The 57,671-nt window shown below is 31.1% G+C and carries 67 protein-coding genes and 2 pseudogenes (1 of these 69 running past the window's edge); 17 read left to right on the top strand and 52 right to left on the bottom strand.

Going from position 1 to position 57,671, the window contains the following annotated elements; genetic code table 11:
* Positions 1–923, bottom strand: partial view of a teichoic acid glycerol-phosphate primase TarB gene (gene tarB / locus CD034_RS01850; RefSeq protein WP_002449153.1) — the 5' portion only. 172 nt of this gene lie to the left of the window's left edge; only the first 923 of its 1,095 coding nucleotides appear in the window; its start codon is at positions 921–923; the stop codon falls past the left edge of the window.
* Positions 924–1,145: 222 nt separating this feature from the next.
* A complete protein-coding gene (locus CD034_RS01845; RefSeq protein WP_002449143.1) occupies positions 1,146–1,958 on the bottom strand; it encodes an ABC transporter permease in 813 nt (270 codons plus the stop codon).
* A gap of 314 nt (positions 1,959–2,272) precedes the next feature.
* Between CD034_RS01845 and tagH the strand changes: the two genes are divergently transcribed.
* On the top strand, positions 2,273–3,067 hold the full coding sequence (tagH, locus tag CD034_RS01840) for a teichoic acids export ABC transporter ATP-binding subunit TagH (protein ID WP_002449138.1): 795 nt from the start codon (positions 2,273–2,275) through the stop codon (positions 3,065–3,067).
* Between the two features lie 47 nt (positions 3,068–3,114).
* On the opposite strand, the gene tarA is transcribed toward tagH, so the two are convergent.
* Complete coding sequence (gene tarA / locus CD034_RS01835) at positions 3,115–3,873, bottom strand: N-acetylglucosaminyldiphosphoundecaprenol N-acetyl-beta-D-mannosaminyltransferase TarA (RefSeq protein ID WP_002455672.1); 759 nt, start codon at positions 3,871–3,873, stop codon at positions 3,115–3,117.
* A gap of 178 nt (positions 3,874–4,051) precedes the next feature.
* Between tarA and CD034_RS01830 the strand changes: the two genes are divergently transcribed.
* Positions 4,052–4,795 (top strand): M50 family metallopeptidase, encoded by a 744-nt coding sequence (locus tag CD034_RS01830; RefSeq protein WP_002449144.1) that lies wholly within the window; start codon positions 4,052–4,054, stop codon positions 4,793–4,795.
* Positions 4,796–4,836: 41 nt separating this feature from the next.
* Here CD034_RS01830 and CD034_RS01825 read toward each other — a convergent pair whose 3' ends face one another.
* The 10 genes from CD034_RS01825 to CD034_RS01780 all read right to left on the bottom strand — a co-directional run bounded on the left by CD034_RS01825 (position 4,837) and on the right by CD034_RS01780 (position 14,380).
* On the bottom strand, positions 4,837–5,484 hold the full coding sequence (locus CD034_RS01825) for a metal-dependent transcriptional regulator (protein ID WP_070671570.1): 648 nt from the start codon (positions 5,482–5,484) through the stop codon (positions 4,837–4,839).
* 190 nt (positions 5,485–5,674) lie between these two features.
* On the bottom strand, positions 5,675–7,714 hold the full coding sequence (locus CD034_RS01820; RefSeq protein WP_002449154.1) for a cation:proton antiporter: 2,040 nt from the start codon (positions 7,712–7,714) through the stop codon (positions 5,675–5,677).
* 193 nt (positions 7,715–7,907) lie between these two features.
* Positions 7,908–8,408: a Na+/H+ antiporter subunit G gene (locus CD034_RS01815; protein WP_002449128.1), complete on the bottom strand. Its 501-nt coding sequence runs from the start codon at positions 8,406–8,408 to the stop codon at positions 7,908–7,910.
* Complete coding sequence (gene mnhF2 / locus CD034_RS01810) at positions 8,383–8,685, bottom strand: Na+/H+ antiporter Mnh2 subunit F (protein ID WP_002449139.1); 303 nt, start codon at positions 8,683–8,685, stop codon at positions 8,383–8,385. Before mnhF2 ends, CD034_RS01815 begins: the two co-directional genes overlap by 26 nt.
* The gene (gene mnhE2, locus CD034_RS01805; protein WP_002449146.1) at positions 8,682–9,164 is read right to left on the bottom strand and encodes a Na+/H+ antiporter Mnh2 subunit E; all 483 of its coding nucleotides are present in this window, start codon (positions 9,162–9,164) and stop codon (positions 8,682–8,684) included. The genes mnhF2 and mnhE2 overlap by 4 nt, the downstream gene beginning before the upstream one ends.
* Complete coding sequence (gene mnhD2 / locus CD034_RS01800; RefSeq protein WP_002455675.1) at positions 9,161–10,660, bottom strand: Na+/H+ antiporter Mnh2 subunit D; 1,500 nt, start codon at positions 10,658–10,660, stop codon at positions 9,161–9,163. Before mnhD2 ends, mnhE2 begins: the two co-directional genes overlap by 4 nt.
* Positions 10,650–10,997: a Na+/H+ antiporter Mnh2 subunit C gene (mnhC2, locus tag CD034_RS01795; protein ID WP_002448875.1), complete on the bottom strand. Its 348-nt coding sequence runs from the start codon at positions 10,995–10,997 to the stop codon at positions 10,650–10,652. Before mnhC2 ends, mnhD2 begins: the two co-directional genes overlap by 11 nt.
* Positions 10,994–11,419 (bottom strand): Na+/H+ antiporter Mnh2 subunit B, encoded by a 426-nt coding sequence (gene mnhB2, locus CD034_RS01790; RefSeq protein WP_002455676.1) that lies wholly within the window; start codon positions 11,417–11,419, stop codon positions 10,994–10,996. Before mnhB2 ends, mnhC2 begins: the two co-directional genes overlap by 4 nt.
* Positions 11,406–13,808: a DUF4040 family protein gene (locus CD034_RS01785; protein ID WP_065581194.1), complete on the bottom strand. Its 2,403-nt coding sequence runs from the start codon at positions 13,806–13,808 to the stop codon at positions 11,406–11,408. Before CD034_RS01785 ends, mnhB2 begins: the two co-directional genes overlap by 14 nt.
* A gap of 14 nt (positions 13,809–13,822) precedes the next feature.
* Entirely contained in the window at positions 13,823–14,380 is a 558-nt protein-coding gene (locus CD034_RS01780) for a tyrosine-type recombinase/integrase (RefSeq protein ID WP_002448908.1), read from the bottom strand.
* 142 nt (positions 14,381–14,522) lie between these two features.
* Between CD034_RS01780 and sroA the strand changes: the two genes are divergently transcribed.
* The 5 genes from sroA (at position 14,523) to sarA (ending at position 17,867) form a co-directional block, all read left to right on the top strand.
* Positions 14,523–14,729 carry a sigS mRNA-stabilizing protein SroA gene (gene sroA / locus CD034_RS01775; RefSeq protein WP_002448893.1) on the top strand — a complete coding sequence of 69 codons (207 nt, stop codon included), beginning with the start codon at positions 14,523–14,525 and terminating at the stop codon, positions 14,727–14,729.
* Positions 14,730–14,761: 32 nt separating this feature from the next.
* On the top strand, positions 14,762–14,983 hold the full coding sequence (locus tag CD034_RS01770) for a DUF2922 domain-containing protein (protein WP_002448911.1): 222 nt from the start codon (positions 14,762–14,764) through the stop codon (positions 14,981–14,983).
* Between the two features lie 181 nt (positions 14,984–15,164).
* Positions 15,165–16,091 (top strand): DMT family transporter, encoded by a 927-nt coding sequence (locus CD034_RS01765; protein WP_002455678.1) that lies wholly within the window; start codon positions 15,165–15,167, stop codon positions 16,089–16,091.
* A gap of 270 nt (positions 16,092–16,361) precedes the next feature.
* A complete protein-coding gene (locus CD034_RS01760; protein WP_228777638.1) occupies positions 16,362–17,177 on the top strand; it encodes an efflux RND transporter periplasmic adaptor subunit in 816 nt (271 codons plus the stop codon).
* A 315-nt stretch (positions 17,178–17,492) separates the two neighbouring features.
* A complete protein-coding gene (gene sarA / locus CD034_RS01755) occupies positions 17,493–17,867 on the top strand; it encodes a global transcriptional regulator SarA (protein ID WP_002448898.1) in 375 nt (124 codons plus the stop codon).
* Between the two features lie 244 nt (positions 17,868–18,111).
* On the opposite strand, the gene CD034_RS01750 is transcribed toward sarA, so the two are convergent.
* The 18 genes from CD034_RS01750 to CD034_RS01660 all read right to left on the bottom strand — a co-directional run bounded on the left by CD034_RS01750 (position 18,112) and on the right by CD034_RS01660 (position 33,827).
* Positions 18,112–18,927 (bottom strand): alpha/beta fold hydrolase, encoded by an 816-nt coding sequence (locus CD034_RS01750; protein ID WP_002448923.1) that lies wholly within the window; start codon positions 18,925–18,927, stop codon positions 18,112–18,114.
* Between the two features lie 157 nt (positions 18,928–19,084).
* Positions 19,085–19,801, bottom strand: a complete 717-nt coding sequence (locus CD034_RS01745; protein WP_002448876.1) for a hypothetical protein — start codon at positions 19,799–19,801, stop codon at positions 19,085–19,087.
* 206 nt (positions 19,802–20,007) lie between these two features.
* Positions 20,008–20,514, bottom strand: a complete 507-nt coding sequence (locus CD034_RS01740; RefSeq protein WP_002448912.1) for an SA0570 family protein — start codon at positions 20,512–20,514, stop codon at positions 20,008–20,010.
* 132 nt (positions 20,515–20,646) lie between these two features.
* Positions 20,647–21,441, bottom strand: a complete 795-nt coding sequence (locus tag CD034_RS01735) for an alpha/beta fold hydrolase (protein WP_002448881.1) — start codon at positions 21,439–21,441, stop codon at positions 20,647–20,649.
* The gene (locus tag CD034_RS01730) at positions 21,442–22,146 is read right to left on the bottom strand and encodes an HAD family hydrolase (protein WP_002455680.1); all 705 of its coding nucleotides are present in this window, start codon (positions 22,144–22,146) and stop codon (positions 21,442–21,444) included.
* A 58-nt stretch (positions 22,147–22,204) separates the two neighbouring features.
* Positions 22,205–23,161, bottom strand: coding sequence for a FecCD family ABC transporter permease (locus CD034_RS01725; protein WP_002455681.1), 957 nt, complete (start codon positions 23,159–23,161; stop codon positions 22,205–22,207).
* A 190-nt stretch (positions 23,162–23,351) separates the two neighbouring features.
* Positions 23,352–24,272: an ABC transporter substrate-binding protein gene (locus CD034_RS01720; protein ID WP_002455682.1), complete on the bottom strand. Its 921-nt coding sequence runs from the start codon at positions 24,270–24,272 to the stop codon at positions 23,352–23,354.
* A 203-nt stretch (positions 24,273–24,475) separates the two neighbouring features.
* The gene (locus CD034_RS01715) at positions 24,476–24,979 is read right to left on the bottom strand and encodes a DUF805 domain-containing protein (RefSeq protein WP_002448905.1); all 504 of its coding nucleotides are present in this window, start codon (positions 24,977–24,979) and stop codon (positions 24,476–24,478) included.
* A gap of 75 nt (positions 24,980–25,054) precedes the next feature.
* A complete protein-coding gene (locus tag CD034_RS01710) occupies positions 25,055–25,816 on the bottom strand; it encodes a MerR family transcriptional regulator (RefSeq protein ID WP_103288082.1) in 762 nt (253 codons plus the stop codon).
* 90 nt (positions 25,817–25,906) lie between these two features.
* Positions 25,907–26,554 (bottom strand): endonuclease III domain-containing protein, encoded by a 648-nt coding sequence (locus tag CD034_RS01705; protein ID WP_103288081.1) that lies wholly within the window; start codon positions 26,552–26,554, stop codon positions 25,907–25,909.
* Positions 26,555–26,633: 79 nt separating this feature from the next.
* Complete coding sequence (gene argS, locus CD034_RS01700) at positions 26,634–28,295, bottom strand: arginine--tRNA ligase (RefSeq protein ID WP_002448884.1); 1,662 nt, start codon at positions 28,293–28,295, stop codon at positions 26,634–26,636.
* A complete protein-coding gene (locus CD034_RS01695; RefSeq protein ID WP_002455684.1) occupies positions 28,292–28,708 on the bottom strand; it encodes a YwiB family protein in 417 nt (138 codons plus the stop codon). The genes argS and CD034_RS01695 overlap by 4 nt, the downstream gene beginning before the upstream one ends.
* Before the next feature lie 303 nt (positions 28,709–29,011).
* Complete coding sequence (locus CD034_RS11140) at positions 29,012–29,152, bottom strand: hypothetical protein (RefSeq protein ID WP_162837071.1); 141 nt, start codon at positions 29,150–29,152, stop codon at positions 29,012–29,014.
* Between the two features lie 542 nt (positions 29,153–29,694).
* Positions 29,695–30,201: a YwhD family protein gene (locus CD034_RS01680; RefSeq protein WP_103288080.1), complete on the bottom strand. Its 507-nt coding sequence runs from the start codon at positions 30,199–30,201 to the stop codon at positions 29,695–29,697.
* Positions 30,202–30,273: 72 nt separating this feature from the next.
* Complete coding sequence (locus CD034_RS01675) at positions 30,274–31,578, bottom strand: HD domain-containing protein (RefSeq protein WP_172457917.1); 1,305 nt, start codon at positions 31,576–31,578, stop codon at positions 30,274–30,276.
* A 57-nt stretch (positions 31,579–31,635) separates the two neighbouring features.
* Entirely contained in the window at positions 31,636–32,112 is a 477-nt protein-coding gene (locus CD034_RS01670; RefSeq protein ID WP_002455687.1) for a GNAT family N-acetyltransferase, read from the bottom strand.
* 94 nt (positions 32,113–32,206) lie between these two features.
* Positions 32,207–32,743 (bottom strand): flavodoxin family protein, encoded by a 537-nt coding sequence (locus CD034_RS01665; RefSeq protein WP_103288079.1) that lies wholly within the window; start codon positions 32,741–32,743, stop codon positions 32,207–32,209.
* A 148-nt stretch (positions 32,744–32,891) separates the two neighbouring features.
* Positions 32,892–33,827: an aldo/keto reductase gene (locus tag CD034_RS01660; RefSeq protein ID WP_002455688.1), complete on the bottom strand. Its 936-nt coding sequence runs from the start codon at positions 33,825–33,827 to the stop codon at positions 32,892–32,894.
* Positions 33,828–33,982: 155 nt separating this feature from the next.
* Here CD034_RS01660 and hypR point away from each other — a divergent pair, with 155 nt between their 5' ends.
* Both hypR and merA read left to right on the top strand, forming a co-directional pair.
* Positions 33,983–34,423, top strand: a complete 441-nt coding sequence (hypR, locus tag CD034_RS01655) for a redox-sensitive transcriptional regulator HypR (RefSeq protein WP_037554505.1) — start codon at positions 33,983–33,985, stop codon at positions 34,421–34,423.
* On the top strand, positions 34,410–35,732 hold the full coding sequence (merA, locus tag CD034_RS01650; RefSeq protein WP_037554507.1) for a hypothiocyanous acid reductase MerA: 1,323 nt from the start codon (positions 34,410–34,412) through the stop codon (positions 35,730–35,732). Before hypR ends, merA begins: the two co-directional genes overlap by 14 nt.
* Before the next feature lie 61 nt (positions 35,733–35,793).
* Here the strand turns inward: merA and CD034_RS01645 are convergent, their stop codons facing one another.
* From CD034_RS01645 to pta, 6 genes are all read right to left on the bottom strand, one after another.
* Positions 35,794–36,135 (bottom strand): YuzB family protein, encoded by a 342-nt coding sequence (locus tag CD034_RS01645; protein ID WP_002455691.1) that lies wholly within the window; start codon positions 36,133–36,135, stop codon positions 35,794–35,796.
* Between the two features lie 177 nt (positions 36,136–36,312).
* Complete coding sequence (locus CD034_RS01640) at positions 36,313–37,389, bottom strand: phosphomevalonate kinase (RefSeq protein WP_049431413.1); 1,077 nt, start codon at positions 37,387–37,389, stop codon at positions 36,313–36,315.
* 12 nt (positions 37,390–37,401) lie between these two features.
* A complete protein-coding gene (gene mvaD / locus CD034_RS01635) occupies positions 37,402–38,385 on the bottom strand; it encodes a diphosphomevalonate decarboxylase (RefSeq protein ID WP_002455693.1) in 984 nt (327 codons plus the stop codon).
* A 4-nt stretch (positions 38,386–38,389) separates the two neighbouring features.
* Entirely contained in the window at positions 38,390–39,313 is a 924-nt protein-coding gene (gene mvk / locus CD034_RS01630) for a mevalonate kinase (RefSeq protein WP_002455694.1), read from the bottom strand.
* 412 nt (positions 39,314–39,725) lie between these two features.
* Positions 39,726–40,562, bottom strand: coding sequence for a lipoate--protein ligase family protein (locus CD034_RS01625; protein WP_002455695.1), 837 nt, complete (start codon positions 40,560–40,562; stop codon positions 39,726–39,728).
* A complete protein-coding gene (gene pta, locus CD034_RS01620) occupies positions 40,562–41,551 on the bottom strand; it encodes a phosphate acetyltransferase (RefSeq protein WP_002455696.1) in 990 nt (329 codons plus the stop codon). Before pta ends, CD034_RS01625 begins: the two co-directional genes overlap by 1 nt.
* Before the next feature lie 170 nt (positions 41,552–41,721).
* Here pta and hemQ point away from each other — a divergent pair, with 170 nt between their 5' ends.
* The 3 genes from hemQ (at position 41,722) to CD034_RS01605 (ending at position 44,144) form a co-directional block, all read left to right on the top strand.
* A complete protein-coding gene (gene hemQ, locus CD034_RS01615; RefSeq protein ID WP_002455697.1) occupies positions 41,722–42,471 on the top strand; it encodes a hydrogen peroxide-dependent heme synthase in 750 nt (249 codons plus the stop codon).
* A 440-nt stretch (positions 42,472–42,911) separates the two neighbouring features.
* Positions 42,912–43,679, top strand: a complete 768-nt coding sequence (locus CD034_RS01610) for a threonine/serine exporter family protein (protein WP_002455698.1) — start codon at positions 42,912–42,914, stop codon at positions 43,677–43,679.
* 12 nt (positions 43,680–43,691) lie between these two features.
* A complete protein-coding gene (locus tag CD034_RS01605; RefSeq protein WP_002448879.1) occupies positions 43,692–44,144 on the top strand; it encodes a threonine/serine exporter family protein in 453 nt (150 codons plus the stop codon).
* A 56-nt stretch (positions 44,145–44,200) separates the two neighbouring features.
* Here the strand turns inward: CD034_RS01605 and CD034_RS01600 are convergent, their stop codons facing one another.
* The 4 genes from CD034_RS01600 to CD034_RS01585 all read right to left on the bottom strand — a co-directional run bounded on the left by CD034_RS01600 (position 44,201) and on the right by CD034_RS01585 (position 47,153).
* A complete protein-coding gene (locus CD034_RS01600) occupies positions 44,201–45,670 on the bottom strand; it encodes an APC family permease (protein WP_002455699.1) in 1,470 nt (489 codons plus the stop codon).
* Between the two features lie 70 nt (positions 45,671–45,740).
* Positions 45,741–46,109: a DUF423 domain-containing protein gene (locus tag CD034_RS01595; RefSeq protein WP_002455700.1), complete on the bottom strand. Its 369-nt coding sequence runs from the start codon at positions 46,107–46,109 to the stop codon at positions 45,741–45,743.
* A gap of 33 nt (positions 46,110–46,142) precedes the next feature.
* Positions 46,143–46,493 carry a DUF5327 family protein gene (locus CD034_RS01590; RefSeq protein ID WP_002455701.1) on the bottom strand — a complete coding sequence of 117 codons (351 nt, stop codon included), beginning with the start codon at positions 46,491–46,493 and terminating at the stop codon, positions 46,143–46,145.
* Positions 46,494–47,153 carry a uracil-DNA glycosylase gene (locus tag CD034_RS01585; RefSeq protein ID WP_002448873.1) on the bottom strand — a complete coding sequence of 220 codons (660 nt, stop codon included), beginning with the start codon at positions 47,151–47,153 and terminating at the stop codon, positions 46,494–46,496. It lies immediately after the preceding gene.
* Between the two features lie 141 nt (positions 47,154–47,294).
* Between CD034_RS01585 and thiD the strand changes: the two genes are divergently transcribed.
* Complete coding sequence (thiD, locus tag CD034_RS01580; RefSeq protein ID WP_002455702.1) at positions 47,295–48,125, top strand: bifunctional hydroxymethylpyrimidine kinase/phosphomethylpyrimidine kinase; 831 nt, start codon at positions 47,295–47,297, stop codon at positions 48,123–48,125.
* Between the two features lie 222 nt (positions 48,126–48,347).
* Here thiD and CD034_RS11285 read toward each other — a convergent pair whose 3' ends face one another.
* A complete protein-coding gene (locus tag CD034_RS11285; protein WP_002455703.1) occupies positions 48,348–48,500 on the bottom strand; it encodes a hypothetical protein in 153 nt (50 codons plus the stop codon).
* 70 nt (positions 48,501–48,570) lie between these two features.
* Here CD034_RS11285 and vraX point away from each other — a divergent pair, with 70 nt between their 5' ends.
* Positions 48,571–48,759, top strand: a complete 189-nt coding sequence (vraX, locus tag CD034_RS01575; protein WP_037554510.1) for a C1q-binding complement inhibitor VraX — start codon at positions 48,571–48,573, stop codon at positions 48,757–48,759.
* A gap of 210 nt (positions 48,760–48,969) precedes the next feature.
* Here the strand turns inward: vraX and CD034_RS11345 are convergent.
* The 7 genes and pseudogenes from CD034_RS11345 to hxlA all read right to left on the bottom strand — a co-directional run.
* A pseudogene (locus tag CD034_RS11345) lies at positions 48,970–49,101 on the bottom strand (hypothetical protein); the annotation flags it as partial.
* A gap of 97 nt (positions 49,102–49,198) precedes the next feature.
* Positions 49,199–49,462: a hypothetical protein gene (locus CD034_RS01570; protein ID WP_049431470.1), complete on the bottom strand. Its 264-nt coding sequence runs from the start codon at positions 49,460–49,462 to the stop codon at positions 49,199–49,201.
* Positions 49,452–49,832 carry a VraC family protein gene (locus CD034_RS11590; RefSeq protein WP_049431472.1) on the bottom strand — a complete coding sequence of 127 codons (381 nt, stop codon included), beginning with the start codon at positions 49,830–49,832 and terminating at the stop codon, positions 49,452–49,454. Before CD034_RS11590 ends, CD034_RS01570 begins: the two co-directional genes overlap by 11 nt.
* The gene (locus CD034_RS01560; protein ID WP_049418729.1) at positions 49,801–50,946 is read right to left on the bottom strand and encodes a thiolase family protein; all 1,146 of its coding nucleotides are present in this window, start codon (positions 50,944–50,946) and stop codon (positions 49,801–49,803) included. Before CD034_RS01560 ends, CD034_RS11590 begins: the two co-directional genes overlap by 32 nt.
* Positions 50,946–52,328: an AMP-binding protein gene (locus CD034_RS01555; RefSeq protein WP_002488045.1), complete on the bottom strand. Its 1,383-nt coding sequence runs from the start codon at positions 52,326–52,328 to the stop codon at positions 50,946–50,948. Before CD034_RS01555 ends, CD034_RS01560 begins: the two co-directional genes overlap by 1 nt.
* Positions 52,329–52,447: 119 nt before the next feature.
* The gene (hxlB, locus tag CD034_RS01550; RefSeq protein ID WP_002488041.1) at positions 52,448–52,996 is read right to left on the bottom strand and encodes a 6-phospho-3-hexuloisomerase; all 549 of its coding nucleotides are present in this window, start codon (positions 52,994–52,996) and stop codon (positions 52,448–52,450) included.
* 1 nt (position 52,997) lies between these two features.
* The gene (hxlA, locus tag CD034_RS01545; protein ID WP_049431479.1) at positions 52,998–53,630 is read right to left on the bottom strand and encodes a 3-hexulose-6-phosphate synthase; all 633 of its coding nucleotides are present in this window, start codon (positions 53,628–53,630) and stop codon (positions 52,998–53,000) included.
* Between the two features lie 185 nt (positions 53,631–53,815).
* Between hxlA and CD034_RS01540 the strand changes: the two genes are divergently transcribed.
* Genes CD034_RS01540 through folE2 form a run of 3 tightly spaced genes read left to right on the top strand, consistent with a single transcriptional unit; the run spans position 53,816 to position 55,763 of the window.
* The gene (locus CD034_RS01540; protein WP_002488035.1) at positions 53,816–54,178 is read left to right on the top strand and encodes a YojF family protein; all 363 of its coding nucleotides are present in this window, start codon (positions 53,816–53,818) and stop codon (positions 54,176–54,178) included.
* Between the two features lie 13 nt (positions 54,179–54,191).
* Entirely contained in the window at positions 54,192–54,857 is a 666-nt protein-coding gene (gene bshB2 / locus CD034_RS01535; RefSeq protein WP_049382087.1) for a bacillithiol biosynthesis deacetylase BshB2, read from the top strand.
* 27 nt (positions 54,858–54,884) lie between these two features.
* Complete coding sequence (gene folE2 / locus CD034_RS01530) at positions 54,885–55,763, top strand: GTP cyclohydrolase FolE2 (RefSeq protein ID WP_002455711.1); 879 nt, start codon at positions 54,885–54,887, stop codon at positions 55,761–55,763.
* A gap of 52 nt (positions 55,764–55,815) precedes the next feature.
* On the opposite strand, the gene CD034_RS11585 is transcribed toward folE2, so the two are convergent.
* The 3 genes and pseudogenes from CD034_RS11585 to CD034_RS01520 form a co-directional block, all read right to left on the bottom strand.
* Positions 55,816–56,412 (bottom strand): glycosyltransferase family protein, encoded by a 597-nt coding sequence (locus CD034_RS11585; protein WP_502263803.1) that lies wholly within the window; start codon positions 56,410–56,412, stop codon positions 55,816–55,818.
* A gap of 11 nt (positions 56,413–56,423) precedes the next feature.
* Positions 56,424–56,592 (bottom strand): annotated as a pseudogene (locus tag CD034_RS11535) (YSIRK-type signal peptide-containing protein); the annotation flags it as partial.
* A 648-nt stretch (positions 56,593–57,240) separates the two neighbouring features.
* On the bottom strand, positions 57,241–57,671 hold a 431-nt coding region (locus CD034_RS01520), incomplete at its 5' end, for an LPXTG cell wall anchor domain-containing protein (protein WP_142380639.1).

The raw sequence follows: 57,671 nt of genomic DNA, 5'->3' as shown, positions 1-57,671 counted from the left end.
AATTGATTCAATCCACGCACCTCTTCATACTCTTTTTCGTCAAACACATAAAATAATGTAGGTTTATTGAGTAAGCTAGCTTCTATTGGTAGGGAGCTATAATCACTAATAATAATATCAGCCATCATCATTAGTTCTGACGTTGTCGCAATATGCTCACTATTAGGAATTGATGGATGAAGTTGATTAATGAGAGTATAATTGGGTAATTGCTTTTCAAAATATACTTTATCTATTTGACGATTATCCATTTGATTTTCACGATAAGTAGGCACATATAATGCTAATTTATTGGGAACATTATAATATTTTTTTAAATTTTTTTGCTCCGTCTTAAGGTCTAATTTAAAATATTTGGTTAATCGAGGTAGACCCAATTTAAGCATTTGAGTGCTCTTAGCATCAAATGCACTTTCAAAACATCTACTCATCTCTTCTCCACCGACTAAATAATAATCAGTAGCATTATAAACGCTTTTATATTGTTGAATCATTTTTTTATTATTTAAATCTACTTGATGATCCGTTAAACCAAAATTTTTTAAAGCACCTGAGGCATGCCATGTTTGGATGATGGTCTGTCCTTTTTTCTTATGATACCCTCCGAGCATAAGATAATATGTATCAATCACAATCACTTTTGCTGTACTTATCGTCTTGATATGTCTCACTATATGACTATTTCCGGCAGGAACAAAAGATACATTTTTAAATTGCTTTAGTTTAGCCCATTCTTTTTCTTTAGCAATGACGGTTAGTTCATACCCTTTCTGATTTAATTGCTCAATTATTGGCATAACGTCTTCGGGAAATGTCATTAAAATCGCAATATGATTCGATTTTAGTCGTTTAAATCTAAAAATTTGGTTTACGATAGTAATAAGTGTCATATAAATATTTTTTATCACTACTCTTGTCATCATTTAATCCCCTTACTCGTTAATAAAATAATTTATAAAGAAAGAGTAGGACAGAAATACATTGATTTTGTCTCTACTCCTTATCATTTTCACATACATCTCTATCGACATCGTCTATATTTTATATTTATTTATGATATATATGCTAAAGAGCTTGAAATGCAATCTAATACATTTCAGGCTCTCTACTAATAAATGTAAGTATTGATTTATCTAGCACACGTTTTATAAAAAATCTGCAAAATGATCTCGATATCTACGATGTAATATAGACCCTAATACAAAGAATACTATAATAATCACAATATTATAAAGAAGTAATCTCCAATGTTCAATAAAGTACCATTGATGGAATAAAATTGCTGCGCGATAAGACTCAGCTAAAAAGTATACAGGGTTAAATTTCATAATGTCATTAATTACGCTACTAATTCCAGTATCTTTTGGTATCCATAAAATAGGAGACATATAGAATAAAATTCTTAGTAATGCTTGCATAATCATCTGTGTATCACGAACAATGATTCCAAGTGTTGATGTAAAAAGTGCTACAGAAGCCACAAAGAAAAATGTTAGTGGTACGTAAATTAACAATTGTACAATATGGATAGACGGCATAATGCCATTTCCCATACAAATTGCAATAATAAGTGCTAATAAGCCAATATGGCCATAAAATTTACTTGTTACGATATAAGTTGGAATAATTGATAAAGGGAAATTCATTTTCGCTACTTGGTTAAATTTCATAGATACTGATTTCGTACCTTCAAGAATACCTTGGTTAACAAAGAACCACATGCTAATTCCTACTAGTAACCATAAAATAAATGGAATGCCATGTATCGGTTGATTACTACGAATTCCCATACCAAAGACAAACCAATACACCATAATTTGAAGTGCTGGGTTAAGTAATTCCCAAGCCATACCTAAGTAATTATTTGTATTTGTTATTTTAATTTGAAATTGTGCAAGTCGTTGCACTAAATAAAAGTTTTTTATATGTTCTTTAAAAACAGTTCCTACTGCCGACATTGAATTAAACCACACTTTCAATTGTAAATTCATAATGGCTTTTAATTTCTTTAACTACTGATTAAAATCGTTTTATTATAAAATTTCTAAATCAACGTTTAAAATGATTCATATAAATCCATTATATATTTACGCAACACATTAGTCGAAAATTTTATTAGGATAGACTTAACTCAGAAAAGAAAGTAAAATTAATATATTGTTTACAAAAAAGATACAAAATCTCATATACACTTTACACTAGGTTAATAAATTTAACAACTATTGAGTGATGTATTATAATCTATATAATAAATCATAAGAAAGGAAAAATCATGAGCGTATCTGTTAACATAAATCATGTGACAAAAGAATATCGAATATATCGCAATAATAAAGAACGTATCAAAGATGCGTTAATTCCTAAAAATAAAAACAAAACCTTCTTTGCTTTAAATGATGTGTCTATTACTGCTTATGAAGGTGATGTGATTGGTTTAGTAGGTATAAATGGTTCAGGAAAATCCACGTTAAGCAATATGATTGGTGGTTCATTATCTCCAAGTTCTGGAAATATAGATCGTCATGGTGAAGTAAGTGTCATCGCCATTAATGCCGGTTTAAATGGGAAACTGACGGGCATTGAAAATATTGAATTTAAAATGCTTTGTATGGGGTTTAAAAAGAAAGAAATTAAAAGACTTATGCCTCAAGTTATTGAATTTAGTGAGCTTGGCGAATTCATTTATCAACCTGTTAAAAACTATTCAAGCGGTATGCGTGCGAAACTCGGTTTCTCTATCAATGTAACTATTAATCCTGACATTTTAGTTATCGATGAAGCACTATCTGTTGGCGATCAAACATTTACTCAAAAATGTTTAGATAAAATATATGAGTTTAAAGAAGCAAATAAAACGATTTTCTTTGTAAGTCATAATATCAGACAAGTGCGTGAATTCTGTACTAAAATCGCTTGGATTGAAGGTGGAAAGCTAAAAGAATTTGGTGAATTAGATACAGTGTTACCTAAATATGAGCAATTTTTAAAAGATTTTAAGAAAAAATCTAAAAAAGATCAAAAAGCATTTAGACAACAACTTGATGAAAAACGTTTTGTTGTAAAGTAAAAGAGGTAGAGACCTAAGTGATTCATAGGCTTAAGTCTCATCCTCTTTTATTTTTTCTTCTTATTCTGCAATTTCCAAACTTTAAACATAAATTTAGGAATACTTTTTATACGACCTATTCGCTTCCAATCAATAAGTAATCGGTAGACCCATTCCATATTTAAATTTCTAAAAAGACGAGGCGCTCTTTTTTTAGTACCACTAAACACTTCTAATGAGCCACCTACGCCCATCATTACTGTATGCTTAAAATTACTTTCATTTTTTTGAATCCATTCTTCTTGTTTTGGAACACCCATTCCAACAAACAAATAGTCAGGATTGAAACGTTGAATTCTTTTCACTACAGTTTCATCTGACAGGTCAATATACCCATGATGATACTCAAAAGTAACATTAGGATATTTCTGTTGTAATTTGTGTTGTGCTTGCGCAACAATTTCATTTTTTGATCCTAACAAATATACCTTTTGACTTTGCTCGTGTGCAACTTTAATACATTCTTCCATAAGTTCAATACCTGGTACACGTCGCTTTAATGGTTGTTTTAATCTATTAGAAGCTTTAACTACACCTGTACCATCCGCAATGATATAACTTGCACTATTTATAAGCTTTCGATAGGTTACATGTTCAGAAGCATACACTACGATTTCAGGATTAGCAGTTACAATAAACAAGTTATCATTTGTATTATTTTCAAAAAAATGTTTAATATTTTCAACCATATCCAACATTGTCACATTATCGAATTGTACGCCTAATATATCTACTTTATCGTTTTTTTTCTTTTTTGAACTATACATTTACGTTAACTCCCTGCTTTCTTACTCTCTTTATATGTTGTAATGAATTTATAATAACCTCAACTTATTCATCATATATTATTTTTGCCATTGTATTCAAAAATACGTCTAAAGTCTAAAGGACCAGTTTATCTTAATGATTTATAATAGAAGTCACACTATTAACGTGAGGTTGATTATGGATTATTTGCAACAATTTTTAACTACGACTGTTATCTTAAATATTTATTTAGTCATTATTATAGCAATATCTTATATCATTATTCATCAAAATCGACATTGTTCTTTTAATCAATATTTAGATATTTATTTAAATTATATTCCAGTACTGACTCATGAAATGGGTCATATTCTATTTAATAAGTTAAGTGGGGGGCATGCTAAAGATCTTGTCATTGTTGTACACCCTAGTGAACGTAAAGAAACGTTACAACAAGGCTATGCAATAACACAATCTAAATCAGTTACTGGACAATGTATTACGACATTAGGTGGATATGTCATGCCACCAATCATGTTAATGATAGGTTTTTGGACCATTCATTTTAACTATCCAAGCTTATTTTTAATCTTATATAGTTTGATATTTATGTATTACCTTATTTTAACATCTCGAAAATTGTCTCCCATTATCGTTTTAATCATTTTAATTTCATTATTGTATTTTTTATTGCAAGGCAATAATCAATTTATGATTTTTTATATCGTAGTCCTCCTATGCCATCTTATCTTAGGTGTCCTATTAGGAGAAGTTTTGCAATCTAGTTGGACAATTATATTATTGACTTTCCAAAGAGTAAAAACACATTGGGATGGTAATACTTTAGCTGAATTGACACATTTACCAACATTATTTTATAGTCTATTTTGGATTATGATTAACGGTTTCTCTTTATATTTAATATACAAATTTATGATTTAAAAACGGCTCATCATATTCAAATTGAATAGACGACCGTTTGTTTAATTTTTCTCTACAAATATATTCATTGCATTATCATAACTTAGAATCGTCATAGTTGTATCATTATTTATAATCATGACTTTGTTGGTTTTATCTTTGGATACTATTTCAATGTTATCTCCAATTGAAATGTGCTTACTGGATAGATAAACAAGTAAATCCGTTCTATCGCGAACACGTTTAATGTTTACTATGTCTCCTTCATCATATTCAAGTAATGAGTCATTATACTTTTCTTTATAAATATAATTTCTTGGAATAACTCCTCCATGCGGACAAGTTTCAGGATAATTTAACAGTTTATCTATCCTTTCTAAAAATAAGTCAGAAATTTTATGCTCTAAAATTTCCGCTTCTTGATGTACTTCTTCCCAATTATAATTTAATACTTCAATTAAAAATTGTTCTAATAAACGATGTCTTTTTATAATATCGAGTGTATGAGAGAGACCTTCTTTAGAGAGTTTTACCCCTTTATAATGTTTAGTTTCAACAAATCCAGCTTTTTCTAAACGACTTATCATTTCACTTACAGAAGGTGGTTTTATATCTAAATATTGAGATAGTATTTTATTTGAAACGAAAGCGCTATCACCACCATTAGTTAGAATTGCTTTGAGATAATCCTCTTTTTCTTCAGTTAACATGATTTCACCTCATAAACAGTTTCATCTTATTGTATCACGAATGGTTGCGTAATGTGATTGTCTTATATTATCTTACAATAAGAGGAATATATCTTAAATTTCAATGTTAAACCTTCCATTTATACTTAAAAAAACCTAAGACATAGCGAGTTGTCTTAGGTTTAGTATTAATCATTATTGAATTATTAAATTAGTCAGTTAAACTGTCTACAATAACCATTTCATCATAGTTAATTGCCTCACGTAATTTTAAAGCTGTCGCTTCTGTAATCTCTTCATCACTAATAAGTTCAGTTAAAATACGACGTTGCTCTCTTAAAGCATTCAACTTAATTTTAGTAATTGAATCTTCAGAACGTGTGTTAAAGAAGTTAGATGGTGATAAGTTGTCTATTCTCATTAAATATCCATCACATATCATACCCACTTCTAATTTATTGTCTTCATTTGCCTCCTCCACAAGTCGGCTTACAACATTATAATGGACTCTTTTATTGATTTTAGAAAGTTCCATTAAGTTTTCAGTAACACTTAATGATGAAGCTGCATTTGTACGTGTACGAATATGACGTTTCAAAAGTAATCCTCTAATTCCAACAATAATACGACGAATGAGTGAAGCTTGTCTATAAACTTGTGTACGTTCAGCAAAACGCATATAGTTTTCTAGCATGCTTTCCGTAATTTCGCCTTCATCTGCTAATTTTTCAAGTGTTTTTGTTTCTACGTTAAAAGCAATGCGTTGTAAACGTTCAAGCTCTTTTGAATTCTCGTCATCTTTTTCTACTGATTTTAGGAAAGTTAATTTATCATGATATTCTTTAATAACATTTCCATATCGATAGCTTGTTTCAAAGGAGGAATGTTTGTTTAAATAATCAATCACGTGTTCTAAAATATAAATTCTTGCTTCTTTAAAATTCATACTTCCTATTTTAGGTTGAGGTGCATTTTTCGTAACAAAAGGTAAAATGATTTGTGCAATGACCAAGCTTAAGATAACCATTCCTGAAGAAATAAAAAGTAAATCATTACGATACTTAAAGGCTTCATGATTTTGTAAATAGTAAGGTAACGTTAATGCGATGGCAAGTGAAATTGTTCCATGAACACCACAAAATGTCATAATTAACGCATACATACTTCGTTTAGGTGGTTTCTCTTTCGTATTTGTCCCCTCATCATTCATTAATTTTTGGAATGGACTGACTGATAGATAAAATAAAGGATATAGTACATAAACCCAAATAAATCTAAATACATATACAGCCAATGCTACTAATAAAGTAATTCCTATTAAGAAAAGTAAGTTATGTGGTTCACTTTTAATAATTTTTACAATGACTTCCGGCACTAAGAAACCAAGTATCGAGAATACAAAACCATTTAGTGCATAGCCTAAAATATTCCACGTATGGTTATAACTTAGTTGAAGGCGTGTACGTGTTTGAGCAATACGGTCACGTTCAAAACCATGAACAAGTCCGGCTACTACAGCAGCAATAATACCTGAAGCATGGAATAATTCTGCCACAAGATAGGTTACAAATGGTGTTAACAATTGAAGAAATACAAACATATTAATATTTTCAATACCACGTCGTGTTAACGTTAGACGGAATCGAACAAGTAATATACCGATGAACAATCCTACAATGGCCCCTCCTATTGAAGCAATTAAGAATTGTTGAATCGCTTCAAATAATGAGAAAGCGCCAGTAACAAGTATCCCTACTGCTATTTTAAATGAAATGATACCTGCAGCATCATTTAATAAAGACTCACCTTCTAAAATCGTCATTGCACCTTTTGGTAATACTTTACCTTGAGTAATAGCTTGCACTGCCGGAGCATCGGTAGGACAGAGAATTGCGGCAATCGCAAACGCTGCACCAATTGGTAAATCTGGCCATACTAAGTGAATAAATAACCCTACACCTATGACGGTAGTAATTACTAAACCTAATGCCATTAACATGACAGGTTTAATATATCTTCGTAAATGTACCCTAGATACATTAACACCTTCAACAAATAATAAAGGTGCAATGGTCGCTAGCATAAAGAGTTCAGAATCAAAATTGAATTCAACTGGTACAGGCAATATAAAGAGGATCATTCCTAATATGATTTGAATAAATGCAAGAGGTACTTTAGGAATAAAAGTATGAACAAAGGAGCTTACAATAACAACAGCTAGAAATATGAGAATCGTTTCAAATATTTCCAAACTTTCACCCCATTATTTCATATTTAATTTGAGATATAAGATACATTGTCATCTTATTTATTTTAAACGTATATAGTTATTATCTACCGTTTTTATGCTCTCAATTCAATATCAATTTTATCATTAAACTATATTCAGATTAACTAACTTGCACTTTCAAAATAATTCATTTAAAAATTATTAAGATATACAATTATTCTTCTAAATCTTCAATATTTTTATCACCTTGTTGTTTTCTTTCTTCAGCTCTATGGTTTTTAATATCATAATACAGTTTTTCTCGTTGTTCTTCTCTTTTTTTAGCACGACTTTTTAACTCCTCTCTTGTATTAAATTCTTTTGAACTTAATAAAATGGAAGATTGTCTTGGTGCATCATCTTTTCTATACATGTATGCTCCAGTTCGATAAGCTGCTCTAGCAACAAGGTGCATACCAACAGCAGACGTTAAATTAATAAAGACAATGGATAATAATAAACGAACACTAAAGAAACCTTGCACCGTTGTAAAGTATATTAATACCCCGATTAAAGTAAGTAATACAGAAAGCGTTGAACTTTTCGTGGAAGCATGACTACGTAAAAAAACATCTTGAAATTTTACAATGCCTATTGCACTAATCACTGCAATAATACTTCCTAGAAAAATAAGGATAGACGCAATCAACTCAGTGACGCTTTTTATGAGTTCCATTGAATACCCGACCTCCTCCAATAAATCTAGAAATAGATACAGAGCTTACAAATGAAATAATCGCAATTAACATAATTGAATCTAAATACGCATCAGTACCATAAATCACGCTAACCACCCCAACAATGCACATAATTACAGCACTGGCTGCATCAAATGCTACGACTCTGTCTGCTGTTGTAGGACCTTTAATCAAACGAAACAATCCAATAATAAATGCAATACCAAATAATATTAAAGCTCCTGTACTAAAAAAGTTAGTCATCGCTTGGATCATCGTGACACCTCCATAATTAAACGTTCATATTGTTTAATACTTTTTAATAAATTAGCTTTTTCATTTTCAGAAATGTCTATACTATGAATAAAAAATTTATTGGTTAATTTTGAAATTCTAATCACTGTCGATCCAGGCGTAATAATAATTAAAATGGTTAAAAATGTAATGGCCCAATCACTTTTTAACTCTGTTTCATATGTGAGAAGACCAGGATTCATATCTTTTGTTTTAAATAAAATATATTTAATGATACTAAGACTTGAAGTAATTAACTGATACAAATATATGGCTAAAAACTTAATAGCTACCCATATTTTTACTAAATAAAATTCTTGACCAAAGAATCGATGAAGTATATAAATGATAATTAATCCTATAAGATAGCCAGATACAAAGGTAGAGAATAAAAAAGAACCTTGGTCTTGAAAGAGTACCCATAGAAAAGCAATTAAGATATTCAATACAATTTGTCTCATTTATTCTTCTCCTTTAAATGTGGATTAACTAAGTGATGGAAGTAAGCATCATTTGTATTTAACTTTGTTGCATTTTTAGTAACATTCATAACAATTGGTGCCGCAAGACCCATAACTAGTACAACTACAGTTAGTATGCCAATCATACATTTTCGATGAACAGGCAATGGGTTGTAATCAACTTGCTCGCCATCTGCATCTCCAAAGTACATAATAAATAGTATTCTAAATAGACTATACATTGCTAAAAGACTTGTTAAAATCATGAGCGCTAATCCAATATAATTACCATTTTGAACCGCCCCTTGGAAAATAAGCACTTTACCAGGGAACCCACTAAATGGAGGAACTCCGCCAATCGCGAAAATCATAACGATAAATGCTACGCCAAAGAAAGGCTCTCTCTTTGCCAAACCATATAAATACTTATATTCTCTATAACCAGACATATAAACTAAACTACCAATAATAAAGAATAATAATGTCTTTACTACAATATCATTTGTTAGATAAAAAATAGCACCATGAATTCCAGCAAATGTATTTGATCCTAAGCCTAAAATAATAAAACCAATTGATAAAATAACTTGATATGCTGCAATTTTCTTTATGTCTTTAAATGCAATGACTCCAAAAGCACCAATAATCATCGTAATACAAGACATAAATACAAGTATGGGGTGTGTAATATTTGGATGTTGATCAAATAATAAAGTAAAGAAGCGAATTAAAGCATATGCTCCCACTTTCGTCATTAAAGCTGCAAATAAAGCTGCGAGCTCAGTATTTAATACTGCATAAGCTTTAGGTAACCACATAAATAAAACTAACGATGCTTTTGAGCCAAATGCAATCATAAATACAATTGCAATGACCACTACCATTTCATTATTGTGAATATCATCTAAGCGTAATGCAACTTGAGAAAAGTTTAATGTCCCTACTAATTTGTAAAGTAAGCCAATACCTAATAAAAATAACCAAGAACCAATAATATTTAAAACAACATAGACAATGGCTGCTCTTAATTGTTCTATTGATTGTCCTAATGTTACAAGCACAAATGATGCAAGCAACATAATTTCGAACATCACATAGAGGTTAAATAAATCAGAAGTTAAAAAAGCACCAATCACACCGGTAGTTAAAAATAAAATAAATGTTGGTAAATAATAGCGATTCACACGTTCTTCAGCAGGTCCAAATCCATACGCCATAATTAAAGTCACTACAAAAGAAGCGACTGTTACCATGAGTAAACTTAAAGTATCACCTAAAAATTGAATACCAAAAGGTGCTTTCCAACCACCAAAATCTAAAGTGATTGGTTTATGATTCATCACATAAATCAATAAAGCTAGCGAAATAAGCGTATTAACCGTCATTGTTCCAATATATAAAATCTTCGAAACTCTATTTTTATTCTTCGTAAATACAAGTAATAATGCACAAAGAAGTGGTAAGAGAATCGGAAGGATTAATAAGTTACTGTTCATCATCTTCATCCTCCCTAAGCACATCAATTTCTGATTCTTTTGTAACACGATATGTTCGATAAACTAATACAAGTAAGAAAGCTGTCATACCAAATCCAATAACAATTGCAGTTAAAACAAGTGCTTGCAATAATGGATCGACATAGTTGGTATTTGAACCACGAATAAGCGGTTCTGTTACGTGGTCACTATAATGACCCATACTCATAATAATCAAATTACCAGCATGCGTATAAATCGAAATCCCTACAATAATACGAATTAAATTTAAAGATAATATCATGTATGTCGCTAAGAATACGAGAAATCCTATGATAAGTAATAAAATAAGATTCATGATTTACCCCCACTCAATGCCAACATAATTGTGACAATCACACCCACTACTGAAAGTACTATGCCTAATTCGAAAATCGTCACTGTAGTAATATGCATTTCATTAAATATTGGTAAATGAAGTGTAAATTCACTTTGATATAAAAATGATTTGCCAAAAAAAGTAGGCGCAATTGCTGTGATTAAAGAAATAAGTGCTCCAATAATCATTAATTTTCTAAAGTCGATAGGTAAACTATCCAATACTTTTTTTACATCGAAAGCTAAAAACATCAAGATAAAAGCTGAGCTAAAGACGAGACCACCAATAAATCCTCCTCCTGGATTATTATGACCTGCTAAATAAATGTAAAAACCAAAAGTAAGTAAAATGAATACAACAATTTTAGTTACTGTTTTTAAGACTACGTCATTTTCTTTCATCTTGACCCCTCCGATCTTTGTAATTTAATAATGTATAAATACCTAAACCAGCAATAATTAATACTAAACCTTCAAACATAGTATCAAGTGCTCTAAAATCACCTAAAATGGCATTCACAATATTTTTACCACCTGTGAGTTCTTTTGCATTCATATAATATTTAGAAATTGTTTCTAAACCATCACCTTGTTGTGCCATAAACACAAGGGTTACCACTGCGCCTGCAAAAATGAATGCTACAACAATTTTCATCATTTCTTTTTTCTTATCTGCTTTCTTACGTGAAATATTGGGTAAGCGTGAAAAACTAACAATGAATAATATTGTAGTCATCGTCTCTACTACAAGTTGTGTTAAAGCTAAATCAGGTGCTCTCATGATCAAATAAAATAATGCAACTGAATAGCCAATAATTCCATTTAATATTACCATCGTTAAACGTTGTCTTATAAAGACAAGTGCTATACCAACAACACTGATTGAAATAGCAAGCAGTACTTCTAAAGATCCAAAGTCAGTAACATGCATTAGATGTAGTTTCGGAAACCCTACTCTTAAAAAGCCATACGCTACAAATAGTGAAAACACTAAAAGTGTAATCACATTATAGTAGTTTAATCGGTTCGTCATTACACCACGAATACTACAGCCAGCATAATGTTCAAATACACTATAAGCTTTACGATAGGAATTTGTAATAGACGCTGTTTTGATTAAGCGATGCGTTAACACTTTCCAATTTACTTTTGTTGCTAAAATAATTCCTAAAATAATAACAATGATACTAAAAATAAGTGGTAAATTAATGCCATGCCACTGGGATACATGTGGTGCCATCTTATCGACTTGGATACCTAAGTTTGTGACATTTCTTAATGCAGGTAAAACAATCGGATGCGTAAAGGTATTTGGGATAAAGAAGATAACAGGTAGCATCACAGCAAAGATCATTGCTGGTAAACTGAACAACCATGGCTCATGAATATGCTTTTTAGGAACTTCTTTTTCATTAAATTCTCCCCAATATGTTTCTTTTAGCATGTAAACTGCATAGACAAACGTGAATATACTTGCAATCACGCCTAATGCCACAATTATGATGGTTAAAGTTAAACTAAATTGCTCTAATTCAATAGATTTAACTAAAGAATCAAAAAACATTTCTTTACTTAAAAAACCATTTAAAAATGGTACTCCTGCCATTGATAATGCAGCAAGCGTCATACTCAAATGCATTTTAGGAAAGAATTTTCTCATGCCATTTAATTTTCTAATATCTCTTGTGCCCGCTTCATGATCAATAATACCTACGCCCATAAATAACGTACATTTAAATAATGCATGATTCATGACATGGAACAAGCCTGCAAATAAAATTAATGTGTAAATTTTAGCCATTGGTCCGCTTGGATGCTGCGCAATACCTCCACCTAAACCGACCATTGTCATAATCATCCCAAGTTGACTAACTGTAGAATAGGCAAGAATTCCTTTCAAATCGTATTGTCTTAAAGCTGTAAGAGATCCAAACATCATTGTGATTAATCCTACAAAAGTAACAATATAAATATAACTATTACTTAAGCCTAATACAGGTGTGAATCTAAAAAGTAAAAATATACCTGCTTTAACCATTGTTGCTGAATGTAGATAAGCACTTACAGGGGTTGGGGCAGCCATAGCTTTAGGTAACCAAATATGAAATGGAAATTGAGCTGATTTTGTGAAAGCTCCAATAAGCATCATAATGATCATTGGAATAAATAAAGGATGCTCGCTAATATGATGACCTTGCGATAAAATTTCAGTAATTGTATTCGTACCTGTCATTATGTACAACATAATAAAACCTGTTAATAATGTTAAGCCGCCAAATACCGTAATCATAAACGACTGTATTGCACCTAGCTGACTATTTGCATTACTATACCAATACGAAATAAGTAAGAAAGATGAAACACTTGTGAGTTCCCAGAAGATATACATAAGGATGGTATTATTAGATATTACTATACCTAACATACTAAACATAAATAAAAGTAAGTATATGAAGAATCTAGGTAAGTTATCACCATTAGGTGTTAAATATTGGGTAGCGTAAAAGAAAACAGCTATCCCTATAATAGAAATAATTAAAGCAAACATTAATCCAAGTCCATCTAGTCTTAAATCTAAATTCAAATCAATGGCTGGCATCCAAGCTAGTTTAAAAGAAATCACTTTCTGATGAAGTACATTAGGAATTTGAGATAAGAAGTAAACAGAAGCAATCACTGGAGCGAATAGGGAAATATATCCTGCATAGCGTCTTAGAGGTCTAATAAATAAAGTGATTAGAACCATACCTATGATTAGTAAAAGTGCCCCTAGTAAATAAATTAAACTCATCAAAGCCCTCCTTTTTATAAATTTAAAGCAATAATTGTATGATGATCTTCTTTAGGTGACAAGCCAATAAATTTCAAAGTTTCATGCGTAGTCTGGTGTCCTAAATATTTTTGAATAATCGCAATAGAAATACCCGATTTATAAGCATGATATGCAAAAGTTTTACGTAGAGTAGTTAAACCAATATGTAAAAGGCCTAATTCTTTAGCTGCGTGGTGAATAATTCGATAAGCTTGCTGACGTGAAAGTTCTTTATGTGTACGAAGAGACTGAAATAAAAGATGATGATCTTTCAACTGATTTTCATAGATATATGTATCAAATTCATTTCTTAAATCAGAAGGTATCATAATTTTGATAAATGGAGCGCTTTGTTGAATCCAAGCTGTCTTTATTTCTTTATTTTCCTTATTCTTTATATCTTCAACTTTAAGATGTAATAAGTCAGTAAGTCGCATACCTGTATGTATCGCCAGTTTAAATAAAAGATAATCTCTGTCTGATTTCGTTTGTAACACGTGATACATCTTCTTAATATCATTCTTTTTCTTAATAGGTTCTACATAATTCATTTATCCACCTCAAAAAAGTTTCTTATTTAATGATATATCATATTTTAGTAACATTGAAATATTTCGCTCAACTTTTTTTGATTTTAAGTTACTTTTTTTAAAAATATTTTCGATATATAAAGTGTAAGGAGGTGAAAGTAAGATGAACGAAATTACTCAGTTATCTGTTATTTGTACTCACGTTACACATGATACAAATGGAAAAGCTAAAGAAATTAAACGTCGATTTAATAACATTAATACACGTGCTTCTGAAGCAGACATCAAATCATTTGTAACAACAATTTCAAATTTGATTGAAGAATCTTTCGATAAAGTTGAAGTTGTAAAAACCCAAGGATTAGTTTAATGAATGATTTTATTAAAAAGGAGGTATGAACAATGTCAAAAACTTTAGAACTCATATTTAAGACAAATCTAAACAAAACAGCTAAGTTACAATTACCACAAATTTCAGCAACAATAACAGAGGCTAATGTACAATCAGCAATGGAAAATATCGTTAAATTAGATGTTTTAAGATTTACCAGTGGCGCTCCAAGCAAAGTCGCTTCAGCTCAGATTGTAGATAAAACAACAACAGTTTTATTTGAATTAAATTAATTGACATAGTAGACGTATGTTACAATATCAAATTTTACTTCACGTCTTCTAAACAGTAGATTGAGAATGGATAAAGCGTTCTAAAAGAGTTTTATCCGTTCTCTTTTTTTAGTATAGAATTTTTTTATAAATTTACGTATAATAATCGTATTTGATAGTAAAAATAATGGAGGAATTACGTTTGCTTTTTTTATTTGTACTTGGAATTATTGCTGGTATGATGGTTCCTATTCAAACATCGATTAATTCTAGATTAGGTCGATTTACAGAGTCATCTTTTTATGCCTCTACGATTTCTTTTTTTGTAGGAACTCTATTTTTATTAATACTTAATATCATTTTTAATATCCAAATGTTCTCAAGCTCATTTTATGCTGGTCACTCTATTGATTATCATTGGTGGGTTGGTGGCTTGCTTGGTGTATGTTTCTTAACAGGTAACTTATTACTTCTTCCAAGATTAGGTGCAGCACTTACGGTTGTGATGACAGTTGCTGGTCAAATCATAATGGGTGTTATGATTGATACATTGGGGTTACTTGGGGCCAATCAAACATCTTTTACTTTTTTAAAAGGTGTGGGGATTCTCGTTTTATTATTCGGAATTCTTCTTATGAACCATCTACCTAAAAATAAACTTAAAGATAAAAGAAATATCTCACTTTATATTTGGTTGTTAATTGGCTTTATTTTCGGATTTGCGCCTCCACTACAAACTACAATCAATAGCGGGCTTTCAAAGCAAATGGATTCTTCTTTATTCGCTGCACTAGTTTCTTTTACTATTGGAACTATTGCGTTATTTATTCTAACAATAATATTTAATAGAAGTCTAAAAATTAAACTATCACAACAGCATGTCGGTCGTATTAAACCACTCTATTTTATTGGTGGGATTTTAGGCGTCGTATTCGTTACATCTAATATTATATTAATGCCCTATTTAGGTGCTGCTCTTACAACTATTGTCGCAATGCTTGGCCAAATGATAATGGGCGTCATTATTGATCACTTTGGCATTGGTGTACCTAAAAATGAAATGACTTTCCGTAAATTTATAGGATTAATCGCTATAGCAATTGGTATTGTTTTATTACGTTTATTTTAATGGCTACTAAAATTAAACTTTTATCTAAATCTTCGTCTTCTTAATGCAATAATTGAGAAGACTTTTTTGATGTCATCATTTCGTTATGTTGTATTTAGCTCTAAACTTGTATAATAAATGCATATTAATGTTTAGAGGTGATTATATTTGAAAAAGTTTTTATCCCCCTTATCAATAATGCTAACTCTCCTCCTTATCCTTATTATTTTGTTTGGATTTTATATTTATTCTAAAATTCCTAAAACGACTCATTTAAGCAAAATAGAAACGATGACTGTAAAACCTCATTACCCTCTTTCTTTTCAAGGCGTTCAGCAAGCTAAACAAAGTTATACACTTTATTATGAGCCCTCATTAGGTATTAGTTCAGATATTCTAGTAAAAAATAACGAGATTATATCTAAAGATACACCCATATTTAAATATTATAATCCACACATCGAAAAACATATTCTTGCAAAAAAGAAACTTTTATCTTCAATACAGCACTCAAATAAAATATCCTCCGATAACTTCAACCAACAAGTTCAATTATCTAATGATATACTCAATTTACAACAACAACTTCAAACACGCATTTATGCTCCTATTAAAGGTCGAGTCACTGTACTTCAGCCTTTCCCTTCAAAATCTCATACTGAAATTATGCAAATTAATAGTGATGAACGAATCATTCATGCTAAAATCAAGGAATCTCAACTTAAACAACTTAAAAATAATCAACTTGTTCAAGTTTCTATTAAAAACACTAGGCAATTTGAAGGGAAAATTTTATCTATTTCTTCTATTCCTTATAAAACTGAGACCTCTTCCTCTTTTTATTATGTAGATATTTCTACAGATCCTTCCTACCCTATTGGATACCATTTTGATCTTCACTTAGGAACAACAGAATATGAATTACCCGATAAAGTCATTTACAATAAAAATTATGTTCTAGTTATACATAATAAAAAAATTATAAAAAGAAATATTAAATATATTAAAAGTAAAAAAAGTGGGTATATTATGGTATCCAATGGATTAAATATTGGAGATAAAATTATTACGCATCCTTCTGCATCTTTGTTAGAAAGCACCGAATAATCTTTTGTTTTAGTATATTAAACTTTAATTTTATAATATGGGGCATCATAATAATTGTTCTTAATTAAATCTTTTATAAAATTTGCTTATTTTTATAAACAAAGTATTAATTAATCAAAACATTGTTTTATTAAGTACATTTTCGTTTACTTTCTAATTTTATTTAGTTATAATTAACTAAATAATATAGAATTAAATTAATTTATTTAATCTAAATTATTAATAGCTTTTTTAAACTAATAGATGACGTTATATATAGATAAATTTAACGGATGCATAAAAAATAGAGAGAATATTAGTTGGGGAGGTCTTAAAATGGCTATTTCAAAAATCAATGACTGCTTTGAATTATTAGCAATGATTACTTATGCAGATAAATTAAAAAGCATTATTAAAAAAGAATTTTCGATCAGCTTTGAAGAATTTGCTGTTTTAACTTATATTAGTCAAAGTAAAGAAGAAGAATATTATTTAAAAGATATTATTAATCACTTAAACTACAAGCAACCTCAAGTAGTAAAAGCAGTGAAAAATTTATCTCAAGAAGATTACTTCGATAAAAAACGTAATGAGCATGATGAAAGAACAGTATTGATTCTTGTAAATGCAACGCAACGTACAAAAATTGATGAGCTACTTAATAGAGTTAACAAACGAATTGAAGAAGCTAACAAAGAAACAGAATTATAATAGTAAACCATAAAGAGACTAGAACTTAAAAAACCTAGAATAATAGCCCGTAGATAACATTTGTCTACGGGCCTCTTTTATAGCCATAATTCATATTATATGATGTTGTTTTCTGTAAAATAACTTCATTCTAATATTTATAAACACTGTTTAATCATTCTTTATATCTAGAACACCGCTCTTTAGATTGTTCTGTTTTCTTAGATATTCGATTATAGATAATTTTGACTCTATGCTTACATTTTTATATCAATAGATTTGTAGTATTAGATACATCATTTTTTTCTACAAAATTTAAATATAATGTTAAAAATTTCTCTTCTTCTTCTATATGAGGTGCATGCCCTGATTCATTAAATAAAACATAATTTATATTTTTAAATTGATTTTCAAACTGTTGATTCTCTTTATTGATAATAATTGGGTCATAACGTCCATCTACTATCATAGTTGGAACATTGATCTCATGTGTGACTGTATTTGATTGATTCTCTGTATCTAATAAGGCTCTTGATGCTACTGCACTATCTTCATCGTCTTGTTTACTATATAAGCGTTGACGTTGAAACCACTTCATTGCAACATCATTTTTCTTATAAATATATGGAAATAATATAAGTAACGCTTCAGATTTATTAAACCCCGCTACTTTATCTTGGTGCTCAATCATTAACTTTGTAAAACCATGAACAATATCTTCAGATTTAGAAGATATAATTGTTAAAGATCGCACTTTATCTTTATATTTTTCGGTAAAAGCTTGTGCAATCATTCCACCCATATCATGCCCTAATAAATGTGCGCTTTTAATACCTAATTGCCGCATTAACATAGTTAAATCTTTAATGTGATCATTTAAGTTATAACTCATAGGATGTGTAGATTTTCCATGACCTCTCACATCGTAAACAATGACTCTATAGTGTTTTTTCAACTCTTTTTTTAATGAGTAAAACCCAGCTAAATTACCATCTAAACCATGAATTAAAATAACGGGAATGCCTGTACCTACATCTTGATAAGCTATCTTTATTTGATTAAACGTTTCAATTTTTTTCATATCGGCACCTCCCTTAGTATTTACTATACCCACTAAAACATATTTAACGCTATAAACATGTATACAATTAATTATTTTTTTATTTAAAAATTTTTATATAATTTAAATAAAAAACTCAACCCTATTCATCATGGTTGAGTTAAAATCATATATTTTATTAAATACTTCTTCTAGATGATAATCGTATAGTATATGTAACAATTAATACGACGATAATAATCCAAATGATAAGTGAAACAGTTTGAGCGACATTTGAATTTACAATAACAGCATCAATCGTCTTTTGAGAGAATAATAAACCTACTGCTGTATATTCTAATCTTTTAAAAATAACCCCGCATAAACTCATTATAAGTCCCATAAAGAAAATAAATTGATGACTATACATAGTAATAGGAACAATGCCTATAGTGAGATTAAATGCACGCATAATAATAAGAATTAAGGCAATAATTGCAATCATATAGCCTATGATTATCTCTGTGCGATTACTATATAAATATTTTTTCCGAGCAATTTGTATATGAATAAAAATAGTAATCGGGAAAATAACAATACAATAAAACAAAGATAATATGGTTGCAGCTTGGAATGGAACGTATTGCTTATCATATAAATATGAAATTAAAATAAAATTGATAATAAAAAATATAATAGGATTCAATTGTAAACCAAATAAATTCCGTTGAATAATTAAGATAATTTGAGCCGTTGCTTTTCCTCTAAAATCAAGATAATCTTGCTTTTTTTCTTCGGATTTTTTAAAGTCGTTACTTATATTTTCTTTAATGTCATCGATAAGTTTAGGGGGCATGCCTTTATGAGTAAAATAATCATTCACATTTTCAAGTAATAATTTATCGTTTGATCGCATATGTTGCTCCTTTATCGAATGCAAGTTTTAAAATACATTCAATTCATTCATTTCAACATTTTATCATAGATTTCAATTGATTTCTTTTCGTAAAAAAGAAGTAGGATAACGAATTCCAGATGGAATTCGTTATCCTACTTCTGTATATTTCATTATCTTTTAAATGAAATCGATGATACGTAACTTTAACTAACTACTTCATTACATTATTTATTAATGTCAATACGATATAGTTTTAATACTTTGTCTTTAGGTGAGCTTGAACCAAATTGATAGCTTGTTTTACCGTTTTGAATATAAGCAAAATTGCCGCTTACACTATTATATTGAACGCGTTTAATGGCTTTTTTACCTACACTTTGTGCTACTTTTTGATAAGTTGGACCATTGGCTTGATTATAAGTCATTGATACTCTAGTTACATAACCAGTATTTTTTTTACCGATTGCAGTAACAACTAATACACCTTTGTTTGTATGGAATTCATAGTATTTTTCTTGATTATTTGGATTATATGAATAAATAGGTGTGCCATAGTGATTAATAACATTTTTAATTGATTCGCCTATAGTCACATTTTCTAATGTTTTTTGACCTTGAGTTAATTGTTGTACAGTCTGAATCGAATTACCACTAGCTGCTTCAGCATGATTATAGCCTACTCCTGTCATTACTAGTCCAGAAACTAATAGGGCTGTTGCTAACTTTTTCATAAGCACTCGCTCCTTTTTCTTTTATGCCTAATTACAGTATACCCTATTTATGACCAAAATAACAGAAACATTACAAAAACATTACAAAATATTTCATTTTTATAATGCATTAATATTGGTAAACAATACTATTTAGTGTTGAGGCATATGTTTTTTTATAAAAGGTGTCACATCATGGATAAACTTCTCTTGTTCTTCTTCAAAAGGATACATGCTTGACTTCGAATACACTTCGAAATGTACATTTCCTATTAAATCTGCTACTTCTTTAGATTCAAGAGATGTTATTCTTTCTCCATAAGCACTTGCAACTATAAATGTGGGTTTAGTGATGTACTCAAATACTTCTGCAATTCCTCTTTGTTTAAATACTTCATCTACTGCTTCTGTCTCTTCTTTAGTAGAAATTGAATTAGTATCTTCGACATTTTTTAAGAACTTATTCACTTTACGATGTTTATAATAGCGATGTTTATCTAAAAACTTCTCTTGTTTATCTTCATTCCAGTTACGGATTTTATGTGCGTATTTTCTAAACAATCGTTCTTCTGGTAACTCTCCTTCAATAGATGTCGGATTGATCATTGTTAACGAAGATACATACTCTGGATATTGCTTTGATAAATGCGCAATAATTGTAGCACCCATTTCATGGCCAATAAAAGCCGCTTGATCTATGTAGAGATAATCTAATAATAAAATAATATCATCTGCAAATTCATTGAATTTAATATGTCGTGGTTTATCTGAATATCCATGACCACGTAAATCCAATAATACGACTTGAAATGTTTTTGAAAGTTCATGAGCTAAATTTTGAAAAATTGAAGCATTTTCAAACGCAGTATGTACAAGCACTACTGGGTATCCTTGTCCCATAGTATTGTAATTTAATGTAAATCCACCTTTTCTTGTAAATAATTCCATTTAATTATCTCCTTTTTTTTGTTTATTTACGGATAAAATCGTTAAGAGCTCTTCTATTGTTGTAATGATATAATCTACTTCTTCTTCTAAAGGTTCTAATTCAGCATTTTCTTGTTTATACCAAACACTTACCATCCCCATAGCACGTGCAGGAGCAACATCATTTAAGGCATCATCTCCAACATACATAATTTCTTCTGGTAAAACGTCAAGTTGATCAATCATATCTTCAAAAATACGTGGGTGAGGTTTGCGATAACCTACTGTTTCAGAAGTTGATAAATAATTAATCACGTGTTCTATTCCTAATGAATAAATCCGAAATTGTTTAATCTTTGATTTCCCATTTGCAATTACACCTAGTAAATAATCATGCTCTGACAACTTTTCAAGTGTGTATAATGTATCGTAGTATGGAAATACATATCGATAGAAATGCATTTCGAAATCATGAAATAAATCTTTCCATTTCAATCTATCGATGTGAAATTGTTTTATTATCTCTTTATATACATAAGGTTTATCGTTATCTTCATCATCATCTAATTCTATAAATTTATGTTTAAAGTCAGCAAGTTGTACATGTACAAAATAATCATGAAAACGTTCATATTGTTCTTCTATAAATTTATCTCGAGACTTAGTTCTATCCAATAATGTGCCTTCTAAATCGAACACAACTGCTTTGATTTGGCTTAAGTCCATTTTTATTTACCTCTTATCAATATAATTATTCTTATTTTAATAATTTTTGTTCACTTCACTAACGTGTTTTATTAGATTGAGTGACTAAAATATAAAATAATATGGGTATCCCAACAAGTGATAAAATAATACTTGCTGGAATTTGCACTGGATTGATAACCATCTTCCCTATAACATCAGCGAATAGCATCGTTAATGCACCTATCAATAGGTTTAATGTCATTTGTATAGCAAGACTATATTGAAAATAATATCGTCTAATTAATTGAGGTACAATGATGCCAATAAAACCTATCACACCTATAAACGCTACTGCTATAGCTGTCATAATAGATGTTAACAAAAGTACAATAAATGTTATCCATTGCACATTTAACCCTAGAGACTTACTTTTAGCTTCTCCTAATTGCAAGAGCTTAATGGGTGTAACTAAACTATATATCACAATAATGATTGGCAAAGAAACCATTGTAATATAAACGAGCTCATTCATTTCGGCATTCGCAAATCCTCCGAAATAATAGGCTAACATACGATTCGTACGTTCAGGTTTAATGAGTGTAAGTATATATATTAATGCATTAAAAAAAGCGCCTACCATAAGTCCAGATATGATGAGTACTCTAATTGGAAAATTTCTAGACAATACGATTGTCATTATAACAACAAGTAAAAGTGTCGTGATACTAAAAATGATAGAAAAAATTGGAATAAATAGAAAAGATACGCCTAAAAATATAGCTAAACTTGATCCAAAAGTCGCTCCACTCGCTAAACCAAGTGTAAAGCTATCTGCTAAAGGATTATTTAATACCGTTTGAAATAATTGACCCGTCAACGTTAATATAGCTCCTACCATAAGCGCCTCAAATGTTCTAGGAACTCTAACTTTAAAAAAAATCATTTGATTAAATGCTTGATGTAATGACCCTAAATCCCAAAAAAGACTTATAGCTATTATGATACATAAGCAAAATGTCCAAACTGAAAATGTTAAATATAGATGTCGTTTCATTTCCACTCACATTTCAATTATTATTTATTTCCTATATTACAATGAATATATCCTTACTACTAATTAAAATAAGATTACAAAATGATTCTTTCTCTGTTTTGCTCAATTTACAAGACTCTATGTTGTATAAAAAGCCTACAACATTATCAATATCGTTGTAGGCTTTTGAAAAGTCTCTCATCTTAACGTTTTAACGTTTATAAATTGCATCACGTAATTCTTTCATCCCCTCATCTATACGAGGTCCTGGTCGTGAAATTTCGTCACCATTGACTGTTTCCACACGTTCATTTTTTACTGCGTTGACTTCAGAGAAACCATCACGTTCTTTAATCACTTCATAATATTCTTCTTTTGAAATACCTTCAGTTGAAATTAAAATATCAGGATTTTTTCTAATAATACTTTCTTTATCTACTGCTTTCCATCCACTAACATTTGAAAATACATTTTTTGTATCTAGTTTTTCTATCATATCATTGAAAAAGGTTTCTTTTCCTGCTGTATATATTTCAGGTTTTGAAGACACTTCTATAAAAACGCTCTGTTTTTTATGATGTGCTGGAATTGATTCAATTACTTTTTGAACATTATCTTTTGTTTCTTTGACTAACTGTTTCGCCTCTTTTTCATGATGCGTCACTTTACCTACTTGCTCAAATGAATCGTAGACTTGATTTAAAGACTGAGCGTCTTTAACATATACTACCTTCACACCACTATCTGCTAAACTATCAAGTGTTTTTTTAGCAGATGATTTTTGAGATTCATGAGCTAAAATCAAATCAGGTTTAGCTTTTAAAAGTGCTTCTTTATTTAAGTTCATTGCATCAAATTGTTGCTTGCCTTTTTTCACGTTTTTTGGATAATCATCAACTGTTGATACACCTATAATATTTTTTCCAAGACCAAGTCTATATAATATTTCAGTATTACTTGGAATCAAAGATATAATACGATGATATGTATGAGTATTATCATTGTGATCCATTGTTTCTTGCTCAGTTGAGTGCGTAGAATGATGTCCTTTTTCACTCGATTGGTTTTGTCCACACGCTGCTAAAACTAATACTAATGTAAATAAAATAATCCACAGCTTCTTATTGTTCATTTATAAACCATACCTTCCTTTCACAATTTTGTTTATTTCATATATTTATCATACCAAATTATTTATATCATTAATTTAATTCTATAAATTTTTATTGTGTAATTTTATATTATTGGTTAAACTTAATGATTTAATTCTATTTCAAAATAAAAAAAGAAGGAAACAGATTTCAAAATACATTCTGTATCCTTCCTTTTTTCATATTATACAGCAGCTATTTTAGGATTTGGACCATACTTATTTGTCCCCTCATCACTATCTTTTATTGTAAATGCAAAAGTGATCACAAGAATAATAAGTAAGACTAAAGACATCGCTGCCACCATAATTCCTGATTCAAGCGCAATCATTCCGTTGAAAAAACCATCAATTGAAATACCGTATGTTCTATCTACAATACTTGAAATTTTTCTAATTAATGTAAATATTAAAATAATAAGAGGCAGAACCAATGTGTGCCCTGTATCATGTAAACGACGCACCGTCATCGTAAACGTTCCTATAAAAATAATGATATCAATGATTTCATACACAATATCAAAAAATGTATGCCCTCCATTTAACCCCAAAGTAATGATATTAAAAAGTAAACTAATGATCACTAAAATAATACAATTAGCTAAAATAGCAAACCAATAATGACGTCTTCTAGTTCGACTTTTTACATTAAAATAATTTTGCCAAAATAATTTGAATGCTTCTATCATGTTTAAGCTCCTTTTATTCATCAGATATATTATACATATATCATTACATATTATAGAACTTAAAAACATCTTTTATTAAATATCATTTCGAATCGCATCAGCAATATACTGATTTAAATTATCATGTCGTTTGTTATTAATTGTTTTAGCAAATCGCTCATCATTTTCATAAATCGAGGCAATATATTCTAAAAATTGTTCATCTACGTTAGGTACTTGTGTTTGAAGAATATCTTTTAGTTCAGAAATAGCTTGTTTAACCTGTATATGATTTGTTTTATAGTTTGCAATGAATAATTCATTCATTTTATCAAAGAATGAATGTAACCTCTCCATTGTTTTCTTATTATTTTGTTGTTTTTCTGTAGAATTCAATCGTTTTTGATTCGCTTTAAAAGCTTGATAATAAGGAGTATGGCTATATTTCATTTCAGCTTCTTTCTCATATTGATGTTGTATATTATCATTATTCCATTTACTCATATTAATCTCCTCTTTTCTATGATTAACGAGATGATGATTAAGAAAATGAATCATTTTGTTTAATTGATCTCTTTGTGCAACAATACGCTGATAATTATTTTCTAATATTATATTTTTCTCTTCTATACTGTTACTAAAATAAAGTTGAATATCTGCTAATGATAAATTAAGTTCCCTTAGAAATTGAATGGTCTGTAATTTAGAGATATCCTTAGAAGAATAATAACGATAACCATTAGATGCAATATAAGTTGGCACAAGCAACTCAATTTCATGGTAATAATGAAGTGTGCGTTTAGTGACTTCGGTAATATGACTTACGTCACTGGGTGTAAAATATACCTGATTTTCCATTCTGACATCCTACCTTTTTCTTAATCTATTTGATTCACTTCTCTTTTCAACTTTCTATAAAAGAGACTAAGCTATGACGTCACGTTAAGGTCAATCTATATTTGTAAAATATGGATCTAAGAAATGATATCTTTGTTCAATGGAGCCATTAAAATAATTTTTCCCAAAATTATCTAGTAAAGCATGAAATTCATTTGCATCTTGATTTGTAAAGTTTGAAGGTAATTCAACATGTCTTTTTAATTTATCGTAATTCTCAGTATTGGCATAACCGAGTTTTCTATATAACCGACGCGTATAATGATCAGGAATAAATTCAACCCTCTCAAAAATGTAGACTAGCAATACATCTGCTGTTTCACTTCCAATACCATGTAGTTTAAGTAATTCATTTCTTAAATGTTCTCCATATACTTCATTAATTTTGCAATAATCAAACTGATATTGATTTAACCAGTTGAATAATGTAGAAATTGCTTTTGCTTTATTGTTATAGAAACCACTAGAGCGGATTAATATTTTTAGTTCTTCTATCGGCAGATCTAATATGTTTTGAGGTTCAAAATGGGTTGCTTCTTTCAGCCGTCTAAGAGAAAGTGCAGCATTATTCCAGTTTGTATTTTGAACTAATATAGCACCTAATATAATCTCTTCACGTGTATCTGCTGGCCACCATCCTTGAGGACCCATATGTTTTAATAATGCTTTGTAAAGTTGTTCTGTAGTCATCATTGACATCTTTTTACCTTTCTATAAAAAATAAACACCTTCACAAATAAATATTCGTAAAGGTGCTTTTAATTTAAAAGTATTTATATTACATTGATTCTGGTGCTGATACACCCACTAATGCTAATGCATTATGTAATGTAATTTTAACAGCTTCAATAAGAGCAACATGTGCTTTTGTTTTTTCAATATCATCAGATAATACCTTTTCAGCATTATAGAATTTATGGAATGCTGAAGCTAGGTCTTGAATATAATTAGTTAATCGATGTGGTGCACGACTTTCAGCAGCACTCTCAATTGTAGGCTCAAACTCTGCTACTTTCTTCAATAAATCAATCGCTTTTTCATTTGTAATGGTACTAAAGTCAGCGTTTTTGTCTATTTCAATCCCTTTTTCTTTAGCTTGTTTTAAAATTGAACAAATACGTGCATGTGCATATTGTGCATAATAAATTGGATTATCTTGAGATTGCTCTTTTGCAAGTTCCAAATCAAAATCAAAGTGCGAATCAGGACTACGCATTGTTAAGAAATAGCGCGCCGCATCAATGCCTACTTCATCCATAATTTCACGTAACGTAATTGCATTACCTGTACGTTTACTCATTTTAACTTCTTCGCCATTTTGCATTAAACGAACCATTTGCATAATTTGAATTTCTAAACGATCGCTATCTACACCAAATGTTTCTAAACTTGCTTTTAAACGATTAATATAACCATGATGATCTGCACCCATTAAATCAATTAAAATATCATTGCCACGATTAATTTTATTGTAGTGATACGCTGTATCAGGTGTAAAGTACGTATAGTTACCATCTTTTTTGATTAGTACTCTATCTTTATCATCCTTAAAGTCTGACGTACGTAACCAAGTGGCACCATCTGCTTCATACGTATAGCCTAACTCATGCATTTTTTCTAATGTATTATCAATCGCACCATTTTCGTATAGTGATGTTTCACTAAACCAATTATCAAAATGAACATTGAAATCTGATAAATCTTTTTTCAATTTATCCATTTCATAATCAACACCCAGTTGTCTAAATGTTTTTAAGCGTTCTTCATCAGAGTAATCTTTCATTTCCGGATGTTTTTTGGCTAAGTCTTTACCAATTTCGACAATGTCTTTACCATTATAGCCATCTGCTGGCATTTCATGGCTTGTATCCCCTAATGCCTCAAAGAAACGTGTTTCAATTGAACGTGCTAAATTTGTAATTTGATTACCAGCATCATTAATATAATATTCACGTGTTACATCGTAACCAGCTGCAATTAAAATATTTGCTAGTGAATCACCTACAGCAGCATTTCGAGCATGTCCAATATGTAAGTCACCAGTTGGATTTGCTGATACATATTCTAATAATATTTTTTTGTTTTTTGGTTCTTCCGCATAACCAAATTTATCACCTTTTTGAATTGCTTCTGAGATGACAGCTGTTAAATATTGATTATCTAAATAAAAATTGATAAATCCTGGACCAGCGATATCTACTTGTTTTACGTTTGCTTTACTTGTATCTAAATTGTCTACAATAGCTTGAGCAATATCACGTGGATTACGTTTAGCAATTTTAGTTAAGACCATTGCAATATTAGTAGAATAGTCTCCATTTTTAGTATCTTTAGGGATTTCAACTTTAATTTCAGGAATATCTTCTGCTAGATTTGCTTTTTTAATACTTGCTTCAATTTCTTGTATTAAAGTTTTCTTTACTTTTTCAATAATATTCATTCGCCTATCTCCTTATACTTAATTTCATATTGATATGAGCCCATTTTTTCGTCATTTTGATGTAATTCGTATTGTATTTTTAATTTTCCACCATTTTCATTTACAAAATGTAAAATACTCTTAGTTCTTACTATTAATGGAATGCGTCCTGCTGGTATAGTGTAAAGTGTTGTAGTGTCCTTACCTTCAACGAAGTGTAAGTTCATATTGATATCACCTTTACGTATCAACTTCACGCCATTGTCTTCAATTTTAATTGTTACATTAACAACTGCACTTTCAATTTGTTCTTGATATCGAATATAATCGGCATGTTTTTGTTGCCATGACCCTTGAGAAGAAAATTCAAATATTTGTTTTTCTCCATTTTGTTTTAAGACTTGTTTCGTTTGAATGTGTATATTCTTATCCAACGTCTGACTCACCTTAATCTTTAAAATATTACACCACATTATAGCATAAATCCTATAGTGCTTGAAGTTAACAAAATTCTATCAACATTAGTTCAATAGTTATCATAAAAACGAGAGTGGAACAAAAATCATATTATGTTCATTGTCCCATTTAAGTCCTTACCCCAACACAATTAAAAAATCTTGATATTCTGTGTTTTTCTTCTATATAATGAAAAAGAGTCTAAGACGCTTATGTTTTAAGTCTCAGACTCGATTTTTCCAAGCTATTATTTTTTGAATGTCACCATTAGTATCATGGTATTACTTTTTTCTTTCTAATATATCTACTTCTGATTCAAGTTCAACAATATCATAATGATATTTTTCTAAAAGTGTTCTATATTTATAGAAGAAAATGATGCCGAAACCGATTGATGATACAAATAATAAGATATTTTTCATTTGTTGTCCTCTTTACTCCATAAATTAGATATGATCTTTTAAATAATTATATCATTAAATAACATTTTTATACATTTCTTAATAACTAAATGAGATTAGCTGTACCTTATTTCCCAGAAATAAATACTTTTGCTTCATTATCTTCTGGATAATAATACCCATTAGGGATCGCTTGCAATCAATCAATGCCTTAAAAGGCGATTTGATATAAACGCTTTTACTGTCTTTAGTATCTTCATAAATTTATCATGTGTTTCAGACAAAGGCTCGGCTCTTGCACGCTTGGCCTCTTCGAGTACATCTTCAATGTAATTTACCATTAATGATATATGATTAAAGTCTAAATCGTTGAATTTAAGCAGAAATTTTAATATGAAGATTTAAGAGTTATTAGTAAACAAACTGAACAATCTTTTCAACAGATTTATCATCATGTAATGAAATCAGTTTATCAGTTTTATAATGTTGAAGATACTTTAGAAAAATAAAAACTCGAGATACTCAGTCATTGAATATGCACTGCTGAGTGTCTCGAGTTTTTTCTAATCAAATGCCTTGAATAACGTTTCGTTTGAGTTATTCCACATCGTTTCATTATGGGATATTAAAAAATCTTTTAATATTTTTTTATTTTCTTCACCAATTTGATCAATAATAACTTGATGTTTCATAGACTTATCCATCATATTGACATGTTCTGGCATACTCTTATAACCTCGACGAATACTTTTATTTACAAGTAAATAACATGCAGTGACGCCCGCGTAATAAGGACCATGTTCACCACGTTCAGTAGTCACCCAACATAACCAATATTCCTTAGCTTCTGGACCTTCCACTGATTCTTTATCAGTAATCCACTTTACGCCTTTTTCTACTTCCGCACGTGCATGCATACCGCCAATATCAACAAATGCTTCTTTATTTGCAACATCGATAAATACAGGTGCAATATTGTCTAAACTAATCGCTCCTATATTCGTACCTTTATGACCATCTAGAGGATCATTTTTTATAATATTAAATTTAAACCCTTTATTTTCTGCCACGATGATTCCTCCAATACTTCTTTACCTTTTCACACTTGCTATTAACTAATAGCGTATATTATCAACAAATATTTAATTTAATTCATTCAATAAATTAATAATTGAACCTTTCACTTCCGGATCTTTAATATTAAGAATCATTTCTTTAGGATAGTATAGTTTATAGTCTTCTCGATTAATCCCAGTAATGCTTGAAATGACTAACGATTGGCTACTAATTTCTTTAATACTACCATTTTGTCGTAACAAATGGATGGGTTGTCGATTAGAACCAGGTCGATCATAATCATATGGTAAATCCGAAAAAGCTTCACTAACAAAATAATATTCCGGGTCAATGCCACCTTCAATAAATAAATCCTGTAATTCAGTAATTGTAATAATCGAACCATCAAATGGAATATACTTAAAGAGATCACGATTAATAAATCGACGCGCTAAATCACTTAAGATCTCATCTTCTTCATGTATCCATTTCTTTAAATAAAATAATACCGTTACTTCATCTAATTCTACATACTGATCAATTGTAATCGTACCTTCAAAAAATGGAATAAATTCTTTTGGATACATTTTAAATTGATAGTCTTCCTTATAAAGCTGTTTGACTCGCTTAAGACAATTATTTAATAGTACTTCTCCACCACGACTTACGGGATGAAAATAGATTTGCCAATACATTTGGTAACGACTCATAATAAAATTTTCTACAGCATGCATACCACTTTCTTTAATAAGTACTTCATCTTTTGATGGTCTCATTAATCGAAGGATACGCTCCATATCAAATGTACCATAAGATACACCGGTGAAATAAGCATCACGTTGCAAATAGTCCATACGATCAGCATCAATTTGAGATGAAATCATGGAAATGACTAATTTATTTTTATGCGTTTTATTAATAACATCGGCTACTTCCTGAGGAAAGGTCTCAGACACTCTACTTAATACTTCGTTAACCTCAGTGTTTCCAGTAATAATTTCTTGGGTAAACGCTTCGTGATCCGTATTAAATATCTTCTCAAAACTATGTGAGAACGGCCCATGACCCAAATCATGTAATAAAGCTGCACATAAAGCAAGGGGGCGATCTTTACTATTCCATGCTTCACGCCCAACAAGTGATTCATCAATCATACGTCTTACAATTTCATAGACTCCTAAAGAGTGTCCAAAACGACTATGTTCTGCAGTATGAAAGGCAAGGTATAATGTACCTAATTGCTTAATACGACGCAAGCGCTGAAATTCTTTAGTTTTAATTAAATCCCATATCAGTTGATCTTTAACATGAACATACTTATGAATTGGATCTTTAAATACTTTTTCTTCAGCTAATTTTTTAGTTACATAAGATGATTGTGTCAAATTCATCCTCCTCTTTCATACTTGCTTTCATCAGTAGTAATATGAATTTAAGTTAATTAATTCTTATAATACTTTCTTCATTAACGCTAAATCTAATTGTTCACCATACATTTCTGGTTGATATGAACGAATTATTTCGAAACCATGATGTTGATAATAATGAATAGCTTCTTTGTTCTTATTATCCACTTCTAAAAAGACCGTATCATATTCACTTTCAAATTCTTGTAATCCTTTTTCAAGTAAACTTGTGCCATAACCTTTATGTTGTACACCTGGATGAACATAATGGGCAGCTAAGTACAATTCTTTACCATAGATAAAGTTAGCAAATCCTACAATTTCATTATTTTCTTCAACAACTAAAAAAAGTTGCTCTTCTAATCGCTTTTTTAAATGGTGTTCATTATACGAAGCTGCTAATAATTCATTGATTGTTGATACTGCATAAATATTTAAATAGGTATTATACCAAGCTTTTGTAGCTACATCTCTTATTGCTATAACGTCATTAGTTGTCGCTTTTCTAATTGTATACATGCTTCATTCTCCTGACATTTCATTGTAATTTAATAACAAAATTATATCATAGTATATTAATAAACGCTTTCACTCAACTTTAAGATGCATCTTACTAAGACAGTACTGCATTCCATTCCTGTGCTCTTTCTAGAGCATATACATCTTTCATAACATCTCCAGGTCTTTCTGCTGTACCAATAATATAACCATTTAGTTTTGCTCCGAGAAACTCTAAACTATATTCTAATTGTTTAATGCAAGGTTTCGCTTTTACTTTCGGACAATCTCCCCCAACTAAGATTAATCTAAAATCAATGTTAGACATTTTAGTTTTAAAATCCTGATATTTAGGATCGATTAATGATTCTGACCAATGATCGATAAATGCCTTTAAAGATGCTGACACACTATACCAATACACAGGTGATGCAAAAATAACTGTATCACTTTCAAGCACTTGGTCAATAATCAATTGATAATCATCTATGTATGACTCAATTTGCTTTGATTCATGTCTATAATCTCTTACAGGTTTAAAATGATATTGTGTTAAATCAATCCAATTATATTGTTTTCCTTCTAGAGCATATTGTGTTAATTGAGCAGTATTTCCTTGTGGACGACTTCCACCAAATAATACAGTAATCATATATCTTACCTCTTTTTTAGTTTATATTATTAATGTGTTTTTTCTATTTACTTATTATGTACCCCATCTTTTTACTTTTATTTATAATAAAAACTCCTACACCTATATAAACGGTGTAGGAGTCATTATTACTTTTATTTACAATACTTTATTCAATTGGAAATAAAGTATCTATTTTCTTAATTTCTTCTTCAGTCAGTTCAATATTTGCTGCTTCAATGTTTTCTACAACTTGATCAGCACGTTTCGCACCAGGAATAACAACATCAAGTGATGGACGTGTTAAATAGAATGCTAATACAATATTAGCAATACTTGTATTATGAGTTTCAGCAATACTTGATAATTCTTTTACTCGACGTACGTTATCATTGAACACTTCTGGTTGGAAATCACGACGAGTTGCACGATGATCATCAAATGTTTGATTTTCTTCATACTTACCAGCTAAAATACCAGAAGCTAATGGGAAATAGGGTACAAACGTAATATCATTTTCAGCTGCGTATTTCATTACTTCTTCATTTTCACGATGTAGTAAATTATATTCTAATTGAATAACATCCACATATCCGTCTTTATTCGCCTCTTTAAGTTGATCTAACGTAAAGTTTGAAACACCTATTGCTTTAATTTTTCCTTCTTTTTTAAGTTCTTGTAATGCTGCCACAGCTTCATCTTTTGGTGTATCCTCATCAGGAAAATGAATGTAATACAAGTCAATATAATCCACTTGCAAGCGTTCTAAGCTCTCTTCAACTTGTTGTTTTAAATAATCAGGTTGGTTATTTTGAACAACATCGCCATTATCTTTAATAACATGTGAACCTTTAGTTGCAATTTGAACTTTTTCACGAGGATATTCCTTTACAACTTCTCCTACAAGTTCTTCTGAGCGTTTAGGTCCATAAATAAACGCAGTATCAATTAAAGTAATACCATTATCAATAGCTTTTCTAACGACATCTTTCCCTTGCTCTTCATCTAAATTGGGATATAAATTATGTCCTCCGACTGCATTTGCGCCTAATGCAACTGGAAATACATGAACATCAGATTTTCCTAATTGTACAAATTCTGCCATGATATTCACAACTCCTTAAACTATAGTTTCTACTTATAGTTTACCCGATTAGTGATGATAAATTCATTCAATAGTGTTTAAAACATTAAATTTGACATAGTCTTTATTTTATATTTAAATGTAACTAATAAAGTTACATTTAGGAGGTGAATCATTTGAATTTAGAATTTAACATTGCCGTTCACGTGCTTAGTTTTTTAGTAAAACACGACAACCAACAATTCAGTAGTCAAACTTTAGCAAAATTAACCTGCCTCAATCCAGTTCAATTACGTAGAGTGACTACTGTTTTAAATCAATATCAGTTTATTAAGACTTCCCGTGGTAAAAATGGTGGATATAGTGCAAATCATTCAACTGCTAGCATTAAGCTATCAGTACTATATCGTATATTTGTGCTCGAAAAAGACAGTCAACAGCGTATTTTCACAGGTCATGAGCAGAGCGATTGTGAAATATCAAGAAACATAGCAAAGACCATGTCACACTATAATCAAAAAGAACATCGTGTTATTTTAAATTTTTATGATACCCTCACTATTAATGATGTAATTAATGATACACTTCAGGAGGATACAACATATGACACATTATAATTTAATCGTTATTGGTTTTGGTAAAGCCGGGAAAACACTTGCTAAATATGCATCATCACAAGGACAACAGGTTGCTTTAATTGAACAGTTTACAGAAAGCTATGGCGGTACATGCATAAACCATGGCTGTATTCCGTCTAAAGTGCTTGTTAACGATGGTATTAAACATGTCGATTTTTCAACTGCCTTTTCAAGAAAAAAAGAAGTAGTCAACGCATTAAATCAAAAAAACTATTTAAACTTAGAAAATGATGAAAATATTACCTTGTTAAACTTTAAAGCACAATTTAAATCTAATACGGAAGTAGAATTAATTGATGAAAAAGGTAAGTTAGTTCAAACACTGACCGCAGATAAAATTTTAATTAATACAGGTGCAAAATCTAATATTCCTAATATTGAAGGTATAGACTCAGCACAAAATGTATATGATTCAAAAGGACTATTAAATATTTCTTATCAACCTAAAGAATTAGTGATTATTGGTGGAGGATATATTGCATTAGAATTTGCCTCAATGTTTCAAAGCTTTGGTACAAACGTAACTGTACTAGAATATAATAAACAATTTATGGCTAGAGAAGATCATGAAATAGTCAAACACATAATTAATGATTTTAAAGATAAAGGCGTACGTTTAATTACTAATGTTGAAACAAAAGCATTAAAAAATGAAGGTAATTTGACAACGGTTGAAACCTCACAAGGAAACTTTACTGGTGATGCAATCTTACTTGCTACAGGACGTGTACCAAATACAGATTTAGCTTTAGACAATACAGATATTGAGTTAGGCACTCACGGAGAAATAAAAGTAAACAACCATCTACAAACCTCTGTATCACATATTTATGCTGCCGGAGATGTAAAAGGTGGATTACAATTCACTTATATTTCTTTAGATGACTTTAGAATCTTGAAATCTGAATTATTCGGTGACCGTTCACGACACACTGAAAATCGTGGTACTATCCCTTATACAGTATTTATCGACCCACCACTTTCTCGTGTTGGTATGACCGCTTCAGAAGCACAAAAATTAAATTATAATTACGTTGAAAACACTTTATTTATTAATACTTTACCAAAACACAAAATTAATAACGATGGTCGCGGTCTTTTCAAAGTTGTAATCAACAAAGATAATAATGAAATATTAGGTGCTACTTTATATGGTAAAGGTTCTGAAGAAATTATTAATTTAATTAAACTTGCTATTGATCAACATATTCCTTATCAAGTATTACGCGATAATATTTATACTCATCCAACAATAGCTGAATCATTTAATGACTTATTTAATATTTAATAAAAAAGCTCGTAAACCCATTTTTTAATGAGTTTACGAGCTTCTTTATCCTCGATATAGATTATTTACTTGCTTTACGCTTTGCTAATTTTTCTTTTAATTTTCTATCTTGTTCTTCTTTACGACGCTTACGTTCTTCATTACGTTTTCTCAAACGTTCTTCTTCTTCCGGATCACGTGGTTTTTTTAATTGTGCAGTCACTTTTTCCATAAGTTCATCTTCAGTCAATGCAGCAAGTGGGCGATTATTAACAAAAGCAAATGTCTTACGACGACCTGGACCACAGTATGACTGACAGCCTATTTCTATTTCAGCATCAGGATCTAATTTTTCTAATTTTTTCTTTAATGATTTTAAGTTAACTGCCTGACATTCGTCACAAATCAAAAATTTATTCTTCACTTTGCTACCCACCTTTACATTATTTTCTCCCATATTTACTTCCAATTCATTTATTACAACTCTAATTATTTTACTCTTTTTAATTAAAAATTCAAGCACTAAAAAAGATTTGATATAAATAAAAAGCAAGACATATATTTTCTTGATAGAATGTCTCGCTTTATCAAAATAGTAGTATTATTGGCCGTGATATATTTTAAATTTCAAAGGTTTAATTCCTTCTTTTTCCCATACTTCATAAATAGAATGCTTATCAACTCTATTATCTATAATTGTAATGCCACAATCTCCCCCACCAGCGCCAGAAGTTTTTGCTGCACCGCCAAAACGTTCACCAATATCACATAATAATTTTAATTTTTTTGTTTCAATATCAACCGTAGCCTCTTTATCCATTTGCTGAATAATACTACGATTTTGACGAATCATTTTTTGTACACCTTTTATATTATTCGTTTTAAAAGCATAGATTAAATTTTCAACACACGTATTTGATTGTTCAAGAAACTCACCATAAAAAATAGGATCAGATTTCAAACGCTTGACTTCACTTACTAAGTGAGGCGACGAAGCAGGAGAACCGGTCCATCCTATGAGGACTTCCATATTTTCAGGCGCTTGTAAAGGTTCTATATGAAGACCAGGCCAGTTTTTTTCTAATACTTCTTCTACAGAGGTTTCTTTCATTTGTTGCTTTACCCATTCGTGATCAAACGTACTATAGGCAAGCCAACCACTATAAACACTAACAGCAATATCTCCGCATGAACTTAAACTTTGTAATCTCATATTTGAAATAACCGCAAGCTTATATATATAAAGATTTGATAACTCCATTTCATAAAATTCATTTAGAACCTTAATCACAGATACTAAAACTGCAGCACTAGAACCTAAACCATACTTTTGTCCTGATGCATCTGCAAGATTACTATCAATAGTAAGATGAAAATGTTTTAATTTTATATTACAACTTTTCGCATACTGCTCAAACACTTCAATAGCAGTCACTACATATTTGAGTTGATTGGCTGCATGTACATCTGATATTTCTATTTTATCTTCATTACGATTAAATGTGACAGGTTCATAATGTAATGTTTTAGAATGAATGGTACCAGTGATTTCATTTGAAGCTTCAATAGCAGCCGTGACAAAACGATCTACTGCAATTAACACTGATTTATATCCCGGCTCGGTTACAGCATATTCGCCCGCTATATAAAGTTTTCCTGGCGCTTTTGCCTGAATCATTATATCTCTTCCCTACTTAATTATTTCGACTCCTGCGTGTGTAATATCACTTGTTATAATTTGATCTTTATTAAATACTTCTAAAAATTGATTCACAATCGCTTGTTGATGTTTCTTTTCTATTAAAACTTTTACATTTGGTCCTGCATCCATAGTAAAATAACAAGGTAATCCTGCTTCTCTACATTCATGTACAATTCTCATGGCTTCATAGCTTTCCGGCACAAGATATGTAAATGGTGGCTGTGCACCTAAATTTGTTGCGTGCATTCTCAAACCGTTTGCCTCAATCACTTCACCCATTCGTTTAAAATCTTTTTGGGCAATCGCTTGTTTTGTGACTTTTAAATCTTCCTCTACATGATCTAACCAGTATTGATAGAAACGTGAGGTATCACGAGTTAAAGACATACCTGAACGACTTGATACTTTCTTTGATTTATTGTTAATAACTACAAAAATCATAGCTAAGTCATTCTCGAAGCCATCTGACTCAATTTGATGGGCGTAAGACGTTTTATCATCATAACCTTTTTCCCATTCAGCAAAACCGCCATAAATACTTCTTGATGCTGATCCAGAACCACGACGAGCAAGACGAGATAAATCTTTATCTGATAGGTTTAAATCAAGCGCTTCATTGCAAGCACCAGCTAAAGCTGCATATGCACTAGCTGAAGAAGCTAAACCGGCAGCAGTAGGCACAAAATTATCACTTTCTATTAGTGCATACGTTGAAATACCAGCTTCTTTTCGAATCATATCCATATAACGTTGAATTTTAGCACTTTCTTTAGCATTAACCGCTTCTTTATTTAAAATAAGTTGATCTTCTGTTAATGAGTCATCAAACGTTACATGTGTTTCTGTATAGAAACGCTCTAATGTCACTGATAAACTATTATTCATAGGAATAATTAGATTTTCATCTGCTTTTCCCCAATATTTTATTAGAGCAATATTCGTATGGGCGCGTGCTTTACCACTTTTTTTCAAAGATTTATCCTCCTAACTTTTCAATCCAAGTATGTTGCGCTCCAGCTTTTTCGGCTGCTGCAACAATAGTTTTAGCAGTCACTTCTTCTTTAGTTAGAATTAACATGCTACCTCCTCGTCCACCACCAGTTAATTTACCAGCTACTGCACCATGTTGTCTTCCAATTTCGAGTAATGTTTCGATTTTATCATGACTGACTGTTAATGTTCTTAAATCGTCTTGACATTGATTAAATATATTAGCAAGCTGATCAAAGCTATGATGGTTAATTGCATCACTAGCTAAATAAACAAGAGAGCCAATATGTTCAATGACATTCATATATGACTCATCGTTATCACATAAACGATGTACATCTTCAACTGCTTGTTTTGTAGAGCCTTTAACTCCTGTATCAATAACAACCATATAGCCATCTAAATCAAGGGACTTTAAAATTTCAACTTCTCCTTTTTGATACCAAACGGGTTGATTCGTTACAATCGTTTTTGTATCAATACCACTTGGTTTACCATGAGCAATGCGTTCAGCCCAGTCTGCATTTTCTAGTAATTCTTTATCAGATAGCGGTAATTCTAAATAATCATAACTTGCTCTTATAAAAGCTACTGCTACTGCTGCACTTGAACCTAAACCTCGAGAAGGTGGTAAATTAGCTTGAATTTTAATCAACAATGGCTCTTCAACATGTTTGTTTTCTACAAAATGTGTAATAAGTGATTTTAAATGATCAGGTGCATCGTATAAAGGACCATCATAAACATCACTCTGAATTGCTGAATAATTACCTTTTTCTAAGCTTTCAATAAGCACTTTTACTTTTCCTGAAGTAAATGGAATAGCGATTGCTGGCTGGCCAAAAGTTACAGCATGCTCACCAATCAATATAATTTTTCCGTTAGATTCCCCATAGCCACGTCGTACCATGATATCTCACCTTTAATATTCTTTCTAAAATAATTTCAACATTCATTGATGTTGTTTTAAAATTGAACGTATTTATACATTTGTACATGTCATGTCACACATATGTTTATACTCATTTACTTCAAATCTTGGATTTGTGTTAATACATCAATAAATAGTATAAAACTTTGTCAAAAATAGTTCAAAACTTTGAAATATTTATATCCTAAAAAATGTTATAATCAACATAATTATGGTTAAATTATCGTTCTTAAATGAATCCACCTCATCTATATTACTATAAAAAATAATAAGAATGTAGCAATTTTTATATTTTTGAAGGTAAATATATACTTTAATTGTATTATTGCATGTTAAAAAGGGAGTAAGCTAAAATTCACTTAGAATTTTTCTTACTCCCTTTTATCTTATTTTAATCTAAGGAACGATTCATTTTCTCATTACGTTCAATCATTTTATCGAAATATCCTTCATAACGTTGCCACTCATCCTCTGTAATTGGATTCATATTTAGCTGGCCACCTAAGTCTTTAATCGCATAAAGTAATTGGAACATCACATCTTGAACTTTAATGTCCCGATGAAGTAATGTTTCCAAAGATGCCATACATTCTGGTTTAATATCCGGATATTTAAATTTCGTAACTTCACCTTTCAAGGCACGTTGATAAAATTCATGCATCATTTCAGCTCTTTCTTCACCAGAGCCTTCAACACATAAATAAATTTGAACTGCAATACCTCCACGTACACGTCGTTGTGAAATACCAGCAAATTTTTTTCCATCAATACTTAGATCAAATCTTCCAGGACAATATGAATGCTCTATTTCTTTAGTATCTATATCTACATTTTCATTTTCGAACATTTTACAAATAAGTAAATACATCACTGTGAATGCTTCATCAATTGTTGTCTCAGTTTGTCCTTTAAAAATAAGCGAAATATTTAAAACACCTTGGTCTAATACAACCCCAAGACCACCAGAATTTCTAACGATTGCATTATAACCGATCTCGTCAGTTAAGTATTGAATACCGTCTTTTAAAAATGGCAAACGTGAATCATGTATACCTAAAATGACAGTGTGTTGGTGAATCCATGTTCTTACAACGTTACAAGATATATCTTTTCCTACACTTTCTGAAAACGTGTCATCAAACGCAAATGACTGCATTGGCGCTAAACCTGAAGAATGGTCTATATAGCGCCAATGAATGTCATTAAAATACTTACTCGCTAAATCCATTATTGTAATGTTTGAGCAGCAGTAATAATTGATAAGTTATAAACGTCTTCAGTAGAGCAACCACGAGATAAATCATTTACAGGTGAATTAAGACCTTGTAAAACTGGACCAATCGCTTCAAATCCACCTAAACGTTGTGCAATTTTGTAGCCAATATTACCTGCTTCTAAACTTGGGAATACAAATACATTTGCGTCACCTTGAATTTTTGCTCCAGGTGCTTTTTTCTCTGCAACTGCAGGTACAATCGCAGCATCAAATTGAAATTCTCCATCAACCACTACATTATCTAAACCTTCAGATTCCACTTTTTCTTGTGCTAATTTTACTGCGTTAGCGACTTTTTCTACATCATCTGATTTAGCTGAACCTTTAGTTGAGAAACTTAACATAGCAACACGTGGGTCCATACCAAAACTTTTTGCTGATTTTGCACTTTCTACGGCAATTTCTGCTAAATCAGAAGATTCTAATGTTGGATTGATAGCACAATCACCAAATATATATTGTTTATCTTCTTTAATCATAAAGAAGATACCAGATGTTCTAGATACGCCAGGTTTTGTTTTAATAATTTGTAAGGCAGGACGGACAGTATCTCCAGTTGAATGTGCAGCACCACTTACTAATCCCTCAGCATGACCAGCGTATACTAACATTGTTCCAAAATAGTTAACATTGTTTAATAATTCTTGAGCTTGTTCTTCAGTAGCTTTACCTTTACGACGTTCTACGAAAGATTTGACTAATTCAGGTTTCAAATCACTTTTAGAAGGATCGATAATTTGAATATTAGAGATATCTAATCCTTTATCTTGAGCTAAAGTATTTACTTTTTCTTCATTACCTAATACTAAAGGTGTAACATAGTCAGTTGCTTGTAACTTTGTAGCCGCTGTTAATACTCGTTCATCTTCACCTTCCGGTAATACAATTCTAACGTTTTTTCCTGAAAGTTTTTCTTGTAATACATCTAATAAACTAGACATAATGCCCTCCTCAAATTTTTTAAATAATAGTATTTTCACCTTAATTATACTTTATTTCTTTTAATATTTCTATTTCATTAATTTGTAATCTTTTAAGTATGTGTGACAATTCTCTTTATGATAAAATTTAATCTGTATTGATAGAAAATATATTTAAAGGAGCGATAGATATGAGTGAAGCAGCTGAAACATTAGATGGTTGGTATAGCCTTCATTTATTTTACGCTGTCGATTGGGCAACTTTTAGATTGGTGCCAGAAGATGAGCGCGAAGCAATGATTAATGAATTTAAAGTATTTATCGAAAATAAAGCCACTGCCAGAGAAAAACAAGCTGGAGATTATGCTTTATATAATATTACAGGTCAAAAAGCAGATATTTTATTATGGTATTTACGTCCAGAAATGAAAGAATTGAATGAAATTGAAAATGAATTAAATAAATTAAGAATTGCTGATTTCTTCATTCAAACTTATTCATATGTATCTGTGATTGAGTTAGGTAACTATTTAGCTGGTAAATCAGACGAAGATCCTTATGAAAATCCACATATTAAAGCAAGATTATATCCAGAATTGCCTAGAACAGAATATATTTGTTTCTATCCAATGGATAAACGTCGTAATGAAACATATAACTGGTATATGTTACCAATGGAAGATCGTAAAAAACTAATGTATAACCATGGTATGATTGGACGCAAATTCGCTGGTAAAATTAAACAATTTATTACTGGTTCAGTAGGTTTTGATGATTTTGAATGGGGCGTCACATTATTCTCAGATGATGTTCTACAATTCAAGAAAATTGTTTATGAAATGCGTTTTGATGAAACGACTGCTCGCTATGGCGACTTTGGTAGTTTCTATATCGGCCATATTTTAACTACTGATCATTTCGATCAATTTTTTGCAATTTAATATATAAATGGAGCAAAGACTAGCATAGTAAACGCCAGTCTTTGCTCCATTTTTTCAATAAATTAATATATTTATATAAGGCAATTAGTTTCCGAGATAAAGTACACTTTTAAAAAAGTGTACTTCAAGTAGTATGGTTTGGGAGAACTTCATTACTACTCTGAACATTAACAAATCGCAAAAGTGCTGTCGCTACCCAGCACAATTTTGATTTATTAACTATTATTATTTAACCGAATTATAATGTTCTGAAACATTATTGTTATAAATCAATTGTTTTTTTACATTAAATTTTATTTTCATTAAAATATATTTACCTACTATTGAGATATAAATATGAATGTTCATCATATTATGATTGTTAAGTTTTATAATGTAAGGTAGTTATTTTCATGTACTTCTACTATAATAATGATTACATCTTAACGAATGGTGATGAAATGGAAAATATAAATAAGCAAGAACATATAGATGAAACTTTAATCAAAGACGTCGTCATGATGGCTGGACGTATATTACTTGAATCTGGTGCGGAAGGAACACGTGTAGAAGATACAATGACCCGTATTGCTCGAAAACTAGGATATCCTGAAAGCAATAGTTTCGTTACAAATACAGTCATTCAATTTACTTTACATAACGAATCTTACCCACGAATATTTAGAATTAATTCCCGTGATACTAATCTCATTAAAATTTCACAAGCAAATGAAATATCACGATTAATCACAAAAGGGGATATCTCTTTAGAAGATGCAAAAGAGCGATTAGAAAAAATATATATTGCAAAACGAGATAGTAGCTTAACATTTAAAGGGATTGCTGCTGCCATTATTGCAATTAGTTTCCTATATTTGCAAGGTGGCCAATTTATCGATGTGATTACTGCTCTACTTGCAGGTAGTATTGGATATCTGGTTGTTGAAATTCTGGATCGCCGATTACACGCACAATTTATTCCAGAATTCGTCGGATCCTTAGTTATTGGTATTATCGCAGTATTCGGTCATTGGTTAGCGCCAAGTGGTGATTTAGCTACTATTATTATTGCTGCAGTCATGCCTATTGTACCTGGAGTACTGATTACGAATGCTATACAAGATTTATTTGGCGGTCATATGATGATGTTTACCACTAAGTCTTTAGAAGCACTTGTAACCGCATTTGGTATTGGTGCCGGTGTAGGTTCGATATTAATATTAGTTTAGGAGTACGCATAAATGTTTTGGTTATTTAATTTTATATTTAGTTATACAGCTTCTCTCTTTTTCTGTGTCATCTTTGACGCTCCTAGAAAGCTGTATTTATCGTGTGGTTTTGTTGGAGCTTGTGGATGGATGGTATATATTTTATTCTACCAAGGTTTGAATATACATACGATTTATTCAAGTTTCTTCGGTAGCTTTACATTGGGTTTAATCAGTCATTACATGGCTCGTAAAAAACGTGAACCTGCAATCATTTTCATGGTTACTGGTATTATTCCATTAGTTCCTGGTGGACTTGCTTTTGATGCAACTAAAAATCTAGTCTTATTACAATTTGGTAAAGCAATCAATACAATGCTCGAAGTCACACTTATCGCTGGTGCGATTGCATTAGGATTATTATTCGCAGACCAAATTTCAAAAATCATCGTTTCTGGTTTCGCTCGGCGACGTAAACGTATATAACAATAAAACGCGAGAGATTGTAGGTAACTAACCCTCATCTCTCGCGTTTACGTATATTATTTTTTATCTTTTATCATTTCTTTAACTTCTCGTTCTGATTGATTTAAAATCAGACGACTTAATTCATCATTATTCATATTTTTTAATTTAGGGTATCGAACTACAAAGAAAATAAGACCAATCACTAACCAACTACCCAATGCAATATATGAAGGCATTGAAAGTGAAGCCGGTGATCCTGGAACTAATAATAAAAGTAAAAAGATAAATGAAACAATAGAACCTAAAATAGCAAAGGTCTTATAAATAGGACCATACGTGTTACTTTGTTTATTGTAACTAAATAGCTTAGCAGCAGATAAACAAGTAATAAAATAAGCAATCGATACACCTGTTGAAGACATATCAACAATCCATGTCAATGCGGTACGTCCTAACCATGGCGCAATTAAAGTAATAGCTACTAAAAAGATAATGGCTACATAGGGTGTTTTATATTTTGGATGTAATTTACTAAACGCTTTAGGCATGACACCAGCACGTCCCATTGAGAATAGTAATCGACTTGAACTCATTAAGAATCCGTTTAATCCAGTAAAAATCCCCATAATAATAGCAATCGCTAATACGCCTAAACCAATATAACCAAAAGCAGTTTGTGTTTCAGCACCTGTTAACCATAAATTTCCATTAAAGTTCGCATTATTCGTACCCAACCATCCTGTGTATAAAATCATAATGACATAAGTTAAAGCTGCCGCTAATAAACTGTATACAATCAATTTGAACGTTTTGTTTGGCGAAAAATTAAACTCTTCTGCTGTTTGTGGAATATTATCAAATCCCACATAAGCCCATGGTGCAATAGCTACAATCATAATAATGGAATTAAACCATCCAAGCTCTTTACTTGCTAAAGGTTGTAAGTTGCTTAACGAAAAGTTATTTCCGAAAAATGAACCTACAAACATAAGTACAACAACAATGACCATTGCTACACAAAAGTAATATTGGAGTGTACCAGAAACACTTGCACCACGAATTGCAATAAACATAAATACTAGTAATAATACCGTAGCAATAACTATTTCTGTTATGTAAACATCCCATCCAGCAATCGTATATAATCTTCCACTATTCAAAATGTTTGGCAGTAAAAACTTAATTAATAAACTAAATGCTGTCGCATTTAACGCTACTACACAAACATAACCGAATGTTAAGAACCACGATGAAAAGAAACTCACATATCTTCCAAAGCTTAAATAACTAAACGCGAATGCACCGCCTGACACAGGAAAACGTTCGACTAATGCACCATAACTTACAGCAATTAATATCATCAATAAAGCACCAATAACAATACCAATTGCCGAAGCAATCGGACCTGATTGTTTAATCCAATCACCGGGCAGTATGAATGCTCCCCATCCGATACACGAGCCATAAGCAATCGCCCAAACAAATTTTTCAGAGAGGTTTTGCTTTAAATCTCCTCTATCTATCTCTCGATTTTTATCATTCATAAAATAAACTCACCTCGAGTACTTAACATACCCTAAAAGGTGAGTTTACTAACCAAAATATAAAATATAATTATCCTGCAAATTTAAATGTTGCAATAATTAACATTAACCATCCCACAATAAAGAGTATGCCCCCTATTGGTGTAATCGCTCCTAAAATACGAATTTGAGTCAATGCAAGAATATATAATGAGCCACTAAATAGCACAATACCAAAGAACAGAAGCCATCCTGCCCAATTCACATTAATAGAAGTTGTACCACTAATGATGCCAATCAGAATTAATCCTAGACCATGATACATTTGATAATTCACTGCTTTTTCCCATACTGACATATATTTATCAGAGAGTTTTCCTTCAAGTCCATGTGCACCAAAAGCACCCGTACCAACAGACATCATCGTACACAATGCACCTAAAATTATAAATACTTTCATCATAATGTTTTAGTTCTCCTAACTTATTTTTAATTAAAAATCAAATATTGATTCACCATTTCCAATTTCATCATCTGTCACCATCATATTAGACGATTTAGTTTGATGCTTCATTGTTTGTGGAACTTTACCACCCATCGCTTCAATTTCAGCAGCAGTAATCGCTGAATGATTTGAAGACTTATTTGAAAACGAAGATTCAGAAGTTACACTATTAGTAAAATCATGTGTTGATTTTTTAGAAGGTCGTTTCGAAACATCGGAATAAAGAGATGTTAAGGTATGAATCGCATACATATGCTTTTCAAACTGCTGTTCATCTTGAGCTTCATCTGCTTGCACTAATTCGTGTTCTATAAGTTGAATTAATTGTTCTTTGTTCAATTAAGATTCCCCACTTTCGCACCATTGTATGGGTGTTTTACCTTTAGATTTTAAATAATCATTTGTACGAGAGTAAGGTTTAGACCCAAAGAAACCTCGATAAGCAGATAATGGACTTGGATGAACAGATTTAATGATATGATGCTTTGCTGTATCAATTAATTTTATCTTTTGCTGCGCAGGTTTTCCCCATAAGATAAAGACAACATCTTCGCGATAATCTGAAATAGCCTTAATAACTTCATCTGTAAAGAGTTCCCATCCAATGTTCTTATGGGAATGCGCTTCACCTTTACGTACAGTTAATACAGTATTTAATAACAGAACACCTTCACGCGCCCAGTCCTGTAGATGTGGAGAAGTTCTATGACAGCCAATATCATCTTCTAATTCTTGATACATATTTCTTAAAGATGGTGGAAATTTAGCATTGGGTTGAACTGAAAATGCTAACCCATGTGCTTGGTTAGGTCCATGATATGGATCTTGACCCAAAATAACAACTTTAATATCTTCAAATGGTGTTAAATCAAAAGCTTGATAAATATTTTCTCTATCTGGATAGACGATTTGTGTCGTATATTCTTTTTCTAAAAAATCATGCATTGCTTTAAAATCATGTTTTGTTGTAATGTCATGAAAAATGTCTGACCATTCCATCGTTTTCACCTCACTTCTATTTTAACATAGGACCCCTCTGAAACGTGATATAAATCGCCTTACTATCTTCATGCTAGAACAATAGTTGAGTTACATGATATGATAAATAAAGATGTAAATAATTGACAGGAGTGATAATACATGGCATTAAAAAAAGTATTAACAATTGCCGGTTCTGATACAAGCGCTGGAGCAGGTATGCAAGCCGACCTTAAAACATTTCAAGAACTAAACACTTACGGTATGGTGGCTTTAACAGCTGTTGTAACAATGGATAAAGAAACTTGGTCCCACGATGTGACACCACTTCCAATGGATGTATTCGAAAAACAATTAGAAACCGTCATTTCAATTGGTCCAGATGCTGTTAAAACAGGTATGCTTGGAACTGAAGAAATCATTAAACGTGCTGGCGAAGCATTTGAACAATCAGGTGCAAAATATTTCGTAGTAGACCCAGTTATGGTATGTAAAGGGGAAGACGAAGTACTTAACCCAGGAAATACAGATGCAATGATTAAATATTTATTACCTAAAGCAACGGTCGTCACACCTAATTTATTTGAAGCTGGTCAATTATCTGGATTAGGTAAATTAACGTCAATTGAAGATATGAAAAAAGCTGCAAAAATCATTTATGATCAAGGTGCTCAACATATTATTATTAAAGGTGGTAAAGCATTAGATCAAGATAAATCTTACGACTTATATTATGATGGTCAAACATATTATCAATTAACAACTGATATGTTCCAACAAAGTTATAACCACGGTGCAGGTTGTACATTTGCAGCAGCTACAACAGCTTACTTGGCAAATGGTAAATCACCTAAAGAAGCTGTTATTAGCGCTAAAGCATTTGTGGCATCAGCAATTAAAAATGGTTGGAAAATGAACGACTTTGTAGGCCCAGTTGATCACGGCGCATACAACCGCGTAGAACACATCGACGTCGACGTCAAAGAAGTTTAAAGAAGTACTGCATTTTTGAAAAAAATGCTAGTACTTCTTATGCAAAAGACACTAGTCTTTTGTAATCCTTAATTAGATTTCATTGTCCTTCCCCGACGCCCCAACTCGCGTTGATCGTTGACTTTCATTTTGAAAGTCTCTTTGTTGGGGCCCCAGCATTAGAGTTGAAAGAAGCTAATCAGCGCACTTTCAATTCAATCAGCTACTGTCTGTACTGTATTTTTAAAGAAATATACGCACTTCTAAAGCTTTTAATCTTGTGTATGATAGTTTGGTCACACTAGGATTAAAAGCTTTTTTTATATCTTCATTATCTTCTAGGTATTTAGTCGTAGTATGCTCTACACAGTCCGTTGCAGTAAAAGTTAGTACCATAGACTCATGTTTTTTATCATAAAATCCATTACTATATTAAGTGTAGAGAGACAAAGGAGGAATTAACAACATGATTATCTACAAGCAAAATATAGAAAACGGTATCCCAATATACGAAATCATTACAAAGACCTTCAAGACGATTACGGTAAAATTCGATGAAACGTTTAGTAAAAATGACATCTATAAATTGCTCTCTCTACTAGAAAGTGACGTTGATAACATGAAATTAAGTTATTCATCACATTTCAAAAATTAAAAAGTGTTTTTCGTAATTGAATACGAAAACAGACGAATATTTCAAAATCTTTTTTTTAAGTTAAAACGCCCCTAATACTCAAAACTTTAAAAAGTCATTAATGATTCAAAAGCTCACCCTAATAAAATAGCGTTAATGTTAGCCAAAAATGTCCCCTTTTGGAAACTTAGAGAGAAACTTTAAGTTATACTAACATTAACGCTATCGTTTTATTGATGCTGTAATATAGGCATAGATACCAAATTCAAACCACTCCATAGCATTACCAATACTTGTTGCGAAAACAGTTTTTCTCGCTTTTTAATCACTAACCATGTTCATTTTATCTTTATTAACATTCATGGATATAAGTTCTCCTCTTGTATGTTACATAATTAATAAATGATTAAAAAATATATATGCTAATAATTAAAATAAAAATAGTTATCATCAATAAAAATTAAGATTTCCTAACAATAACTATTTTTTCTTCACCATTTAAACCAAAGACGTTTATTTCATTATGACTCACTTTGTTTAAGTTAACTTCTTCGTCTATATCTATAATCTTTCTATACTTAACGTTAAATTGTGTCCACTCTATTTGAAAATACGCTAATACACAATCTACTACCAGTTGACCAGGAACAATGGTTGAATGAAGCTCATTTTTATCATTAACAAGGTGAAGGTAATGACTCACTTTATCATGACTAAACCTCATCATTTACCTCCTTTTTTATAAATGTTTGCCTAATAAATATACATTGTCTATTATCTTTATATATTTTTAAATCGTAGATATATTGGATATATGTTTTAAACTTTTTCGTACTTTTATGTGTTAAGTACGCCTCATATTTTAGCCTACATTTTAATGATTCAAATTCTTCACATGTTGTTCGCACAAGAAGAATATTTTCTTGTTGAAACTTTTGAAACAACTTAAATTTTGGCCAAACGTTTGCACACATGAGTGGAGGCACCACGCCTTTATACGTTCTTTCAACTACTTCGCAATACTCTCTTACTTCTTGTTCATTAAAATATATTTCTATTTTCTCACAAGCTCCATCGTTCGAAGAGTATCGCATTTCCCATTCCTCCTCCAATCCCCATCGTAGCAACTCCCCGCTTCCAATGTGTCATATTTAATAACCTAGTGATTAATGCTACGCCACTTGCGCTATAAGGATGACCAGACGCAATGGCTCCCCCCCACTGATTGACTTGATTAATATTTAATTTTAACTCTTGAATTGAAGCTAAAACTTGTGAACTAAATGCCTCATTAAGTTCTATTGTATCAATGTCACTTATTTTTAAATTTTGTTTTTTAAGTAATTTTGTTACGGCAGGCACTGGTCCAATACCTAGTCGTTTCGGATTGACGCCTATTGTCACAGCATCTGTAAACATCATTCCCTCTGATATTCCGTATTGTAATGCCGTTTCTTGATTCATAACGAGTGCAAGCGCAGCGCCGTCATTTTTCATACAACTATTTCCAACCGTTACTGTTCCGTTAGCTAGTAAAGGACGTAATCGATTTAATCGTTGTTCAGTAAGTGTTGGCTTAATACTTTCATCTTTATCAAATAAATGACCTTTGATGTTTAAAGGTACAATTTCATTACTTATACTTCCATTCTCATAATATTGATGTGTTAGATGATGACTACGTATCGCAAAGGTATCTTGTTGTTTACGCGTAATATGATAATATTGCGCAACATTTTCAGCCGCCTCTATCATACTTGGATCTTGACCTTTTGGTGCAAAAGAAGCACGCTCATAAAATTCTGGTAATTGGGTATCATACACTGATTGAGGCCGTTTAATCTTCCAAGGAGCACGACTCGTGCTTTCTACTCCTCCAGCTATATAAATATGACCTGCACCCGCTTGAACCATTCGACATGCATATATAATACTTTCTAACCCTGATCCACATTGACGGTCCATTGTAACACCTGGAATACTCTCAGCTAGACCTGCTTCTAATAAGGCTTTACGGGCAATATTTCCACCATTACCTACGATATTTCCAATCACTACATCATCGATATCAGGTATTATTTTAGGAAAAGTTGAATTCATTTCTTCAAATAAGGGCATGAGTAATGTTTCAGGTTCTAAATGTTTCAATTTCCCACCATATTTGCCAAAAGGTGTACGCTTCGCCCATATAATGACCGGTTGGTTCATCATTTAAAGTCTCCTTTTACATAGGCAGTACGCATTTTATTTCGAGCAACTTTGCCACTTTGGGTATATTGCATACTGTCTACTTTTATAAATTTGGAAGGTACATCATATCGTGATAGAACTTTCATAATATGTTGTCTCACAGTTTGGTACTCAAGTTCTATCGATCCTGTATATAGTAAAACAGCTATTTCACCAAAACGTGGATGCGGTTCTCCTATAACAATTGCTTCTTCTACGCCATCCATATTTTTTATCATTTGTTCAATAATTTGAGGATAAACATTTTTACCTCCAATAATTAATCGTTCATTTTGACGACTCACTAAATATAATTGATTATCTTTAATATAAGCGTAATCACCTGTTTTAATCCATGTTTCAGGCAATACGACAGATTGATTTACATACCCAGAGAATATCATATTACTTTTCACATTTAATAACCCTATATGATTCTTGTCTTTTTCCTCTAAACCAATCGTTACATTTTGAAATATGTATCCCACTGAATCAATAGAAGCTTTACGGTTAATGTTATAACTAATAAAACTTGCTTCTGACGTTCCAAAAAATTCAATAATATTAGCATGCTGAAATGTTTGGGCTATACGCTTAAACAACGAAGAAGAGAGTTTCGCCCCACTACTTAAAATAGTCGTTAAATGTAGGTGATCGTGATTTATTTTTGTTATTGCATGTAGCATTGTTGGAACAAGAAATAATGCACTATTTGTTGTTTGTTGTTTCATTTTGCTAACGAGCTTAGTCGCATTAAAACGGGTTTGTCCAATAAATGTTCTCCCTGTATATAACGCATAAATACAAGTGTATAAAGACAATGAATGTGCAAGTGGTCCCGGTGCTACAAGTATGTTTTCTTTATGACGAAGTAGCTTTTCATTTTCTTTGTATGACGCAAGCCAAGATGGTTCATTTCGATAATATGCTTTAGGTAACCCTGTTGTCCCAGATGTAAAACCAATATGTAATAGTTGATGGACTTGTGACTGCTCATGTAAATATGTAGGATATGTTTCAGAATACTTTGTCTTTATCAGTCTATGTTGTTCATCAACAAGATAGTCAATATGATACGTTTCAATCAGTTGATGAATTGTTACTTCAGACCATTGATCATCTAGAAAACAAGGAATACTTCCTTGCTCTAATATTGCAAAATAATTCAACATATTATGTAAAGGACTTTTACTTAACAATCCTACTCGGGACCCTTTCGGTAAATGCATGAAGACTGATTTTAATTGCTGTATTTCTGTATAAAGTTGTTGATATGTCAATACATCTTCTTCGAACGATAGCGCAATCATATCTGGTTGTTCTATTGAATAGTGATTTAATTTATTTAGTATTTCTAACATATGACCCTCTCTAAATGTTAACTAGATTAATTATTATATTAACATTATATGAAAAATAACACATAAAAAAATCACTCAAATATATTCATCTGAACGATAATATATTTGAGTGATGATTTTTATTCTAAATTAGCATGATTGTCTTGCATTGCTTCTTCATTAATATTAAAGGCATCCATTAATCCAATCACGACACTATCTAAAAAGATGAGTGAAGATTGTTCAAATAGACTACCTAACGGCTGTTCAGAGCCTTCTGCTTCATGTTTCGTTCCTGCAGGTAAAGCAATCACTGTATCAGCGACATCGCCAATTTTAGATTCTTTTTTAGTTGTTATTAAAGCAATTTTAGCACCAACTGAATGTGCCTTTTCAGCTAATAATCTTAGGTGCTCTGTTGATCCAGAACCGGAAATAATAATTAATAAATCATGCTCTTTAATAGATGGCGTTGTTGCTTCACCTATTGCAGATGCATCTTTTCCTAGTTGATTCAAACGCATTGCAAAGCTATTAGCAACATATCCAGAGCGACCTTTACCAGCTGTAAAGATACGAGATGCGCCAACCACTTCATTTGCAAAACGTCCATAATCATTATCCTCTAGATGAGATAACGTGTTATCTATTTCTTCAAGAATTAAATGATAATTGTTAAAAGTTGGCATTTTATTTACCTTCAATCGCTTCACGACATTGTTTAGCTGCTTCTACAGGATCATCTGCGTTAGCAATACCGCCACCAACAATAACTAAATCAGGTTCTTCTGCTACAATTTCTTTAATTGTTTCAGGTTTAATACCACCAGCTACGGCTACTTTAGAATTTTTAATGACTGATTTAACTGTACGTAAGCTTTCTAATGGAGATTGTCCTTCAGCTTGTAAATCATAACCAGTATGAACAGCGATATAATCAGCGCCCATTTCATCTAATTCTTTCGCACGTCTTTCTAAGTCTTGTACAGCAATCATATCAACTAACAATTGTTTACCATGTTTGTGTGCTTCTTCAACAGCACCTTTAATTGAAGCATCTTCTGCAACACCTAAGATAGTCACAACATCTGCACCAAATTTAATAGCTTGGCTTACTTCATAGTCTGCTGCATCCATAATTTTTAAATCAGCTAACACTTTAGCATTATTAATATTTTCGTTTAAATGTTGAACAGCTGGTAATCCTTCATTAATAACGATAGGTGTACCAATTTCTACGATATCCACATATTCTTCAACTTTTTTAGCTAATTTTGCTGCTTCTTCTTTATTTAATAAATCGATTGCTAATTGTAATTCCATTACAAACATCCTTTCATATCATAGTCGTAGTAGTATACATACCCATGTTAAATATTTTTAAACCTTTAAATCACTTCAAATTATTTTCTTTCATTTATAAATAAATTGAGCATAGGTGTACAATTCGATAGTTCTTTTTAGTAAAATAGATAGATACACACATTGTATGGTTGTAAGGAGTGAACGTGTTGGAACCCATTAAAGCTGAAGAAGTACAACGATTGTTAACTACATTTGAAAACAAACCTGTCTATTTGCATGTTGAAACGACGAATGGTGCATATGCTAATCATTTTGATCAACGTGTGTTTAATGCAGGTACGTTTTTACGAAATATACAAGTCACATATGAACATGCGCAACTAAAGGGCGGAGATAAAGATCCATTTCGTGTTGGGTTGAAACTTCGTGATGGAGGTTGGGTATATGTACAAGGCCTGACTCACTATGAAATTAATGATAATAATGAATTTTTAATAGCTGGATTTAATTACGAAGGACAGTTGGCTGCAACGATTGAAATCAGTGAACAGCCATTCACAGTATAGAGGAGGAAGATTCATGAAAGATGAAAGACATGTACTAATGATATTTCCACATCCCGATGATGAAACCTTCTCATCTGCTGGGACGATCGCAAGTTATATTGAAAACGGGGTGCCTGTCACTTATGCCTGTCTCACATTAGGACAAATGGGACGTAATTTAGGCAATCCCCCTTTTGCGACAAGAGAGTCACTACCTTATATTCGCGAAAAAGAATTAGAAGATGCTATGAAAGTGATTGGTATTACTGATTTACGTAAAATGGGTTTAAGAGATAAAACAGTAGAATTTGAGCCACATGAGCAAATGGATGATATGGTAAAAACATTGATTGAGGAGACAAATCCATCAGTTATTATTTCATTTTATCCAAAATTTGCTGTACATCCAGACCATGAAGCAACAGCTGAAGCTGTCGTAAGAACAGTAGGACGTATGCCTAAAGAAGAGCGTCCAAGACTTCAACTCGTAGCATTCAGTAATGATGCACCGGATATTTTAGGAGAACCTGATATATTAAATGACATTAGTCAATATAAAGAGATTAAATTAAAAGCGTTTGAAGCTCATAAATCTCAAACAGGTCCTTTCTTAAAACAATTAGCTAGCCCTGAAGTTGGTGGAGAAACACAAAGTTTTCTAGAAGTCGAACCTTATTGGACGTATCATTTCGATAATTAAAATCATTAGAGGAGGTACAATAAACGAATGACTGAATTTGATTTATCTACTCGAGAAGGTCGCTGGAAACATTTTGGTTCAGTAGACCCTATCAAAGGTACAAAACCTACAACTAAAAATGAAATGACTGATTTACAAAGTACACATAAAAACTTCTTATTTGAAATTGAAGAAGTGGGTATTAAAAATTTAGTATATCCTGTTAAAATTGATCAATTTCAAACAGCAGGTACATTTAGTTTCTCAACAAGTTTAAATAAAGATGAAAAAGGTATTAACATGAGTCGTATCTTAGAAAGTGTTGAGAAACATTATAATAATGGTTTAGAACTGGATTTCGATACACTATATCAAGTATTACGTACATTACAAGACAATATGAAACAGAATGCTGCGGGAGTAGACGTTTCAGGTAAATGGTTCTTTGATCGTTATAGTCCTGTAACTCATATCAAAGCAGTGGGTCATGCTGATGTTACTTACGGTTTAGCAATTCATAAAGATCAAGTAACGCGTAAAGAAATTACCCTCACAGCTACTGTAACAACACTTTGTCCTTGCTCTAAAGAAATTAGCGAATACTCTGCTCATAATCAACGTGGTGTTGTAACAGTGAAAGTGTATTTAGATAAAAATTCTGAAATGACAGATGATTACAAAGAAAAGATTTTAGATGCAATGGAAGCAAATGCAAGCTCTATTCTTTATCCAATTTTAAAACGTCCTGATGAAAAACGCGTAACAGAACGTGCATATGAAAATCCACGTTTCGTTGAAGATTTAATTCGTTTAATTGCTGCAGATTTAGTAGATTTTGACTGGATTGATGGCTTTGACATTGAATGTCGAAACGAAGAATCCATTCACCAACACGATGCTTTCGCAAGACTAAAATATAGAAAATAAATAATACCCCCTATATTGAGTGAACACATACACTGAATATAGGGGGTATATTTTATTTTTTAAATATTTTTTTGAATTCTGATGGAGACATTGCACCAGCATGTTTGTGTTGGTATATTAAGCGATTTTTAAATTTCTCTTTATTATTATAAATTTCTTTTAAAATACTTGAAAATTCTTTTCCATTATTAGAAATAATTATATTATTAGGTGCCGTTACATCTGCGTTATGTGTAATTTCTTTTTCCGCTAGTATTAGTAAGTTATAATCGAAAGCTGCTCTCACTGAATCCAATATTTCTTTACCTTTATTGATATCTAAATATATATCACATTCTTCGTATAACTCTATAATTTTCTTTTTTATCACATTAGGATATAAATGAATATTAGAATATTTATTAAGTGTTAATAGTTTATTAGACATAGTAGTTAAAGCTGCAATATGTAAATCATACTGTGGATTAGATTGTGCAAGTTGCTCTAAATATAATACTTGATCTGAATTAGTTAAACATAAAATTTGATTTGAATAACTATTATTTTTTTTGAATTTATAGACATATCCACCTTTAATGACAACGTTTTTTTGTTCTTCTAATTTATATGCTAATTGTGAGTATTTTTTTTCATTATTGTATTGAGCGATAGTCTCTGTATTACTTTTTTCAGCTGCTTTTACCTCATTATCTGCATGGCCAAAAATCAAGGTAGCTCCAACTAAAATAGAAGCTGTTCCTACTGTGAATTTTCTTATAGAGTACTTATTTAGTCTGTTTGATATAAAATCCAACTTCTTTTTAATAGGACCTTGTCTTCTTTTACTTATATTTACCTCCTAATAAATAAATTATTTACATTTTTAAAGCTAACTACATACATTTTTATATGTAAACATAATACTAACTTAATTTATTTTCTCATTTAACGCAATACTTTTAATTTTTTTTACAATAAAAAAATAAATATTAAGTCTATCAAAAGATAGGATGACCTAATCCTTTTAAATCTAATAAATTGTTCTACAATGTATTTTCTTAAAAATTAACAATGTAGATTAATATTAAACTATTTTCTTTCAATATAGTAAATATTTTTTTATTGTTTAAATTTACAGGTAGATTACATGCATTTTTATAATTCTAACTAAAATATTGTAACACTTAACATACTTTTTTATCAAAAAATTTTAATCAATTTACTAAATATTTTATTTTTTAAAGGCTAGATATGGAAGCTAATTTAGAAATTAATTTTAATTGAATATAATCGATTTAAAAGTTACCAAAGTAAAATAGTATAACTAAGATAATTGTTTTTTATACAATTATTTTCCACTTATACAGTGCATACCTATAATTTCAATTTGTCTTACTTTATTAAAAATACTAACTCTTCTCACACAAATTACTTATCTAAAATCACAAAAAATAGCCCTCCCAAATAGTGGGAAGACTATTTTCATTGTAGTAGTAAACTACTTTTTATCTGTTCTATTTTTACGACGTTTTCCTGCTAAGAAGAGCGTACCAGCAGCAGCAAATAAAGAGCCAAGTAAAGTGCCATTATTTTGTTCATTATTACCTGTTTCAGGTAATGCTTTAGCTTCACTATTATTTTGTTTATGAGTATTATTTGAAGTATTATTATCTTCATTTAACTCTGATACGTCATTGTTTGAATCTGTTTGATCAGTGTTGTTAACAGACGCAGTATTATTTGAATCTGTAGTAGCGTTATTATCAGTTAGACTATCTTTATTTCCTTCAACTGAATTATTACTATCTAAAGAGTTATTACCTTCTTCATCTTTTGAATTATCTTCATTTGATGAGCCTTTATCTGCTCCGTCTTCTGAGTTATCTCCATCTGATGAATCATTGCCTGCTCCATCTTCTGAGTTATCTC

Origin of the sequence: Staphylococcus hominis subsp. hominis (assembly GCF_002901845.1) — a bacterium.
Classification (GTDB): Bacteria; Bacillota; Bacilli; order Staphylococcales; family Staphylococcaceae; genus Staphylococcus; species Staphylococcus hominis.
Note: the sequence above shows the minus strand (reverse complement) of the source record. Positions and strands in the feature narration are given on the sequence as shown.

Bases quoted from the DNA above. Each gene is read 5' to 3' on its own strand.
- tarA (WP_002455672.1), bottom strand. From the start codon at position 3,873: ATGTATAGTTCAAAAAAGAAAAAAAACGATAAAGTAGATATATTAGGC.
- CD034_RS01740 (WP_002448912.1), bottom strand. From the start codon at position 20,514: ATGAAAAAGTTAGCAACAGCCCTATTAGTTTCTGGACTAGTAATGACA.
- pta (WP_002455696.1), bottom strand. From the start codon at position 41,551: ATGTCTAGTTTATTAGATGTATTACAAGAAAAACTTTCAGGAAAAAAC.
- sarA (WP_002448898.1), top strand. From the start codon at position 17,493: ATGGCTATTTCAAAAATCAATGACTGCTTTGAATTATTAGCAATGATT.
- vraX (WP_037554510.1), top strand. From the start codon at position 48,571: ATGATTATCTACAAGCAAAATATAGAAAACGGTATCCCAATATACGAA.
- CD034_RS01780 (WP_002448908.1), bottom strand. From the start codon at position 14,380: ATGAATTATGTAGAACCTATTAAGAAAAAGAATGATATTAAGAAGATG.
- CD034_RS01610 (WP_002455698.1), top strand. From the start codon at position 42,912: ATGGAAAATATAAATAAGCAAGAACATATAGATGAAACTTTAATCAAA.
- CD034_RS01600 (WP_002455699.1), bottom strand. From the start codon at position 45,670: ATGAATGATAAAAATCGAGAGATAGATAGAGGAGATTTAAAGCAAAAC.
- folE2 (WP_002455711.1), top strand. From the start codon at position 54,885: ATGACTGAATTTGATTTATCTACTCGAGAAGGTCGCTGGAAACATTTT.
- mnhB2 (WP_002455676.1), bottom strand. From the start codon at position 11,419: ATGAAAGAAAATGACGTAGTCTTAAAAACAGTAACTAAAATTGTTGTA.
- hxlA (WP_049431479.1), bottom strand. From the start codon at position 53,630: ATGGAATTACAATTAGCAATCGATTTATTAAATAAAGAAGAAGCAGCA.
- sroA (WP_002448893.1), top strand. From the start codon at position 14,523: ATGAACGAAATTACTCAGTTATCTGTTATTTGTACTCACGTTACACAT.
- CD034_RS01640 (WP_049431413.1), bottom strand. From the start codon at position 37,389: ATGATTCAGGCAAAAGCGCCAGGAAAACTTTATATAGCGGGCGAATAT.
- CD034_RS01705 (WP_103288081.1), bottom strand. From the start codon at position 26,554: ATGTCAATGATGACTACAGAACAACTTTACAAAGCATTATTAAAACAT.
- CD034_RS01760 (WP_228777638.1), top strand. From the start codon at position 16,362: ATGACTGTAAAACCTCATTACCCTCTTTCTTTTCAAGGCGTTCAGCAA.
- CD034_RS11285 (WP_002455703.1), bottom strand. From the start codon at position 48,500: ATGGTACTAACTTTTACTGCAACGGACTGTGTAGAGCATACTACGACT.
- CD034_RS01725 (WP_002455681.1), bottom strand. From the start codon at position 23,161: ATGAAACGACATCTATATTTAACATTTTCAGTTTGGACATTTTGCTTA.
- CD034_RS11590 (WP_049431472.1), bottom strand. From the start codon at position 49,832: ATGCGATACTCTTCGAACGATGGAGCTTGTGAGAAAATAGAAATATAT.
- argS (WP_002448884.1), bottom strand. From the start codon at position 28,295: ATGAATATTATTGAAAAAGTAAAGAAAACTTTAATACAAGAAATTGAA.
- CD034_RS01745 (WP_002448876.1), bottom strand. From the start codon at position 19,801: ATGCGATCAAACGATAAATTATTACTTGAAAATGTGAATGATTATTTT.
- bshB2 (WP_049382087.1), top strand. From the start codon at position 54,192: ATGAAAGATGAAAGACATGTACTAATGATATTTCCACATCCCGATGAT.
- CD034_RS01815 (WP_002449128.1), bottom strand. From the start codon at position 8,408: ATGGAACTCATAAAAAGCGTCACTGAGTTGATTGCGTCTATCCTTATT.
- CD034_RS01770 (WP_002448911.1), top strand. From the start codon at position 14,762: ATGTCAAAAACTTTAGAACTCATATTTAAGACAAATCTAAACAAAACA.
- CD034_RS01710 (WP_103288082.1), bottom strand. From the start codon at position 25,816: ATGGAAAATCAGGTATATTTTACACCCAGTGACGTAAGTCATATTACC.
- CD034_RS01660 (WP_002455688.1), bottom strand. From the start codon at position 33,827: ATGGCAGAATTTGTACAATTAGGAAAATCTGATGTTCATGTATTTCCA.
- mvk (WP_002455694.1), bottom strand. From the start codon at position 39,313: ATGGTACGACGTGGCTATGGGGAATCTAACGGAAAAATTATATTGATT.
- CD034_RS01825 (WP_070671570.1), bottom strand. From the start codon at position 5,484: ATGTTAACTGAAGAAAAAGAGGATTATCTCAAAGCAATTCTAACTAAT.
- CD034_RS01605 (WP_002448879.1), top strand. From the start codon at position 43,692: ATGTTTTGGTTATTTAATTTTATATTTAGTTATACAGCTTCTCTCTTT.
- thiD (WP_002455702.1), top strand. From the start codon at position 47,295: ATGGCATTAAAAAAAGTATTAACAATTGCCGGTTCTGATACAAGCGCT.
- CD034_RS01785 (WP_065581194.1), bottom strand. From the start codon at position 13,808: ATGAGTTTAATTTATTTACTAGGGGCACTTTTACTAATCATAGGTATG.
- CD034_RS01750 (WP_002448923.1), bottom strand. From the start codon at position 18,927: ATGAAAAAAATTGAAACGTTTAATCAAATAAAGATAGCTTATCAAGAT.
- CD034_RS01830 (WP_002449144.1), top strand. From the start codon at position 4,052: ATGGATTATTTGCAACAATTTTTAACTACGACTGTTATCTTAAATATT.
- CD034_RS01595 (WP_002455700.1), bottom strand. From the start codon at position 46,109: ATGAAAGTATTTATAATTTTAGGTGCATTGTGTACGATGATGTCTGTT.
- CD034_RS01735 (WP_002448881.1), bottom strand. From the start codon at position 21,441: ATGGAATTATTTACAAGAAAAGGTGGATTTACATTAAATTACAATACT.
- CD034_RS01720 (WP_002455682.1), bottom strand. From the start codon at position 24,272: ATGAACAATAAGAAGCTGTGGATTATTTTATTTACATTAGTATTAGTT.
- CD034_RS01670 (WP_002455687.1), bottom strand. From the start codon at position 32,112: ATGTATACAATTAGAAAAGCGACAACTAATGACGTTATAGCAATAAGA.
- mnhD2 (WP_002455675.1), bottom strand. From the start codon at position 10,660: ATGAACAGTAACTTATTAATCCTTCCGATTCTCTTACCACTTCTTTGT.
- CD034_RS01730 (WP_002455680.1), bottom strand. From the start codon at position 22,146: ATGGACTTAAGCCAAATCAAAGCAGTTGTGTTCGATTTAGAAGGCACA.
- CD034_RS01665 (WP_103288079.1), bottom strand. From the start codon at position 32,743: ATGATTACTGTATTATTTGGTGGAAGTCGTCCACAAGGAAATACTGCT.
- mnhC2 (WP_002448875.1), bottom strand. From the start codon at position 10,997: ATGAATCTTATTTTATTACTTATCATAGGATTTCTCGTATTCTTAGCG.
- CD034_RS01625 (WP_002455695.1), bottom strand. From the start codon at position 40,562: ATGGATTTAGCGAGTAAGTATTTTAATGACATTCATTGGCGCTATATA.
- mnhF2 (WP_002449139.1), bottom strand. From the start codon at position 8,685: ATGATCCAAGCGATGACTAACTTTTTTAGTACAGGAGCTTTAATATTA.
- hxlB (WP_002488041.1), bottom strand. From the start codon at position 52,996: ATGCCAACTTTTAACAATTATCATTTAATTCTTGAAGAAATAGATAAC.
- CD034_RS01570 (WP_049431470.1), bottom strand. From the start codon at position 49,462: ATGAGGTTTAGTCATGATAAAGTGAGTCATTACCTTCACCTTGTTAAT.
- CD034_RS01845 (WP_002449143.1), bottom strand. From the start codon at position 1,958: ATGTCGGCAGTAGGAACTGTTTTTAAAGAACATATAAAAAACTTTTAT.
- CD034_RS01585 (WP_002448873.1), bottom strand. From the start codon at position 47,153: ATGGAATGGTCAGACATTTTTCATGACATTACAACAAAACATGATTTT.
- hemQ (WP_002455697.1), top strand. From the start codon at position 41,722: ATGAGTGAAGCAGCTGAAACATTAGATGGTTGGTATAGCCTTCATTTA.
- CD034_RS11140 (WP_162837071.1), bottom strand. From the start codon at position 29,152: ATGAAAAATATCTTATTATTTGTATCATCAATCGGTTTCGGCATCATT.
- tagH (WP_002449138.1), top strand. From the start codon at position 2,273: ATGAGCGTATCTGTTAACATAAATCATGTGACAAAAGAATATCGAATA.
- mnhE2 (WP_002449146.1), bottom strand. From the start codon at position 9,164: ATGAGACAAATTGTATTGAATATCTTAATTGCTTTTCTATGGGTACTC.
- CD034_RS01715 (WP_002448905.1), bottom strand. From the start codon at position 24,979: ATGATAGAAGCATTCAAATTATTTTGGCAAAATTATTTTAATGTAAAA.
- CD034_RS01560 (WP_049418729.1), bottom strand. From the start codon at position 50,946: ATGAACCAACCGGTCATTATATGGGCGAAGCGTACACCTTTTGGCAAA.
- CD034_RS01555 (WP_002488045.1), bottom strand. From the start codon at position 52,328: ATGTTAGAAATACTAAATAAATTAAATCACTATTCAATAGAACAACCA.
- merA (WP_037554507.1), top strand. From the start codon at position 34,410: ATGACACATTATAATTTAATCGTTATTGGTTTTGGTAAAGCCGGGAAA.
- CD034_RS01675 (WP_172457917.1), bottom strand. From the start codon at position 31,578: ATGAATTTGACACAATCATCTTATGTAACTAAAAAATTAGCTGAAGAA.